Below are 54,044 nucleotides of genomic sequence, written 5' to 3'. Positions count from 1 at the left end.
ACGATGCGGCAGCTCGGTCCGTTGTTCGGGGTGTCGCACGCCGCGGCGCACCGGGTCATCGACACCATCGGCCCGCTGCTCGCCCTGGCCCCGGTGAGGCGCCGCCGGATCGACCAGGTCGCGATCGTGGACGGCACCCTGGTACCCACCCGCGACCACCGCCTGGCCGCACGGTCGAAGAACTACCGCTGCTCGACCAACCTGCAGGTCGCCATCGACGCCGGCACCCGCTTGTGATCGCCACCGGCGATCCGAAACCGGGCAACCGCAACGACTGCACCGTCTACCGCGACTCCGGCATCGCCGACGTACTCGACGGTCGCCCGGTCATGGCCGACGGCGGCTACCAGGGCAATCCCGAAGTGATCATGCCCTACCGCGAACCCCGCGACGGCAGCGAACTCACCGACTGGCAGGAAGACCCCAACACCGTCCACCGGTCGATCCGGGCCCGGGCCGAACACGCCTTTGCCCGCATGAACAATTGGACCGTCCTGCGCGACCACCGCCGCGCCGCCCACACCCTGCGCGACACCGCCTCCGGCATCGCCCGCCTCCACAGCCTCGCCCTCACCGGCTGACCGGGAAGTACTCGAAGCCACCAACCACGAGATCAGTTATGTGACGGCCTTCAGGCGGAGGAGGGCCGGGGCGCCTCCCAGCCGGTCCTCACAAGGGTGTTGAGGGCCGCGGTCGAGGACTCGTCGGCCATGGCGGCTCCGGCCACCCAGCCCGTGGCGAGCACGGCGAGGAAGAGGTCCCGGCCGCGCACGTCCGGTCGGGCGCCACCGTCGCGCTGCGCGGCGGCGAGGAACTCGTCGGTGGTCGTGATGAATCCCTGGCAGGTGAGGGCCAGCGGAGACGGGACCTCGTCGGTCAACGCGACGCGCAGTGGTTCGGGCAGGCCGTCGAACGCGGTCGTCCACCTACCCAGTGCGTCGAGCCACTGGGCGAGTGCCTCGGTGGAGTCGCGCACCTCGGCGCGGATGGCGTCCTGACGGGACGCCAGCTCCGCATCGCGGGCCTCGAGCAGGGCGGCGAGCAGGGCCTCCCGGTTCGGGAAGTGCCGGTAGAGGGTGCCCGGCCCGACGCCCGCCCGCTTGGCGATGGCGTCCAGTGACCCGGTGATGCCGTGCTCGGTGAAGTACTGCTCGGCGACCTCGAGGATGTGCGTCCGGTTCCGCCGGGCGTCCGTCCGGGGCCTGCGCTCGCGGGCTGCTGTCGTCTCGGACACGTCCGGCCACCCCTCGTTGACAATGCGGAGACTGTCTCCGTATCTTCGGTGGAGTCAGGCGGAGACGCTCTCCACTTTAGCGCAGAGGACCGATCGTGCCCAGCCCGCAGATGCTCCTGGCCATCCAGATCGCCAACGGCTACGGCTCACAGCCCGGGTCGTGGCGCATGCCCGGGGTCGACCCGTCCAGCTACACCGACATGGACGTCTTCGCGCGGCACGCGCAGGCGGCCGAGCGCGGCAAGATCCAGCTGGTCTTCCTCGCCGACACCCCGGCGCTCGAGAACGACATCGAGCGCGCGGTCCCGAACCACTCCATCGACCCGCTCGTCGTCCTGACGACGATGGCACGGGCCACCCGGCGGATCGGGCTCGTCGCCACCGCCTCGACGACCCTCAACGAGCCGTACACGATCGCCCGCCAGTTCAAGGCCCTCGACGTGGCCAGCCACGGCCGCGCCGGTTGGAACGCGGTCCCGACCTCCAACCAGGCCGCGGCCGCCAACTACGGCATCGCGCTTCCTCCCCGCGCCGAGAAGTACGAGCGCCTCCACGAGGTCGTCCAGATCGTCCAGGCGCTGTGGGGGAGCTGGGCGGAGGACGCCTGGGTGCGCGACGTCGCCGGACGGCAGTTCGCCGACACGAGCCGGATCCAGCCGATCAACCTGCGGGGGCGCCACGTCGCTTCGCGCGGGCCGCTGCCCATCCCGCCGTCGGAGCAGGGGCAGCCCGTGGTCTTCCAGGCCGGCGGCGGCGGGAACGGCCTGGAGGTGGCCGCTCGCTACGCCGGCGGCGTCTACGCCAACCCGTTCAGCATCGAGGAGGGCCGGGCTCAGCGGACGGCGCTCCGGGCGGCCGCCGAGAGCGTCGGCCGCGACCCCGACGAGGTGAAGCTGTTCGCGGGCTTCATGCCCAGCGTGGCACCCTCCCGGCGGGCCGCCCTGGACCGTCGCCGGCAGCTGGACGAGGTCATCGACCTCCACCAGCGGGTGGGCTACCTCGGCGCGATGCTCGGCCTGCGCCTGACGCCCGACCAGCTCGACGAGCCCCTGACCCCGCAGCAGCTGGCCGCCGCGCGGCCCAGCCCGGGCGACCCGCGCTCACCCCACGCGCTCGCGGTCGCCCGCGAGGGCTGGTCGCTGCGCGACGTGCTCGCCCACGGCGTCATCGACTACCACCCGGTCGTGCCCGGCACCGCCGCCGACGTCGCCGACCACATGCAGGAGTGGTTCGAGGCCGGCGCGTGCGACGGCTTCTCGCTTGCCGTCGACGTCTACGCCGACGGCATCGACGCCTTCGTCGACCAGGTCGTCCCGCTGCTGCAGGAGCGGGGCTTGTTCCACCGCGACTACGAGGGCACCACCCTCCGCGATCACCTCGGCGCCCCCGCCCAGTACGGACTCGACCCGCGCCTCGCCGGAGCGGCGCGCACGTCGAACTGACCCGACCTCCACCCACCCCCGGACGGAGAGCACATCCCATGTCCATCCAGAACGCTCCGGCACCGGGCCTCATCGCCCCCGACACCCCCGACACCCCCGCACCGCAGACGACCGCCGGCGACCGGCTCCCCCCGGGGAGCGCCCTGATCATCGGGCTGCTCATGGCCTCGACGTTCACGGTCCTGCTCAACGAGATGATGCTGGGCGTCGCGCTGCCCACCCTGATCGTCGACCTCGGCATCACCCCGACGACCGGTCAGTGGCTCACCACCGGCTACCTGCTGACCCTGGCGGTGCTCATCCCCGCCACCGGCTTCGTGATGCGGCGCTTCCACCTGCGCACGATCTTCCTGGGCACGATGTCGCTGTTCGCCGTCGGCACGGCGATCGCCGCCCTCGCGCCGGGCTTCGGCGTCCTGTTCGCCGGTCGGATCATCCAGGCCGCCGGTACCGCGGTCGTCCTGCCGCTGTTGATGACCACCGCCATGCGGCTGGTCCCCGCTGCCCGGCGCGGCGCCGTGATGGCGATCGTCACGGCGGTGCCCGCCGTGGCGCCGGCGGTCGGCCCCGCGCTGTCCGGTGTCGTGCTGTCGGCCTTCAGCTGGCGCTGGCTGTTCATCCTCATGCTGCCGATCGCCGCCCTCGCCCTGGTGCTCGGGGGGCTGAAGCTCCGCAACACCACCACGCCCGAGCCGGTGACCCTGGACGTGCTCTCCCTGGTGCTGTCCGCGGTCGGGTTCGGCGCGCTGGTCTACGGGCTGGCGTCGATCGGTGAGTCGGTGTCGGGCCACGCGCCAGTCGCCCCGTACGTGCCGATCCTGGTCGGCGTGGCCGGCGTCGCGGCTTTCGTCCTGCGCCAGGTCGTTCTGCAGCGGTCGGGCAACGCCCTGCTGGACATGCGGGTCTTCCGGTCCCGGACGTTCACGCTCTCGCTGCTGGTGATGCTCGTGATCGCGATGGTCGGCTTCGGCAGCCTGATCGTGCTGCCGCTGGTCCTGACCGACGTTCTCGGCCTGAGCACGCTGTCCCTGGGCCTGTTCCTGGTGCCGGGCGGTGCGGCCATCTCCCTCGTCTCGGCGCTGGGTGGGCGGGTGTACGACCGCGTCGGCCCCCGACCGCTGGCGATCCCCGGCGCGCTCGTGTGGACGGCATCGCTGTGGTTCCTCAGCACCGTGGACGAGGACACCGCGGTCGGGACGGCGCTGGCGGCGTACCTCGTCATGTCGGCGTCGCAGGCCCTGATGTGGGCACCGATGACGACGACGGCGCTGGCGGGCCTGCGTGCCGATCTCTACCCGCACGGCACCGCGGCCTTCACCACGATCCAGCAGCTCGCCGGCGCCGCGGGCGGGGCGGTGCTCATCTCCGCCTACACCATCGGCTCCGACGCCGCGGACGCCGGCGCGCTCGCCCAGGCCGAGTCCGCCGGACAGGCCGCCTTCGTGACCGCAGCGGTCATCGGCCTCGGCGCGGTCGTCGGCACCCTCTTCGTCGGCCGGCCACCGGCGCCTGCCGAGGCGACCGCTCCCGCTCCCGACCACACCTGACCACCACACAGAAGGAGCAGCACCATGCAGATCGGCATCCTCGGCGTCGGCAACATCGGCGCCACCCTGACCCAGCGCCTCAGCGCGGCCGGACACGAGGTGAAGGTGGCCAACTCCCGCGGCCCGGAGACCATCCCGGCCGAGGTGACCGCCTCCGGCGGGCGGGCGGTCGAGGCCTCCGACGTCGTCACCGACGTCGAGGCCCTTGTCGTGTCCGTCCCGCTCATCCGGATTCCGGACATCCGGCCGCTCATCGACGGCCTCCCGGCCGGCGCCGTCCTGCTGGACACGTCGAACTACTACCCGTTCCGCGACGGCCGCATCACCGCCCTCGACGAGGGACGGGTCGAAAGCCTGTGGGTCGCAGAGCAGCTCGGCCGCCCCGTCGTCAAGGCGTGGAACGCCATCCTCTCGGGCTCGTTCGCCACCAAGCACGCGGCTGCCGGCACCCCCGGTCGGATCGCGATCCCGGTCGCCGCGGATGCGGAGGCCGACCGGGCGCTGGGCACGGCACTGGTCGAGGACACCGGCTTCGACGGCTTCGACGCCGGCAGCCTGGCGGACTCGTGGCGCCAGCAGCCCGGCGCGCCGGCCTACTGCACCGACCTCCCGCGCGACGAGCTGTCCGCCGCACTGGCGGCAGCCGTTCCCGGCCGCGCGCCGAAGCGGCGGGACCTGGCCATGACCGTGATCTCCGAACTCATGGCCGACGACCCGACCGGCCGGGGGAACGACTTCCTCCTGCAGGTCGCCCGGTTGATCTACCCCTGAACCGCTCCGAACCGCGTCACCGCCGCGCTCGGCCACCACCCGCACCCGATCATGATCCCCGATTCATCCCGACGACCCATCACCGAGTTACGTGACAGCTCTCGGCCGCGGATGTCGTTCTCCAGGGCATGCGGGGATTCATGGGTGGTACGGCGTAGTCGCTTGTCGGTGAGCAGGCCGAACCACCGCCCGACCTGGTTGAGCCAGGAGGAGTAGGTGGGGGTGAAGTGCAGGTGGAAGCACGCTCTGCCTGCCTCGAACCCGCCGAGCAGTTGCGCTTGCGACGAGCGTAAGGCGGTCTGGACGCGGCGTGCGGAACGTCGTTGTGTCAAGGTTCGAGGCCGCGATGAACCGGATGAAAACGCGGGCAGTGATCTGTAACGTCGCAGCTCAAAAAGTGGTCTTCCCCGCGCGAGGTCTGTCGAACGAGTGGCTCTGTTCCGTATTCGGCGGTGACGCCGAGTACCCGTCAGGGCAGGAGGACGCGGTGGCGGAGGAGGTCGAAGCCGGCGCGTCCGCGCACCTGTCTCATGATCCTTTTGGTGCGGGTGTCAACGCCTTCGGTACGGCCGTTGTGATGGGGCAGCGTGAGGGCGGCGTCCACAGCGGACCGGTCGATCTCGAGACCGTTGGTGAGACTGCTCAGGTGCGGTGGTTCGGCACGGCCCTGGTCGAGGTAGCGGACCAGCAGGTTGGCACTGCCGGTGTAGCCCTATTCCCGAATCTCCGCGAGCAGGTGGGTGACCGGAATCGCGGGATCGGCGGCGCGGCGGGCCATGGGCGAGGTCGAGCGTGTGCAGCCTGGCGGTGACGGTGCGCACCTGCTCCACATCGGTGGCGCCGACGTGCTCGGGCACCGGCGTCGACGCAGGCGTCACGGCCAGGAAGTCCAGCTCCGCAGGTGTGAGCGCCGGGCCCACCACCAGCTTGCTGACCAGACCGAGAAACCCGTGCCGTTGCATGAAGCCGTTCCTCCGCACCGTGCGAACCAGATGACGAGGCACGCGCGACCGCGTCGTCGCTGTACGCCAAACCCGTGTAACCCCTCCGATGGCGCGCACCGCCCGCGACCTCACGCTCCTGCTCGACGTGACGGCCGGGCGGTACGCGCTGACGCTCGGCGTGGCGCACGACTTGGCACTGCCGCCCGCCCGCCACGAGCGGCTCCGCGACTTCCGGGTCCTGGTCCTCGGCGCCCGCGTCGAACGGCGCAGTCCGCTGCTGCCCGATCCGACCGAGGCCGCGACGCTCTACAGGCAGTTGCTGATCTCGGGCTCCGTTGCGCGTTTCCCGCGCGACCGGATGGAGGCGAACAACCGCCGCGAGCTCCACCGCCACGGCCGGCGGCAGCTCTTCGCCGAGTTCGACGTCGTGGTATGCCCGATCACCCCTGCTTCGAGCAGCTCGTCCGGGCCGGCCTGACCACCACGCCCGGCCTGCCCGCCACCGCCGTCCCCGCGGGCCGGTCCCCCGCGGGCCGGTCCTCTGCGGACCTGCCGGTCGGAGCACAGCTCATCGGTCCGGTGTTCGGGAACCACACCCCGCTGCGGCCGGCCGAACCGCTCGCGCGCAGGAGGTCGGCGGCTTCCGAGCACCCGGGTGAGCCGTACCGGCCGGTTGGCCGCGACAGGCGTTGGCGGGGATCAGCCCCGGCGGGACGAACCGGCGGTGGCGGCTTCACCGGCCGCCGGGCGGGCGGGCGTGGGGCGGTCCAGCCAGGCCAGGGCGGCGAGCGCGCCGAGCAGGGCGAGCAGGGCGCAGAGGAGCGTGCCCGCGTTCATGGCGTGGGTGAAGGCTTCGTCGGAGGCGTGGACGAGCTCGGCCGCGGCATCGGGCGGGAGGGTGTCGGCCGCGGCGTGGGCGGCGGTCAGGTCGTCGGTCGCGCTCGCGGGTGCCGCGGGCAGTGAGCCGAGCAGCTCGGCGCGGTAGGCGGCGGAGACGACCGTGCCGATGACCGCGATGCCGAGCACACCGCCGAGCTCGCGGGCGACGCTGTTCATGGCGGAGGCCATCGGTGCCCTCTCACGGGGTACTGCCGCCATGCTCGCGGTGCTGGCCGGGGCCATGACGAGGCCCATGCCCGCGCCGATGACGGCCATGCCGAGGGCGAGCGCGGAGAAGGACGTCGTGGTGGTCGCGAAAGACATGCACCCCAGGCCGGCGGCCATGGTGGCCAGTCCCCCGGCGACCGTGCACCTGGTGCCCAGGCGGGTGACGACGCGGTCACTCGTACCGGCGGCCAGGGCCATCGCCGCGGCGAACGGCAAGGCCCCCGATCCGGCCTTGAGCGGGCTGAAGGCGTGCACCAGCTGCAGGTACTGGGTGTAGGCGAACAGCAGGCCGAACAACGCGAAGGAGGTGACGGCGAGCAGGGCGCCGGCGACGGTGAAGGTGCGGCGGGTGAACATGCGCAGGTCGACCACCGGGTGCGCGGTGCGCAACTCCCACCACACGAACGCGGCCAGGAGCACGACCGCGGTCCCGGCCTCGGCCAGTGACGCCCCTGTGAGCCACCCGCGTTCGGGGCCTCGCACGATCACGTCGACGAGCGCGGCGAGACCCGCCGCGCAGAGCAGCGGGCCGAGCACGTCGAAGCGGCCGGTGCGCCGTCCGGGCAGGGAGGGGATGAGCGCCAGGGTGGCGGCGAGCACGGCGGCGACCAGGGGGACGTTGGCGTAGAAGACGCTGCCCCAGGAGAGGTGTTCGAGCAGCAGGCCGCCGGCGACGGGACCCAGGACGATGCCGATGCCCGCGGACGCGGACCACACGGCGATGGCCCGGCCCCGTTCCCGGGGACCGAACAGCGCGACGATGATCGAGAGGGTGGCCGGCATCACGAACGCCGCGCCCACGCCCATCACCGCGCGCCAGGCGATGAGCTGGCCGGCGGAGTCGGCCGTGGCGGCGGCCGCCGATCCGGCGGCCAGCACGACCAGGCCGCCGACCAGGGCTCGCCGCAGGCCGAAGCGGGCTCCCAGGCCGCCCGCGGGGATCAGCAGCGAGGCGAAGACGAGCGTGTAGGCGTTGTTGATCCACTGCAGGTCGGCGGTGGAGGCCCCCAGGGCGTCGGCGAGCACGGGCAGGGCGGTGTTGAGCACCGTGTTGTCGAGGGTGGTGACCACCAGCGCCGCGCAGAGCACGGCCAGGGCGGACCAACGTCGCGGGTGTCCCGCTCCCGGGTCGATCGTGGTGTCCACACGCATGTCCACACTGTCCTAACGATTGTAAACTTACAGCTGTTAGCCGTCTTGGGGCGAGACGCTACGACAGTCGGCTAACACCTGTAAAGTCAGGGTCGTGACGAAGGCACCCGCGGCACGCGACGACTCCCCGGGCCAGGGAGGACCGGTCTCCCGCCCGCGCAACCGCAGGGGCGAGGGCCTCCGGCTGCGCGAGGACATCGTCCGGGCCGCGACCGCGCTGATCGTGCGCGCCGGCACCGACCAGGCCCTCACCCTGCGCTCCGTGGCGCGCGAGGTCGGCATCTCGACGCCGTCGATCTACGCCCACTTCAGCGACCGGGAGGCCATCGTGGAGGCGGTGGTCCTCGAAGCGATCGCCCAGCTGCACGGGGACGTCAAAGCAGCCGTCACCGCCCACGGCGACCCGGTCGAAGGGCTGCTCGCCGGCTGTGCCGCCTACGTCGACTTCGGCACCCGCGAACCCGCCCGCTACCGCGTGCTCTTCGACCGACCCCACCTCAAGCCCGAAAACGCCCGCGCCGAAGACCCCGGGCTCGCCGCCTTCCACGTCCTCGTCGACAACCTCGAAGCCTGCGTGCGCAGCGGACGCTCGACCAGCACCGACCCGTTCGGCGACGCGGTCGCGCTGTGGACCGCCCTGCACGGGCGGGTCCTGCTCCGCGCGAGCCTGCCGGACTTCCCCTGGCCGCCGTCCGACACGCTGGAGCGCACGGTCTTCTCCCTCGGGCGCATCACCCCGTCGCCGTAACCGTCCCCCGTCAGGTGGCGAAGCCGGGTGGCGAGGCCCGGCAGGTCACGCCGAACCGGATCGAGTGGCCGGCCGGATCGGGTCGACGAGCCAGGTCCGGCGAGTCGACCACGGCGAGGCCGCGCGACCGCGCGGTGCGACGGCCGGGCGGGCGGCGGCAAGGAGGTCCGAGGCCGCGAGCGCCACACCGGCGTGAACACCACAAAGGTGGTGGAGCGGACTTCGGAGTGGATCACGGGCCACCGCCGCCGTGTCCGCGAACGACTCCGACACCGCCACGAGGCCACGGTCCGCTGGTCCAGGTGCCACCCCGCTCGATCAACGCCACCAGGGCTCAGCAGGCGCCCGCTCGTCCCCCGGAGGGCGTCGCCATCCGGGGGACGAAGACCGGAAGCGGCTTGGGACCGAACCGGTCGGCCGGTCGCCGAGAGCGCGCGAGTACGAACAGCCGATGCCACCCGGGTCGCCTGGCTTCACCCGCAAACGCCGGTGACGACGGCATGATGACCCCATGCGGTCGCCCGGTCCCCGAGTTCGCACGAGGATCGTCCTGGTGCTGGGCGTCGTGTCTTTCTGCGCGCTCCTGGTCTGGATCACCCTGCGGGTCGCCGCCGGCGACGTCGACTCGAACGACAAGCTGGCCGGCGTCGTCAGCATGTACGTGGCGATGGTCGGCCTGCCCGTGGCGGCTGTCGCGCTCGCCCTGACCGCGCGGCAGGGCACGAGAGCCGGCCCGATCGGTGAACTGGACGAGTGGCTCGACGGGATGGCGGACGTGCTGGCAACGTCGGTGCGCGGCCAGTTGGAGGCTGAGGAGCGCATCCGCCAAGTGCACGATCCCTTCCCGCTTCCCGTGCGGTGGACCAACGCCGACGAGCGCCTGACCGACCACTGGGAGAACGTCCACGGCTCGCCCGACCGGCCCGAGCCGGTCCGCCTCGACGGGCACGGTGACCGGATCGTCGAGGTGTTCGACGCCGTGCCGTCCCGGCGGCTCGTGGTGCTCGGTGAGGCGGGCGCGGGCAAGACGGTCCTGGCCTCGCGCTTCGTGCTCGTCCGACTGGCGCGGCGACGACGCGCGGCCGACGGACCGGTGCCCGTGGTCTTCTCGCTGGGGTCTTGGGACCCCACCACCGTCCCGTTGCGGACCTGGCTGGTGGAGCAGTTGCTCACCGACCACCCGGTGCTTGCCGCCAGGGACGGCTCCGGGACCACGGCCGCCGCGTCACTGCTGGCCACCGGCCGTGTCATGCCGGTGCTGGACGGCTTCGACGAGATCAGCGAGCACCTGCGCGCCCACGCGATCACCGCCGTCAACGCCGGGCTGGGCCGGCACGACCCACTGCTGCTCACCAGCCGTGATGGGGAGTACGCCCGCGCGGTGGGGACCGGTGACGTGCTGACCGCCGCCGCGGTGGTCGAGTTGGCCAGCTTGGACGTCGAGGACCTGGCGCGTTACCTGCCGCTGAGCACCCGCAAGTCCGGGAAGGGCGAGTTCCGCACCAAGTGGGACCCGGTGCTGGAGCGGTTGCGGGACCACAGGGGCGACCCGGCGGGTGAGGCGCTGCTGCGGACCTTGGGCAACCCGCTGATGGTCGCGCTGGCCAGGTCCGCGTACTCCGACACCACGGCGGACCCCCTTCTGCTGCTGGGATTCCGACCCTCGACGCCCGGTGTGGACGCCTACCGGCGGGTGGTCGAGGACCACCTGTTCGTCGAGTTCTTCCCCGCCGCCTACTCCCGCGGCACGCCTGGGGACGACGAGACCCGCTCCTCGCGGTTGGGCGACGTCCAGCGTTGGCTGCACTTCCTGGCCCGACACCTCGACGACCTCGGGACCCGCGACTTCGCCTGGTGGCAACTGGTGTCCGCAGTGCCGGCCGCGGTGCGGGCGCTCGCGGCGGCACTGGTGATCTCGGCGTCCGGCTTCGCGTGCATCGGGGCGCTGGGATGGCTGGGTGACTGGGAACCAGGGGCGCGTCGCCTCTGGTGGCTGTGCGGACTGAGCTTCACCGCGGTGAGCGCCCTGGCTGCGGCTCTGATCATCGGACCGGGTCGCGGACCGCGGGTGCCGCCCGCCCCTTCCCGTCTGCGGCTGCGGTTCCCGCGGTCGGTCGACGATGTGCTCGCCTCCTTCGCCGACGGGCTCCAGGGCTGTCGAGCGGTGATCTGGCTGGCTGTTTTCACGGTCGGAGGGGTGATTTTCGGCCTCGCCGGGACGGTGTTCCTCGGACTCGACGGCGGTGTGGTCGTCGGGGTGATCGCCGCCGTCGTGATCGGCGTCGCGATCCGGTTCCTCATCGGGTTCGTCCGGACCCTGAGTGTCCCGGTCGACCCCGCGAGGACCGTCAACCCACCCGGTCTGTTGCGCATCGACCGCCGGACCGCGGTGTCACACGGGGTGCTGGTCGGCGCCGGGAGCGCACTCGTGATCGGGCTCGGCTTCCTGTCAACGATCGGCGTGCTGTACGGCTTGGTCTCCGGCGCGGCCGGGTGGATCGCGTTCGCCTTGGCGAGCGTGGTCGGCGCGTCGGCTGTCTGGATCTTCTTCTTCACCGTGTGGGGCCCGTGGGTGCTGGCCCGGACCTGGTTGCCGCTGCGCGGCCGGTTGCCCTGGCGGGTGATGACCTTCCTGGCGGACGCGCACGCCCGGGGCGTGCTGCGCCAGGTGGGCGGCGTCTACCAGTTCCGCCACGCGCGCCTGCAGGACCACTTGGCGGGTACCACGCGGTAAGCCGCCCATCGCCCCTGTCGGCCTCCGTTGCCCAGTCGGGCCGCTGGTCATGCGGCATGTCGGTACTCGTTGACGAGTGAGCGGTTCGCCCGGGGCGAGAAGTCCGCGATGGTCGCCGCGGAGTTGCGGGCGGGTGTGCGGCAGGTGGAGAAGTGGCACCGGACCTGGCGCGAGGGCGGCCTGGACGCGTTGCGCCCGGCGGGGCCGATGTCGGACGGTTGTTCCGCCGCCTGGTCTCCAACGAGGCGAAGCGGCGGGACGCACGCCCGAGGTCTTCTCCACGCGTGCAGGGATGCCCCTGATAGCACGCCCGCTTGTCCCGTCACGTGTCGCGGGGATCAGGTCGGGAACTCGCCGCTGTGGATCGCCTCCCGCACGCCGTTCCTGTTCAGCCGCGCCTCCGCGTCGGCGATCGAGTCGGGTTGGAAGCACCCGAGGCCGCCGGGAAAGGTGCACAAGCTCAACACCGGCACGTACACCGACCAGTGCGCGGGCTGGTCCGCGCACGACACACTGGTGCCGCCGAACCCCCAGGGGCTGGTACCCGGGAACTCCTGGGAGACCCACACGAAGACGGTGGCGGTACCGGTGGTGGTGGAGCAGGTGGCGGTGCCGTCGACCCACACCGCGTTCGCCGCGTCGGGGAAGGTCTCGACCGAGAGGCCGGTGATCGTGGTGCCGGCCGCCGCGACCGCTGGCGCGGCCGGCACCAGCGACCACGCCACCGCCGCCAACACCGTCACGAACAACGCGGCACGGGATCTGGTTCTCATGACGGCACCTCCGGTAGTGGGTCGGGCCACGGTAACGAGGCCGCCCCACCCACCACAGGCGTCGGAAGGGTGACGGCGGTGCGCGCAACACCGCGACCACCGGATCGCTGCTCGCCCAGGCGCTGGCCGACCGCGAGGGACGGCCGGTGGACCTGCGGCTGCGGGTCGTCGCCGCGGCGGCCACCGCTGGTCGGTTCCCGGCGCGGTGCTGGCATCGGGGTGCGAAGCGGTGGCCCTTGCCGGGTTCGGTGAGCAGGTGGCGAGGCCGGGAGGGAACGGGGTCGAGCTTGCGCCGCGGCCAGGCCAGGTGGACACGCGGGTAGTGGGTCTCGGTGGTGCAGTGCTCGCCCCGGGCCTGACGCAGCAACCGCTTCCGGGGGGCGAGCTCGCCGTCGCTGCGGGCGAGGACTTCCGGCACGCCCCACTCGGTGGGAGTCGGGTGCACCTCGACGTTCTCGCGGTACATCCTCCCCACGGCCAGGTCGACGATGAACGACGCGGTGCGGACGACCGGTTCGCGCGTGTCGTGCACAGTCGCGCGCCGCAGCGCGGCACGCAGGCGCGCGAGCAGCCCGTCCATGCCGAACGGCCTGGTCGTGCAGTCGTCGGCACCGGCGTCCAGGACCCGGACCTTGCCGGCGGAGTCCGGGCGGGCGGACAGCACGACGATCGGCACGGTGCTCCACCCGCGCAGACCGGCAATGACGTCAACGCCGTGGCCCCGTCGTGCTCACCACCTACCTCGACCACGACGGGACCGTGCCCGACGACGACCCGAACCTGCACCCGACCACGTGATCCCAAAAAACCACCGGCAGGCCGCGTCCACCGGCACGTCCTACGTTGATCCGGTGGGAGTCGTACCCGACCTCCAGGCGCGTGGCAGGCGCACGAGTGCCGCGGCCAGACCCAGGACCACGGCAACGGAGAACATGGTCGGCACCACCCACACGGCACCCGGTGCGGCCGTCGCAGCACCGACTGTCGCCCCCGCGACGACACCGAGCACCGCGCACACCACGGCCCGGCGAATCCAGCCGGCTCTCCCGCCCCGCACCCGTCGCCACAGGACGCCCCCGCCGGCGACGGCGACGATCGCGGCACCCCCCACCGCGAGCAGTCGGAACCACGCCTCGGAGGCCGTGCCGAACACGACCCGGGCCTCCACGACCGCCCCGTCCTCCCCGGTGAGCGCCACGACACCGGAATCGAACAAGGTCACCGACAACTCGTCGCCGACGCCGACGACACCCAACCGCTCCACATTCGATACGCCCAGGAAGGCGTCCACCTGGCCGTCCTGGGCATACCCGGTGTTCGCAGCAGCGCCGGTGATCTTCAACGTGATCGTGCCGTGGGCGTCGCCCCGGTCGTCGAAACGCGACACGACCCAGCCTCGTACCGTCACCAGGCAGTCCGACGCGGGAGCCTGCTCGGGGCACGGCTGCGCCGTGGTGAGGTTCCACATGCGTGCCACCGGCCCGCCCCACAAGGCCGCCCCGACCACCGTCAAGGCCAACACGACCACAACACCCAGAGCCGCCCGCACGTAACCCACGCTACACAGTTGATCTTGCCGAACCACGGCGATCGACCGACGCATCGGCACCGGAACCAAGGAAACACCCGGACCCCGCGTGCCCCGCTGCCCGATCCCCGACCCGACGGCAGAACCGAGGACATCCCGGCGCCCCCGGCCGGTCACCGACTCGAACGCGAACAGCGGACACCGAACCCTATTTCCGTCGAGGAGTGCTCCCAGACCGCGAAGAACGAGACCGCGCTGGACCACTACCAGGTCCGCGGCTACCAGGCCTGGTACCGGCGCATCACACTGCCCATGACCGCCCCGGCCTTCCTGGTGATCATTCGTGAAATCACCAAAAAGGGATCCACACCCGGAGCCGACCGCTCGCTGATTCCGTTGTCCGTCAAGGATATCCGCCGATTGTGGAACCGTCTCGCCGCCACCTGACCCACAGCGCTGACCACGTCCTGCACTGGTCGACCGGGCGACGAACAAGCCAAACACGCCCGGATCAGCCATCACAGAAGACGCGGGCATCACGACCTGTCGTTGTCGTACCAACTCCGACGGACCCGATGGCGAGATCGAGTTGTTCGATGCCTGCCCCGTCCCGCTCAAGGCGGAGGTGCGGGGGCCGTGCATGCCCCACCAGGGGCGTTCGGCTCCTCGTGCTCGATCTCGTACCGGCACTCCGAGCACGGCCCGGGAGCGATGTGCTCGCGCCAGTCGTGTCCGCACTGCGGGCAGTCGCCGTACCAAGGGCGCCGACGCCTCAGCCACCTCATCCGGAGATGATCGCGCGAACCCGGGACGGGGTAAACCCGTTTCCACCGCCGACGGGTGCTTCGGTCCGCTCCTCACGGCGACGCGCGGACGGATCAGGATCACCAGTTGGCGAGGCGCACTCCCACCTGGTGGTTGTACCCGGCTCGCCCGCGACAACCGCACCGACCGCTGCGGCCCGTGCGCCCGAGCCGGACGATGCCACCCGAGCAACCGGTGGAGCCGCGTGGCACGGATGTCCTCGGCGGAAGTTCGTCGCGGCGGACTCCAACTTCACCCCGGAGTTCAGCCCCACCAAGGGCAAGGCCGAAATCCGGCACCGCAAGCTCGTCATCGACGTGTCCGCCGTGCACGAGTTCCAGTCCGCAGCACTGGCCGGCGCCTGCGGGCCTGACCGGTCAGGCCCGCATCCCCTCCCGTGGACGACTGCTTGCCCGTGGCGAGGTCACTCCTTCTCGAAGCCCTTCTTCGCGTGGGAAATCATCTGCTCCAGCAGTTCGAGCTCGACTTCACCGTGAACACGCACGTACAGCGTCTGCGTCGGGTCGTCGTCCTTGTAGAACACGACGACCAGGAGCGGCGGTGACACCCCCCGGTCAGCGCTGGCGAACTCGTAGCTCTCCTCGTCGTTGACGACACTGCTGACCGCGGAGACCACGAACTCCCGCCCGGAGAACACGACGTTGGTCACGACATCCACCGCCTCACCGGCTACACGAACCCGACGAACGTACCATCGAGTTCCCAGCGCGCACCGCGCCCGTCCGGCAGGCGCCACGCGATCAACCCCTTGGCGACCGCGTCCTTGCCCTGGCCCCACTCGATCGTGCGTCGGGCACCGGGGTGCGCGAACAGCTTCCCCAGGAAGTTCGCACCGGCGGAGTTGTACCCCTTCTCGTCGGTCTTCAACGGTCGGTGCTTCATCCAGTTGCCACGCTCACCCGCCCGACCCAGCTTCTTGCTCAAGGCACGGCCGGAACCGGTCCACTTGTTCTTCTCCGGGGCGTTGGCGTTCCTGATGAACTGCTCGATGTCGTCGTCCTCGCCGCAGTCGTCCCGCTCCCACACCTGGGCGCCGCGGACGATCCCGCCGAACACGCCCACCTGGGCGAACCCGCCGACCATGCAGTTGTTGGTGTAGTGCAGCTGGGTCGGCAGACCGCCGATGGTCGACCCGGCCCCGGCCTGGTCCGGCTGGAACGCCTCGCCTCCTGCCGCACCACCGGCGTTGAGCACCCCGAGGTCGATGGTCGGCAGGCTGTTGGCGGCGTCGATCATCGCCTGGACGCTGGGGGCGACGCTCTGCTGGAGCTCCGGCCGCGCGGCCGGGGTCAGGGCGTTGAGCAGCACCTGGGCCGCCTGCGCCGCCTGCTGGCTCTGGCTGCCCGTCGGGTCGCCGTACTGGTCGCCGCCCCAGTAGCCGCCGCCGTCGATTCCGCCGCTGTCGGCGTTCCAGTGGCCGTAGTTGGAGTTCTGCTGTCCCTGTTGCTTCGGCGAGTTCGACGACTTGCCGTTGGAGGGGTCGGGAATCCGGAAGCGGACCTTGCCGCCGTCGGGGCCGCGGCCCGTGCCCCAGTCGTTGCGCTGCGGGCGCGGTGCGGTGGTCGTGCCGGTGGTGGTCGTGCCGGTGGTGGTCCTGTTGCCGAAGGAGATGTCCGGCACGGAGACGTCCGGCATGGCCACCGACGGCGGGTGGGTGGCGAGGTAGTGCGCCGTGGCGAGGATCGCGCCGGCGGCGAGGAAGCAGCCGCCGACCAGGAACGGGGAGACCGGGCCGCCCGCGAGGCCGGCCAGGCAAGCCGGGGTGTTGCCGGTGGGGTCGGTGTACCCGAGGGGGTTGGCCGGGGTGTAGGCGTGGCGGTTGGCGGTGCTCAGGTCGGTGGGGTCCAGGGCGGCGGTGTCGCGGCTGGCGAAGGTGCCGGTGCCCGGCTGGTACCAGCGCGCGCCCATGTTGACGTTACCGCTGGTCGGGTCGGTCCACTGGTGCTGGAAGCCCAGGCCGGGCCGGGTGCCGGACGATGCCTTGACCGCGCCGAAGGGGCTGTAGGTGCGTGAACCGGTGACCGCGCCGCTGGCCGGGTCGACCACGCCGACGAGGTCGGTGTGCTGGTCGGTCACGGCGACCGCGGTGGTGGTGCCCTGCTTGACGCCCAGCGGCGTGCCGTCGGGGGTGTGGCTGTAGAGCTCGGTCCCGGCGGAGGTGATCGCCTGGCCCACGCCCTGGTAGGCCAGGTTCTGGTTGCCGGTGCCGATCAGGCGGCCGAAGGCGTCGTAGGTGTTGGTGGTGCCGCCGTCGGTGACCAGTTCGTCGTAGGCGTTGAACGCCGGGGTGGTGGTCGTGCCCGCGGTGGTGCGCGAGGCCAGGGTGCCGCGCGCGGTGTAGCCGTAGGTGGTGTCGCCTCGGGTGAGGAGCTGGTTGCGCTCGTCGTAGGTGGCGGTGGCGGGGCCGTCGCGGGTCAGGTTGCCGGCGCCGTCCCAGCCGTACTCGGTCGTGGTCGAGCCGGTGGTCCACCTGGTCAGGCGGCCGGCGTCGTCGTAGCCGTAGGTGTTGGCGCCGGCGCCGGCCAGGCCGGTGGTGGTCTTGCCGGTCAGCCGGTCCTCGGTGTCGAAGGTGTAGGTGGTCGACGCGGTCGACGCGCCGCCCGGCGCGGCGGTGGTGTCGGTGGCGAGGCGGCCCAGCGGGTCGTAGGTGAACGCGCGGGTCGAGGCGTTCGCGCCGTAGCCGATGGTGGTGGTGCGGCCGAGCTCGTCGAGGCTGTAGGTGGCCGTGGCGCCGGTGATCGGGTCCCGGGCCGAGGTGAAGCGGCCCGCCGCGTCGTAGCCGTAGGTCGTGGTGCCCGCGGCGGTGGAGGTGGTCGCCAGGTTGTTGTCGTTGTCGTAGGTGAACGACGAGGCACCCGACGGACCGGTGGCGTTGACCAGGTTGCCGCGGTCGTCGTAGGTGTAGGTGTTCGTGCCGGTGGGCGTGCTCGCCGAGGTCATCCGGCCGGTGAGGTCGTAGCCGAAGACCCGGTCGGAGGTGGCCACCGACGCGCCCGCGCCGGTCTGCCCGGTCGGGTTGCCCAGCGGGTCGTAGCTGGTGGTGATGCTCACGCCGCCCGGCTTGCCCAACACCGCCGGCCTGCCCGCGGCGTCGTAGGACTGGGTGAACCTGCGGTCCGCGGCGTTCGGGCTCTGCGCGGTCGCCGGCTCGATCGTCGACTCCGGCAGGCCCCACGTGTTGACCGTGTAGGTGGTGGTGTTGCCGTTGCCGTCGGTGACCCGGGTGAGGTTGCCCGCGACGTCGTAGCCGTAGCCGGTGGTGATGCCGCCGGGGCGGGTGACCGAGCGCAGCCGGTCCTGGGCGTCGTAGGTCCAGGTGGTCGTCTTGCCCAGGCTGTCGGTGGCGCTGGTGCGGTTGCCCGCGGCGTCGTAGCCGAACGACCGGCTGCGCAGCACCGCGCCCGCCGGGTCGAGGTCCGACGTCGAGGTCATCCGACCGGCCTGGTCGTAGGTCGCGACGCTCTTCGCGCCGGTCGCGTCGGTGGTGCTGACGAGCCGGCCGGCCAGGTCGTGGTCCGAGGACGTCTGGTTGCCGAACGCGTCCGACGTCCAGGTGAGGTCGTCCCGGTCGTTGTACTCGAGGTCGGTGCGCCGGTTGTCGGGCGTGATGACCGCCGCCACCCGGCCGAACAGGTCGGGGATCAGGCGGGTGGTGAGGTTGCGCGTCGGGCCGGGGTGCCGCTCGACGACCGTGGACGTGATCTTGTTGCCCAGCTTGTCGTAGGTGGCGGAGGTCTGCGCGCCGTTCGGGTCGGTGGTGGACAGCAGCTCGCCCACCGGGTCGTGGGTGTTGGTCCACACGCCGCGCTGCGACCGGCCGGGCAGCAGCGGGTCGGTCCGGCGCACCTGGTTGCCGAGCTGGTCGTACTCGAAGTCGGTGCGGGCGCCCAGCGCGTCGGTGGTGCTGGTGATCCGGCCGAGGCCGTCGTAGGTGATGCCGGTCGTGGCGCTGATCGGCTGGTCGGACCCGGGCGGGGTGTAGTCGGGCAGGGTCACGCCGAGGGGGCGCCCGACGCCGTCGTACGCGGTGCGGGTGACGTTGCCCAGCGGGTCGAGCTGGTCGACGACCTCGCCGAAGGTGTTGTACCCGGTCTTGTCGACGGGTGAGGCGGTGGTCGGCGCCTGCCCGGCGGACTCGACCTGCACGGCCGGACCGCTGCGGGTGACCTGTCGTCCCGCGGCGTCGTAGCCGAAGGTCGTGGTGTGGCCGGTGCCGCGGGGGTCCGTGACGGTCAGCGGCAGACCCAGCTCGTCGCGGGTCGTGGTGGTGACCAGCGTGCCGGAACCCGTGTGGACGGCACGCGTGAGCTCGCGCCCCACGGGGTCGTGGGTGAAGTCGGTCTTCTCGAAGACCTGGGCGTCGTCGATGTCCGTGACCCACGTGGAGGTGACGTTGTCGTTGGCGTCGTACCGGTAGTACTGGAAGCGGTACGTGTTGGCCGGTTCCTGGTCGCAGCGCCGGCAGGCCCAGTCGATGTCGTACCGGTTCCCGACGCGCCCGGCGCGGTCGATGGAGTAGCCGGTGTAGTAGGCGGCGTCGCGCCGGTAGTAGCGGATGAGGTTGCCGGCCTCGTCGTACGTGCGGTCGACCAGCGGGATGTCCGAGACCACGCCGGTCTCCGGGTCGCGGTAGCCGAGCAGGGTCTCGGTGTCGATGCCGTACGCCTCGTACGTGTAGGCGGTGGTGCGGCCCATGGCGTCGGTGCGTTCGACGACCCGGCCCTTGGGGTCGTAGGCCAGCGACTGCACCACGATGTCGCGCGCTGCGCCGCCGTCACCGGTGAAGCCCTTGACGGTGGTGGTGGCGAGCTGGTGCCGGCCGGTGGTGTAGGTGTAGGTGAACTCGTTGCCCGCCGCGTCGACCTTGCGGGTGGGCTGCCCGAAGCCGTCGTGCTCGGTGGTGGTCACGGCGTTGGCGGGGTCGGTGGTGGTGGCGACCCGGCCGAAGGCGTCGTAGGTGTGGCTGGTGGTGCGGCCCGGGTCGTTGAGGGTCGCGTCGTCGACCTTGACCGAGGCGAGGGTGCCGTCGGGGTTGTAGGTGTTGGTGGTGCGCCTCTGGTGAGGCGTACCGGTGACGGCGTTGGTCGTCCGCGGTTCGGTGCGCACGAGCGGCCGGGACAGGCTGTCGTAGGTGTAGCTGGTGGCGGCGCCACCGGGGACGGTGGCGGAGTGGACCGTGCTGCCGGTCATCCGGCCGAGGCCGTCGTACCGCCGGGTGGTGCGCAGCCCGGCCGGGTCGGTGCTCTCGCGCCGGTCGCCCTTGCCGTCGTAGGCGTGGCGGGTCACTCCCCCGCCCGCGTCGGTCTCGGTGAGCAGCAGCCCGGCGGGCATCGTGCCGCCGTCGACAGCCGGTTCCGCACCGGTGGTGTAGGCCCGGGAGGTGGAGCGGCGGTCGGTGTCGCCGCCGCCGGGCAGCGTGGTGCCCGCCAGTTCGCCGGACGCGGTGTAGGAGAAGGTCTTGAGGTAGGTGTCGTCGTCGCGGTTCGCGGACCGCGCGTCCCGTTCCTCGGTGACGCGGTCGTTGCGCGGGTCGAGCGGGTCCGCGGTGTTGAGGTAGTAGTCGTAGTAGCTCGTCCGGGTCATCGTGGAGCCCGGTGAGCACGTGGAGATGTCGCACAGGGTCTTGGTCAGGACGTTGCCGCGGGCGTCGTTGGCGTAGCGGATGTCCACGCCGTCCTCGCCGGTGACCGCGCTGACGAACCCGCCGGTGTCGTAGGAGTACTCGACCGTGTGACCCAACGGGTTCTTGGTGCTGGTCAGGCGCCCGTTGCGGCTGGGGTCGTAGTAGTGGGTCGTGGTCTGGTCGTCCGGGTTCGCCACGGCGACACTGGCCGAGGTCTTGGAGGACAGCGCCAACGAGGCGACGTTCCACACGCCGCCGTTGTGGTCGGTGTGCGTGGCGACCCGGTCGCCCGCCCGGTTGTAGCCGATCCGGGCGGCGACGCGGCCACCGGGCAGGGTGACCTTGGCCAGCACCTTGGTGAGGGCGCGCGCGTTCCAGTGCTCGACGACCGTCGCGGTGCTCAGGGGGCGGTCGTAGATCGCGACCTCGGAGATCTGGCCGGTGAAGCGGCCCCAGTCGTCGGCCGGGCGGGCGGGCCAGGCGGCGTTGTTGACCGGGCCGGCGCCGACCCAGGTCAGCGGGTTGCTCTGGGTGATCTGGCCGGTCTGCGTACCGACCACCGACCCGTCCAGGTAGAGGGTCTGGCGGTCCACGTTGGCGGAGAGCACCACGTGGTGCCACTTGTCGTCGTTGACCGCCGTCGGGGTGACGATGCCGGTGACGTTGCTGTTCCAGAAGTGGCCGTGGAGCTTGCCGTCGGTGCCGACGTAGAGGATCGGCATGGACGGACCGGACGGGGTGGCCGGGGGCTGGGCGGTGGAACTGGTGCCCAGCAGCACGCCGCCTGCGGTGGAGCCGGTCTTGAACCACAGCTCGGCGGTCAGCGCCGCCTTGGTACCGATGGCGTTGTTCGGCAGCTTGAGGTAGGAGGTGCCGTTGAAGCTGCCGGAGGTGATGCCGGAGCCGGGGATCGCGCCGGGCGCGCCCAGGGTGACGTTGGTGTAGGTGCCGTTGGCCTGCGGGCCGCCGATGGGGGCGCGGTTGTCCGCGACGGTGCCCGACGCCTCGTACAGCCGCCAGTACCCGGACGGGTTCCCGTCGAGCACGGTGCTGCGGTAGTGCACCATGTCGCTGTAGTCGTAGGTCGTGCAGGCGCCGCTGGGGTCGCAGACCTTGGTCAGCTGGTCACCGGTGTAGGTGTAGTCCCACGACAGCGCCGGGTCCGGGCCGGTGGTGACCCGGGTGACGTGGCCGCCGGTCCAGGTGAAGGCCAGGCTGCGGCCGGAGACGGTGTCGGTGGCCGTGGCCAGCCGGCCGGTCTCGTAGGTCAGCGCCTGGTTGCGGCCGGAGTCGTCGCTGATCGAGGTGAGCTTGCCGCCGGCGTCGAAGGCGTAGTTGACGTGGCCCTTGGTGGTCAGCTTCCAGCCGCCGCCCGGCACGGCCACGAGGGTGGCGAAGCGGCCCGCGGGCGGGGCGTAGGTGCCGTCGGGGCGCTTGCCGAAGCGGACCTGGTAGCCCTCGGGGTAGGTGACCACGAGGTTGCCCGAGCCGTCGGTGTCCGGGGTGATCGCGGTGTCCCAGCGGGTCGACCAGCCGGCGCCGAACGCGGAACCCCGGCGCGGGTCGAGGCTGTTGTAGCTGCGCACCACCGACAGCGGCGGGCCGACCGCGGGCACGGCGGCATCGGTGGCCGTGGTGGTGTAGTTGCCCACGCCGGGGTCGACGGCGCCGCCCGGCGAGGCCGACGAGGCACCCAGGTGGCTGGTGATCGCGGGCTGCGGGGCCTGCGCGGTGAGGAACGACGGCTGGCTCCACGGGCTGTTGCTGCCCCAGTCGCCGACCGACCCGTACCAGGCGTAGGACTTGCCCCAGGTCAGCTTGCCCTCGGGGACCCGCCACGTGGGCGAGGGGTCCCAGGTGGACTCGGTGCAGTTCTGGAGGTTGTCGCCGCCCGCGTCGCAGATCTTGAACAGGTGGGCCAGGCCGTGACCGGGGTGGTTGTCCGGGTCCCGGCCGGTCAGCGCCAGGGTCGGGGTGAGCACCTCGGTGACGTAGTTGCTCGGCGGCGACATGCCGGTCAACACCGGGATGGTGTTGGAGATGGTGAACTTCACCTCTTGCGACATGGGCACACCGGTCGAGCTGTACTTGGTGGTGCCGTAGTGGTCCATGTCGAAGCGCAGCGTGTAGGTGCCGGGGTTGAGCCTGCCGATCGTGGCCAGCACGGCGGCGGACTCCCCCGGTCGCACGTCGTGCGGCATCGAGGTCTGCGAGACGGTGCCCAGCTCCGTGCCCGCGCTGTTCCACAACCGGTAGCTGAGCTTGTGGTTGCTGCCCGGCGTCCACGTGTCGCGGCCGTGGTTGGTGACGGTGACCTGCATCTTGCCGTCGCGGTCGAACATCACCGGGGTGGTCATCGACCCGACCTGGTAGGTGGCCCAGTACGGGTTGTAGGTGACCTCCAGGTACGGCGGGTTGCCGCTGTTGCGCCCGGCGAACTTCTTCCAGCCGTAGTTGTCGGCGTCGGAGGCGCGGACCGTCAACCCGTGGTTGGCCGCGCCGTGCGTCCACCCGTGCACCACGGCGCGCCCGTAGTCGCCCAGCTCGATCTTCTGCCACTTGCCGCCCGGGTCGCAGCCGGTGCGGCCGGAGGCGAAGCTCTTGCTGCTCAGCGCGCCGCCGAACGACGGACCCGGCCAGGACTTGTTGCCCGACACGCTCCAGGGCTGCGTGACCTCGTGCACCCACACCGTGCGCGCTTCGCAGGAGTAGGAGTAGGTGTTGTAGAGGTACAGGTTCGCGCCCAGGACGTACTGCCCGGCCAACGCCCAGCTCACCGAGTCGAACTTCAGGAACGCGTTGGCCTTGTTGGTGCCACCGTCGAAGGTGCCCACGCTGAAGTTGGGGTCACCGGAGTAGTCGTTGTGGTAAGGGGCCTGCACGAACGTCGTGCCGTCGGTGGAGCGGTCCACCACGCTGGGGTCGACCTTGACCGGGAACACGCGCGCCGGATCGGCCAACCACGACCGGTCCAGGCCGACGCGCAGCACGTCGCCGTCCAGCCGGTAGGTCACGCCCCACGACCGCACGCCCTCACCCGAACGCGGGTCGACCGCCGAGTCCTCCATGAACCCCGGCGGGATCACCGCCCGCACCACGCCCGAGGCGTCCTTGAGCTGCACCGCGCCGTTGTCCAGGGACGCGGTCACCCCGTCGAGCCGCAGCGGGAAGCTCCACTCGGTCGGTGCGTCGGCCGACGCCAGCACCAGGTTCTCCTTGATGCCGCCGGCGGTCGCCTCCACCTCCAGGTCCACGCCCGGGCGGATGTCGTCGTAGGTGGCGATCGAGCCGTCGACCCGCGCGGTCGCGCCCTCGACGTCCTGGACGCCGTAGCCGACCGACACCCCCGGCCCCAGCTCCAGCGACACGACTTCGGGTGCGTCCGCGCGCTCGGCGAACCGCTTGTGCACCGAGTCCGCCTTGGTGCGCCACGACGCCCCGTCGCGCGTCAACGACGAGTCGACCGGGAACCACAGGCCGTTGCGCGAGAAGAACTTGCGGCCCTGGAACACCCGCAGCGTCTCGGTGCCGTCGGGGTTGCGGAACACCTGGGCGTCGCGCGTGCGGCGGTTGACCAGCTCGCGGCGGTCGCCCTGCGCGGTCGCCACCGGTTGGGCGGTGCCCTCGCCGACCCGCACGTCCGTCGCGGGTGCCGGCGTCGGCTCCGCCAGGACCGGGTCGGGGAACGGGACGTCCGGCGGCAGGGCGCCCGGTGCCGGGGCTGCGACCGGCTCACCGGTGTTCTGGCCGGTGGCGGGGGTGCGGGCGGGCACCTCGTGGCTGCGACCGGCCGCCGTGCCCCACTCCTGCTGCGGGATCTCCCCCGCGGCGGGCGCCGCCCCGGCGACCTGGCCGACCGGTGACGTCAACGACGCCACCATGGCCAGCGTGATCGCGGCGGCCACGCCGCGGACACGACGAACTGAGCGCACGACGCCCCCCAAGTCGAACCTCGAGGGTCCCGCGCCCTCCCGAATCCTGCGGAATCCTCACTTATGGGGCGGTTCCTGACCATGGGCGGGTGCAGTGACGTACGTCATCTTGCGGGGGGTGGTGTCGGCGGGCTCGTTCGGCACCACCCGCTCTGCGGTGTACCACCTCGTCACGTTCGGTGCACGGCAATCGTGGCGAACGGCGAACGGCGAACGGGGCGCGACACCGCGAGGCGCGGCCGGTGCGCCGGGCAACCTGGTGGTCCGGTAAGGCGACACGCCGCTGCCGGTCGGGCACGCCCGGCCGAAAGCGGTGCTGTTGACCGAGGTCAGCCGGGGGATGCCGGCGGACCGGCTGATCGACCGGGCCTGGGGCGGGCAGGCACCCGACCGGGCGCGCCCGGTGCTGCGCACCTACCTGCCCGACCTGCGCCGGGCACTGGCCCCGACCGGGACCACGATCACCTGGCGTGACATCGGCTGCCTGCCGGCCATCGATCCGGACCACGTGGACCTGCACCGGGAACGGGGCGCCGCCCGGGCCGATCCGGTCGACCGGGCGCCGACCCCGGCCCGGCGTTGCGGACCGGGCCGCCACCCCGGTCGGTCTGGACCAGGGTGGCGGCCGGCACGGGAAATCGCCTCGGCTGAGTGCACCGTCGAGAACCCAGCGCACCCCGGTCCGCCTGGCGGACGGGCCACCGGAGTCCCCGGCGCAGGCCCCGGCGTCCTCACCGGGACGCCCGATGCACGGTTCGTTACCGGGTTTGATGCCTAACTTCCCGCACGCGGAGTCATTCGCGATCCGGGTGTCGGCTTCCCTGAGGATCACCGGACAGGGGGTCGCGCACTGGTTGTCGCACATCCTGCCCCAGCCCGTGATCCGCGTTTCGTCGCCGGTCTTGCCCTCTCGGCGCGACAGCGGGACGGGTGTGGCCGATACGGCACTGCTCAGCTTGATCAGCGCGATGTCATTGCTGCTCGACGAGCCGTCGGGATGCCGTACGAATCGGGCGGCGTTGACCAGCGATCCCCCTGTCGAGTGATTCTTGCTCCCGATGCGCAGTTGCACGTTCTCCGCTTGTTCGTTTCGAGGACAATGCCAGGCTGCCCCCACCGGGGTGCTGGTGATCAGCGAGCCACCGCTCCTCCACTGCAACGACGCCCTGCACGACTGCCTCGGCGGGGAGTTCGGCGCGCAGGCCCCGCTCCGGCTGGTGCGGCACGACTCGTCCGTAGCCCGCGAACACCCCGTCGAAGGCTACGACCGGCGTTGGCTGCACCGGGCGACCGCCGGCGTCCGGGGAGCGGGTGCGCCACCGACCGCCCGCTACGACCTGCCGTACGAGACCGCGCCCTTGTTCTCCTCCCACCACTTGGCCATCAGCTCGAACCCGTGCCAAGTCGCGGAACCCGGCGGCGCGGTGTGCACCACGATGGTCTGCTCCGGCCGCGAGACGACCTGCAACGCCTGCCACTGCAGGTCCAGGTCACCACCGACCGGGTGCCTGACCTGCTTGCGGCCGTAGGTCACGCCCTGGACGTCGTGGCTGTTCCACCAGCGCCGGAAATCGGGGTCGAGCGCGCTGAGCTCGTGGACCAGCTCGCCGAGCGCGGGGTCGTGCGGGTAGCGGGTGGCGTCCATCCGCAGCTTCGCGACGAAGCTGCGGGCCACCACGTCCCAGTGGACGTAGAGGTTGCGGATGCGGGGTTCGAGGAAGATCATCCGCGCGAGGTTGCGGTTGCCGGGCTCCAGCTCGGCGAAATCGACGAACAGCGCCGCACCCAGGTCGTTCCAGCCGAGCACGTCCATCCGCAGGCCCAGCACGATCGCCGGCGTGTGGCGCATGTTGTCGAGCAGCACCTGGGTCTCGGCGGAGATCGTGGTCTGCTCGGACGCCGGTTCCTCGACGGTCCGACCTTTCACGATTGAGTACAGGTACCGCCGCTCCTCCGCGGTCATCATCAACGCCCGCGCGATGCCCAGCAGCACCGAGTCGGAAGCTTGCGTCATCCGGCCCTGCTCCAGCCGGGTGTAGTAGTCGACGCTGACGCCGGCGAGTTGCGCCACCTCCTCGCGGCGCAGGCCCGGCACCCGCCGGAACCGCCCCGGGTCGTCCACGCCGGCGTTCGCCGGTGAGAGCGCCGCGCGCTTCGCCCTGAGGAACTCGCCGAGCGTCAAGTGTTGATGCAGCTGACTGCTCATACTCCCGATTATGCGCCGCCGGAGGCGATCGGGACGCAGTTCACGGACGGTATGACGTCGCATGCGGGTCCTCCTGCTCTGTCACCCGGGTGACGTGTCCTCGACATGAGGAAGTTTCGCGTGCCTCGTTCAGCCCACCTCCGTCCGCCAGGCCGGCCCGGCGCCGGCGGGCCCACCCGCCGCGAAGCGGGGTGTGCGCCACCAGGTCGCGGCCCGCCGCGGCGGTGGTGGCACGGCGCGGTCCGCCAGGGCGAGCACGGCGACGACCACCGCGGCCAACTCCTCGGGGCTCGGCTCGCCGCGCACCAGCCGGATCGACGGTTCCTCCCTCATTGCGGCGGGTTCCCGTGCTTGCGGCTGGGCAGTACGACGTGCTTGGCGCGCAGCGTGGCCAGGGCGTCGACCAGCCGGAGCCGGGTCTCGGCCGGGTCGATCACGTCGTCGACCAGGCCGCGCTCGGCCGCGTAGTACGGGTGCACCAGCTGGGACCGGTACTCCTCGACCAGCCGGGCGCGGACGGCGGCCGGGTCGTCGGCCTCCGCGATCTCCCGCCGGAAGATCACGTTCGCGGCCGCCTCCGGACCCATCACCGCGATCTCGTTCCCGGGCCAGGCGAACGACAGGTCCGCGCCGATGGACCGCGAGTCCATCACGATGTACGCGCCGCCGTAGGCCTTGCGCAGCACGACCTGGACCCTCGGCACCGTGGCGTTGCAGTAGGCGTACAGCAGCTTGGCGCCGTGCCGGATGATGCCGCCGTGCTCCTGCGCCGTGCCCGGCAGGAAACCGGGCACGTCCACCAGCGTGACCAGGGGGATGTTGAACGCGTCGCACACCTGGACGAACCGGGCGGCCTTCTCCGACGCGGCGATGTCCAGGACGCCCGCCAGCGACGCGGGCTGGTTCGCGACCACCCCGAGGACGTGGCCGTCGAGCCTGGCCAGCGCGCACACGACGTTGGCGCCCCACCGGTCGTGGACCTCCAGGAACTCGCCGTCGTCGACGATCTCGGCGATGACGGCACGCATGTCGTAGGCGCGCTGGGGGTCGGCCGGCACGATGTCGAACAGCCGTTCGGTACGCCGGTCGGCCGGGTCGGTGGACAGGCGCTCGGGCGGCGCCTCCCGGTTGTTGGCGGGCAGCAGGGACAGCAGGTAGCGGACGTCGACCAGGCAGCTCTCCTCGTCGTCGTGCACGAACCCGGCCACGCCGGAATGCACGCCGTGCGCGTCCGCGCCCCCGAGCGCGTCGTGGCTGATGTCCTCGCCGGTGACGGTGCGCACCACGTCCGGGCCCGTGATGAACATCTGCGAGGTGCCGCGGACCATGAACACGAAGTCGGTCAGCGCCGGGCTGTAGGCCGCGCCGCCCGCGCACGGCCCGAGCACCACGCTGATCTGCGGGATCACCCCGGAGTTGCGGACGTTGCGGGCGAAGATCCCGCCGTACCCGGCGAGGGCTGTCACCCCCTCCTGGATGCGGGCGCCCGCCCCGTCGCAGAGCCCGACGACCGGCACGCCGGCGAGCTCGGCGAGGTCCATGACCTTGTGGATCTTCTCCGCGTGGCTCTCGCCGAGCGCGCCGCCGAAGAGCCGGAAGTCGTGGGCGTAGGCGAACACCCGGCGTCCGTCCACCAGGCCCCACCCCGTGATGACGCCGTCGGTGTGCGGCCGGTTGGCCTCCAGGCCGAAGCCGGTCGCCCGGTGCCTGCGGAACGGCTCGACCTCGGTGAACGTTCCCTCGTCGAACAGCAGGCGGAGCCGTTGACGCGCGGTGAGCTTGCCCTTGGCGTGCTGCCGCGCGGTCGCCGAGGCGTCACCGCGGGCGATGCGCTCCTTGAGCCGGGCCAGCTCCTCGGCCCGTCCGCGCAGCGACGTCGCCGGGGCCTCCTCATGCCGCACCGATCGCACGGTCATGACGGCAGCTCGACGGACTGGGCGTGGTGGAACACGTTCCGCGGGTCCCAGCGGGACTTCACCCTGCGCAGCCGCGGGTAGTTGTCCTTGTAGTACAGGTGGCTCCACGGCACGCCGGACGTGTTGAACGCCGGGTCGCCGATGTCGCTGTCCGGGTAGTTCACGTAGCACCCGTCGGTGACGTCGTCCGGCACGGGCACGCCGCCGGTGGCCGCGAACAGCTCGCCGTAGAGCGCCCTCGTCCAGGCCAGGTTCTCCGCGTCGCCCGAAGGCTCCGTCCAGAACGTCTGGAGGAGCATCTTGAAGATCGTCCCGCGGTGCGCGCTCGCGGTCGCGTCCGGTGCGACGGCCGCGATCTTCCCGCCGTACGGGTGCAGCACCACCTGGGCGTTGCGGTTGGTGTAGTCCGTCGTGGTCAGGTACTTGTGCAGGGTGGCGACCTGCTCGTCGGGGAAGCGCCGCAGCAGGCACGCCGACTTGTGGTCGCCGCGCAACGTGGTGTTGGTCAGCGTGGAGACGCTGGTGCCCAGCATGCGCGTCGTCCGCAGCCACGGCAGCCGCCGCGGCACGGGGACGGCGCCCGCCGCGCTCACCCCGGTCAGCAGCGCGGTCAGGTAGTCGGCGTGCAGCCGCTCGGCGCCGGGCACGGTGGCGTCCGACTGGGTGATGAGCGTGATGGCGCCGCTCGCCCGGTGGTTCAGGATCAGGTAGCCCGCGAGCGTGGCGGCGGGCGAGTCGGGCGCGCTGTTCGCCTCGTACCACGCGCCGTGGTTGCCGACGAGCCGGGCGAAGTCCGCCTGGGTCACCCGGTCCCAGGGCAGCGAGACCGAGCTGAGCAGCACCTCGGCGGGCGGCTTGGGCAGTGCGGTCGCGGGGTCGTCGCCCGAGCGGCCGGGCGAGCGGAACCAGTAGCGGGTGACGACCCCGAAGTTGCCGCCACCGCCACCGGTGTGCGCCCACCACAGCTCGCGGTTCGGGTCGCCCGGCTCGCGGGTGGCGACCACGAGCCTCGTGCGCCCGTGCCGGTCCACGACGACGACCTCGACGGCGTAGAGGTGGTCGACGGTGAGGCCGTTGCGGCGACTCAGCAGGCCGAAGCCGCCACCCGCGATGTGCCCGCCCACCCCGACCGAGTAGCAGAACCCGGCGGGCAGCACGACACCGTGAGCCAGGTACAGGTGCTCGTAGACGTCCAGCAGGATGGCGCCGGCTTCCACCGCGTAGGCGCCGCGGCGGTCGTCCCAGTAGACCTTGTTCATGTTCTGGAGGTCGATGATGACCTCCACGTCCGGGCTGGACACGAAGTCCTCGTAGCAGTGCCCTCCCCCGCGGACGGTGACCCTCTTGCCGGCGGTGACCGCCTCCTGGACCGCGTCGACCACCTGGGCCGGGGTGGTCACGAGCCGGATGTAGTCCGGTCGGGCCACCCATCTCTGGTTCATGCCGGTGACGAGTTCGCCGTAGCGCGGGTCCCCCGGCTTGACCGTGGTCCCGCGCCGTCCGGCGGAGTCCGGCATCGACACCTCGGACATCGTCTCGGTCATCGTCTTCCCCCTTTGTCGTGCTGCGTGTTCGATTCCCCACCCGCCGGCCCGGGGCCCTCCCACCCCGGTCCGGCGCGGTCTCACTGGCCCATGCCCAGGCCGCCGCTGACCGGGATCACCGCCCCGGTGATGTAGCTCGCCTCGGCGCCCGCCAAGAACCGCACCGCCGCGGCCACCTCGTCCGCGGTGCCCGGCCGGCCCATCGGGGTCATGGCCATCAGCATGTCCATCCGCTTCACCGACAACCCCCTGGTCATGTCGGTGTCGATGATCCCCGGCGCCACGAGGTTCACCGTGATGCCGCGTCCGCCGAGCTCCCACACCAGGGACCGGGTCAGGCCGAGCAGCCCGGACTTGGTCGCCGCGTAGTTGGTCTGCCCCGGCGAGCCGAGGAACCCGAGCACCGAGGACAGCACGACGACCCGCCCCCTCCTGGCGGGGATCATGCTGCGGACCGCGGCACGCACGGTGGCGAACACGCCGGTCAGGTTGGTGCGCAGGACCGAGTCGAACTGCTCGGCGGACATCCGGAGCATGGGCACGTCCAGGGTGGTGCCCGCGTTGGCGACCACCACCTCGACCGGTCCGTGCACGGCCTCCGCGTCCTCCAGCGCGCGCTCGACCTCGCCCGGTGCGGTGACGTCCGCCCTCACGCCGAGCAGGTCTTCGGGCGGTTCACCCGAGCGGTAGGTCACCGCCACCCGGTCGCCCGCGGCGGCGAGCGAGCGCGCCACGGCCAGCCCGATCCCCCGGTTGCCGCCGGTGACGAAGACCGACCGGCTCACGTCCGCCCACCCCACAGCGTGTCGTCGGCCAACTCCTGGTCGATCCGGACGAGCAGTTCCCGGTCGATCCGCTTGATGTCGTCGACCACGTGGCGCACGCCCGTGCGCGCCATCTCGGCGCGCTGGAAGTTGTGCGGCATCGAAGCCGGGACGCCGAGGAAACCGGCGCCGAGGGCCTTGGCCACCTCGGCGACGCGGTTGATGTCGTCGACGAACAGCACCTCGTCGTACTCGTAGCCGAAGACGTCCCGGGCGATCTCCTTCATGCCCGGTCGGAAGTCGTTGACGTCGACGTAGGGCACCTCGGCGTCGAAGTGCTCCCTCAGGTGGCCCAGGTACTTGTCGAAGGTGTACTCCCGGTTGCGGCCGCCGTAGCAGACCACGCGGACGCCGGTCTCGCTCAGCGTCGCCAACAGCTGCTCGGCGCCGTCGACCACTTCGACCTGGTGGGTCTTGAGGTACTCCTCGCGCTCTTCGAAGAACGCGGCGATGGTCTCCTTGCCGGACCAGGGCAGCTTGCACGCCAACGCCATGTTGTGCCCGGCGGCCAGTTGGGGCGAGCCCCAGACCGCGCGTTCCACCTCGGCGGTGTAGGTGCCGCCGTGCTTGGTGACGAACCGCTCGATCACCGGGCTGTAGGTGTCGTTGAGCAGCACGCCGTCGCTGTCCAGCGCCACGAGTCGGATCTTCCGCAGAACGCTCATCGGTTTCCTCCGGGGTGTCTGGTGGTGCGGTCAGGCCGTGGTGAGCACGAGTGCCGCGTTGTGCCCGCCGAAGCCGAAGGACGTGCTGACCGCGACGTCGACGGGCACGGCGCGCGGTGCACCGCTGACGACGTCGATGTCCAGCTCGGGGTCGAGCCGGGTGAGGTTCGCCGTCGGCGGCACGCGGTCGTGCTCGACGGCCAGCGCGGTGTACGCCGCCTCGATGGCGCCCGCCGCGCCCAGCGCGTGCCCGGTGACCCCCTTGGTGGAGGTCACCGCGGGGCGTCCGCCCAGCACCCGGCGGAGCATCCGTCCCTCGATGACGTCGTTCATGGGCGTCGCGGTGCCGTGCGCGTTCACGTGGTCGACGTCGGACGGCGCCACGCCCGCGTCCGCGAGCGCCGCGCGCAACGCCCGTTCGGTGCCCCGACCTTCGGGGTCGGGCGCGGTCGGGTGGTGCGCGTCCGTGGTCGACCCGTAGCCCCTGATCACGGCGTGGACGTGCGCGCCGCGGGCCCGGGCCTCCTCGACCCGTTCGAGCACCAGGACGCCCGCGCCCTCGGCGGCCACGAACCCGTCGCGTTCCGCGTCGAACGGCCGGCACGCGCGGTGCGGTGCGCCGACCCGCCGGGAGAGCGCGCCCATCTTGGCCAGCCCGGCGATCACGACCGGCGTCAGCGCGGACTCCGTGCCGCCCGCCAGGACCACGTCGCAGGCGCCCGACCGCAGCAGGTCACGGGCGATGCCGAGCGCGGTGGCGCCGGACGCGCAGGCGGTCGCGGTGACCAGGCTCGGGCCCTTGGCCCCGAGGTCGATGGCGACGTACCCGGCGACCATGTTGACCATGTACATGGGCACGGTCAGCGGCGACACCCCGGCGGGCCCGTCGGCCACCAGGGCGTCGTGCTGCCGTTCGAGCGTGCCGGCGCCGCCCAGCGAGTTGCCCAGGACAACGCCGACCCGACCCCCGTCCCACCCGTCGCCGTCCCAGCCCGCGGCCGTGCGCGCCTGCCGCGCGGCCACGACCGCGAGCTGCACGAACCGCTCCAGCACGCGGGCCTTCAGGCCGCCGAGCAGGCGCCCCGGGTCGAAATCCGGCACACGGCAGGTGAAGTCGACCGGGCCGCCCGCGAGGGCGTGGTCCGGCTCGGCCCGGGACACACCCTCGTGCAGGCACGCCCAGTTCTCCGCGGCGCCGGAACCGGCCGGGGTGACGAGCCCCATCCCGGTGATCGCGGCGCCGAACGATTCACTCCTCCGGTCCATCAGGCCACGGCGCCCTTCGCCGCGGCCATTTCGGCCAGGTCCCGGATCGTCATGTCGTCGGCGAGCTCGTCGTCGGCGATGGCGATGCCGAACCTCTTGCCCACCACGAGCCCGAACTCGATCAGCACGAGCGAGTCGAACTCCAGGCTTTCGAAAGTCGTCTCCGGCGTCGCCGCCGTGCGGTCGACGCTGAACTGCTCGACCAGCACGTCGACGATCCCTTCTTCGATCGCGCTCACATTTCCCCCCTGTCCAGTACGAACTTCCGGTCGCGGTCGATCACGTCACCGTCACCCGAGGCCAGGTCAGCGACACCGCACCCCAGGTCAGCCCCCCGCCGAAACCGGCGAGCACCACGCGGTGGCCCTCGCGCAGGCCTCCGTCCGCCGCGCCGTCCACCATCGCCAGCGGTATCGACGCGGCCACCGTGTTGCCGACCCGGTCGATGTTCGACACGAACGACGAGGCGGGCAGGCCGAGCCGGTCCGCCACCGCGGCGAGGATGCGCGAGTTGGCCTGGTGCAGCACGACCCGGTCCACCTCCGGCAGGGACCAGCCCGCCCGGTCCGCGGATGTCCGCACGGAGTCGGACATGCGCAGCACCGCCTCGTGGAAGACCGCCCGCCCGTGCATCGTGAAGTACAGCTCCTCCGGCCGGACCGGCCCGAGTGAACGGCGCCGCGAACCGCCGCCGGGTATCGAGATCAGCTCGCTGCGGCTGCCGTCGCTGCCGAGCGTCACCCCGCGCAGCACGCCCGGCTCGTCGTCGTCCCCCGCCCGCAGCAGCACCGACCCCGCACCGTCGCCGAAGACCGTGCGGGTGGTGCGGTCGCCCGGGTCGAGGATCGTGGAGAAGGTGTCGGCGCCGATCACCAGCACGGTGTCCGCGTACCGCGCCGCGATCAGCCCGGCGGCCGTCGCCAGCGCGTAGACGAACCCGGTGCAGACCGCGGCCACGTCGAACGCGGGCACGCCGTCCAGGCCGAGCCTGCTGGCCACCTCGGGCGCGGTCGCCGGGCAGAGGCGGTCGGGTGTGCTGGTCGCCACGACCACCGCGTCGGCGTGGTCCACGCCCGCCGACTCGAGGGCCCGGCGGCCCGCCTCGACGGCCAGGTCCCCGGTCGACTCGCCCGGGAGGATCACGTGCCGCTGCCCGATCCCGGTCCGGCTGCGAATCCACTCGTCGTCGGTGTCGAGCACCTCGGCGAGCTCGTGGTTGGTGACCACGGTCCGCGGCAGCAGGCCGCCCAGCCCGACGAGCACGGCGGCCCGGCTCACGGCCGCATCTCCTCGGCCAGCTCGACCGAGACCCGGCAGATCCGCTTCCCGCCCTGGTGGAACACCACCTCGGTCCAGCCGCCCTCCCGCGGCACCGCGGTCAGCGTGATCGGCGCGTCCAGCTCGGCGTAGGCGGAGAAGGACGCGTCCATGCCCACCATGCGCCCACAGCCCGCCGCGGTGGCGACCGCGAGCTGCCGGGCCGCTTCGACGAGCACCATTCCCGGGACGTGGTCCTGGGGGTGGTCGAAGAAGCTGATGTTGTCCACCGGTACGCGCAGCACCGCGCCCACCCCGCCCGCCCGGGTCTGCAGGTCGAGCAGGAGCGTGTCGTCCCGGTTGGTCCGGCCCGCCAAGGCGGGCTCGACGAGCCGCCCGGTGCTCACCGGCGGCTGCGTCCGGGAGGACGGCAACGGGCCGGTGCGCCCCTTCCCGCGCATGACCAGGTAGGCGTCCCGGGCGACGTAGCCGACCTGCATCCTGACCTCGCCGAGCCGGACGCCCGACACCCACATCCCGAACTCGTAGGTGAGCCCGCGCAACGTGCCCGCGACCAGGTACGGGTCGCGGGTGCGCGCCGTCATCACCAGGTCGAGCGGGCCCGGGCCCGGGCTCGGCGCGTCCGGCACGAGCGCCATGGTCCAGTTGCGCAGCACGAAGCTCGTGCCCTGCTCGATGCCGTGCACCAGGTGTGCGGCGCACGTCTCGGCCTGCCGGCAGCACTCCAGCAGCACCATGGCGTCCGGGAACCGGGACGAGCCGGTGAGGCCCGTGTAGTGCGGGTGCGCGACGGGGAGTTGCGCCGCGGCGGCGAACTCGTCCTCCGCGACCTCCCGGACGTCGGTCAGGAACACCTCGCTGAGGTTCCGGCGGTGTACCAGCGCGCGGTCGACCGTGCGCGCGAAAGAGAGCCCGTCCACGAATTCCGACAATCCTGGACCGTTGTTCAGCACTGACACTTGAACCATCCCCCCGTGCAATGAACAAAGGAACACCCGATGCGCCGCGTGCGGCGACCCCCGTCCCGACACGCAGAATGCAAAGAACTTTCGGATGCCCATCCCCTGCGGTCGAGTGTACCGAAATGATTCGCACCCGACCCGCGTTCTCCGAAACCCGAGATTATTCGACGCGACCGGACCACACGCCGATCACTTCACCGCGATCGGGTTCGCGGGCGCACCCACCGCGCCGGTGAAGGGCAGGGGCGCGGCGGTGAGGAAGAACTCGTACACGCCGTCCCGGGCGCAGTCCTCGGCCAACTCGTCGAGCTCGAACATCTCGCCGAGCACGACCCCGGCGTTCACCAGCAGCACCAGGTGCAGCGGCTGGAAGATCTCCGCGGTCTCGTTGGGCCGGACCTCGACGCCCCAGGTGTCCGAGGCCACCGCCGCGACCTCCCGCTCGCACACGAACCGCGCGCTGGACAACGCGAGCCCCGGCGCGGCGCCACCGGCGTAGTCACCCCAGCCGCGCGACCGCGCGTGACCGAGGTGACCGGTGCGGACGAGCAGGATGTCGCCCCGACCGACGGTCACGCCCTGGTGCCTCGCGCAAGCTTCGAGCTCGTGGTCGTGCACGGCCTCACCCGGTGCCAGCACGGGCACCCCGCGGAACCGGGCGACGTCCAACAACACGCCCCGGCCCGTGAGGCCCGCGCTCATGCGCTCCACGCCGCACTTGGCGGCGCCCGAACTGGTCACCTCGGCGAGCCCGTAGCCGTTGTACATCCGGTCGTCGTAGAAGATGTGGCTGAAGGCGTCCCAGTGCGTGGCGCACTGCAGGGGCATGCTCACCGCGTCGTCCGTGTACCGCAGCCCCGGCAGGTGATCCTGCGCGCCGAGGGCGATGTCGCCGCCGTCCTGCACCATGTGGTGCACCGGGTTCCCTCGCCCGTAGGCGCCGGTCTGCGGACCCCGCGCGTCCAACGGCATCGCGAGCGAGATGACGCGCCCACGCCGGACCAGCGCCGCGGCACCGACCACCGCCTCGGCGTCGATGAAGTTCAGCGCGCCGAGCTCGTCGTCCGGCCCCCACCGCCCCCAGCGGCGGTACCGCTCTGCGAGTGCCTCGACCCGCTGTCCGTCCCAGGCCTCAACGCCGGTACCGGTCATGTGTTCCCCCCTTGTCCCGCCCGGTCAGGGCGGCGCTTGTCCCGTCCGGTCCCGCGGCGCGTCCCCGCCTCCGTCCGATCGCACCCCGTCCGTCCCCACGAACGGGTCCCACCCGTGCGGCTCCTGATCCAGCACCCCTTCCGCGGCCAGAGCGGCGGCCAGGGCGTCCTTCTCACCGGCGGTGAGTTCCGGTATCGGCAGCCGGGTGGGGCCGCACGGTCGTCCCATGATCTCCGCGGCGGCCTTGAGCCCGGCCGGGTAACCGGGCACGAGCAGCGAGAGCAATCGCGCCGCACGCGCCTGGAGCACCCCCGCGCGCTCGTGGTCGCCGGCGACCGTGGCCTCCCACAGCCCGGTGACCAGCCTCGGGGCGATGACCGCGCAGATCGAGAAGCACCCGGCCCCACCCAGCACGTGCTGCGGCAACGCGTACTCCACACCACCCAGCACCGAGAAGTCCGAGCGAACCCCTCGCACCACTCGGACGTACTCGGCGAAAGCCCCCATCAGACCGCTTGCCTCCTTGAGCCCGAGGAAGTGCTCGTGGCGTCGGGCCAGCTCGGCGACCAGTCCCGGCGACAGCGGAGGCCCCATGGACGGCGCCGGTGAATAGGCCAGCACCGCGATGTCGACCGCACGGGCGACCGCGTCGAAGTGGTCCAGCAGGCCGCGATCCCCCGGCAGCCAGTGGTACGGCGCGGTCACGACGACCGCCGACGCGCCGACCGACTCGGCGTGCCGCGCCAGTTCGACGGTGTGCGCCGTACCGGCACAGCTCACGTGCACCGCGACCGGCGCCCGCCCGGCCGCCGCCTCGACGGTCAGCGCCGTGACGCGCCTGCGCTCGGCGAAGGACAGGTTCAACGACTCGCCGACGTGCATGAGCGCGCACAGTGCGGGCACCTTCGAGCCGAGCAGGAAGTCCACCTGCGCGGCGTGCGTCTCCGCGTCGACACCCCCGAGGGCGTCATAGGGCGTGAGCAAGCACCCTATGACGCCCTCCCAGCGGCCGGCATTACCGAACAGCCCCATGTTCGGCCCCTCCCCCTGCCGCCGGCCTCAGCCGGCGACCGGCGCGCCCACGACCGACTCGGCTACCGCGCAGTCCTGCTCCACGGTGCCGCCGGACACCCCCACGGCGCCGATCACCTCGCCCGAATCGTCGGTGATCGGCATCCCCCCGCCGAAGGTCACCAGCCCCGCGTTGCTGTGCTCGATGCCGTAGACCGGCCCCCCCGGTTGGGAGATCTCCCCGATGCCGCTCGACGGCATCCGGAAGTACACGGCCGTCTTCGCCTTCTTCAACGCGAGGTCGATCGAACCGAGCCACGCGAGGTCCATCCTGGAGAACTGCACCAGGTGTCCCCCGTTGTCCACGATCGCGATGTTCATGGCCACACCGAGTTCGCGCGATTTGGCGATTCCCTCGGCCACCCTGAAGGCGGCCTCGTCCTGCGTGATCGAGCCCATGAACGCTCCTTCTGCGATTTTCCCCGTTTTCTGGAGGTGAACCCAACTATGGGGCAGGGGGGTGCGCCGCTCAATGGGCGAGATCTTCCTGGGCGCCGGACTTCCCAGGATCAGCAGTACCAGGAACAGGCGCCTCCGGCGCGAGCGCCCGACGGGCGAACCGCACCAGGAACTCGCGCAGGCCGTCGTCGTCCGACCCGCCCGTGATCGCCCGGGTCAACTGCGGGGTCGCAACCGGCCACGCCGCCAGGGCGATGGTCACGACCAGCGCGAACGCGGCCGATCCGTTCGGCGCGATCCCCAGCGTCCGCGCCAGGGCGTGGGTCTTGCGGGCGTAGTGCTCCTCCCGTTCCCGCTCGTCCGGCAGCGGCGCGTCGCCGTAGTGCAGCGCCTCCCACAGCAGCAGGCGCAGCAGTTCCGGGTTCGCCCGGTGGAGGTCGTAGACCCGGCCGACGTACTCGCCGATGTCGCCGGAGGGCAGGTCGAGCGCCGCGGTGTGCTCGCGCAGCGCTTCCCGCACGACCGTCTCGAACAGCTGTTCCTTGCTGCCGAAGTGGCCGTAGATGCGCTCCTTGCTCACCCCGGCCTGCCGGGCGATGCGGTCCACCCTGGCACCGGCGATCCCCTGGTCGGCGAATTCGGCGCGGGCGGCGGCGATCAGTCTGGCCCGTGTGGCGGCGGCGTCCCTTGGCACCCGGTCACCATAATCCTCGCCGTTCCGCCCAACCAACCAGACGGTTGGTTGGTACGCTCGCCCCATGTCGGTGACACCGCCCGCGGGCGACGTCCAGGGCTTCCGCCCGACCGCCCGCACCACCGTGCTGCTGACCGCCGCGGGCATCCTGGTCGTCGGCCAGATGTACGTCGTCCTCCCGTTGCTCGCACCGATGAGCGGCGCGTTCGGCCTGCCCGTCGGCGATGCGACCTGGTTGGCCACCGGTTTCGGCGCGGCCTACGCGGCGGGCTTCCTGCTCGCCGGGCCGCTGGCCGACCGGTACGGACCGCGGCGGGTCATCGTGTGGGGCCTGTTGGCCACCTCGGTCACCACGGCCGCGGTCGCGGCCGCGGGCGACCTCGGGTCCGGCGTGGCACTGCGGGCCCTGCAGGGGTTCACCGCCGCGTCGTTCGCGCCGGCCGCCTTCTCCTACGTGACCAGCCGGATCGCACCGGAACGCCGCCCGCTCGTGCTGACCTGCGTGACGAGCGGCTTCCTGGCGGCCGCGGTGGTCATGCAGGTCGGCGCGCAGGCCGTGGAGGCGGCGGCGGGGTGGCGCGCGGTGTTCCTGGTGTCCGGACCGCTGCTCGCGCTGGCCGCCCTGCCCGCACACCGCGTACTCGGCGCGGACGAGCCCGGCAGGGCCACGTCCGTGCGCTCGGCGTTCGCCGCGATGCCGAGGCTGCTGGCCGATCCGCGACTGCTCGCGCTGTACGGCGCGACGGCCACCGTCCTCGGCGGGTTCGTCGCCGTCTACACCGCGGTGAGCGTCAGCGGCCCGCCCGGGATCGCGGGTGACCCCGGTGCGCTGTTGTGGCTGCGCGGCAGCGCGTTGCCGGCCATGATCGCCGTGCCGCTGCTCACCCCGGTCCTCGGCCTGCTGCCCCGGCACGTCCGCCTGTCCGGTGGCCTGGGCCTGGCGGCGGTGGCGGCCCTGGCCGGCTCCGCGGTGGGCGGTTCGGTGATCGCGCTGGCCTGCGTCCTGCTGCTGCTCGTCGGCGGTGTCGCGATCAGCGCGCCCGCGCTGGTGGAGGCGGTCGGCGCGCGGGGTGGGGCGAGCCGCGGCGCCGCGGTGGCCTTGTACGCCTGCGCCATGTTCATCGGCGCCAGCCTCGGCCCCCAACTGGTCAACGTGCTGCACGGCTGGGAGTTCGACGCGGTGGTCCGCGTGGTGGCCGTCGTGTTCGCGACCGGCGCCGTCCTGGGCCTCGCCGCCCGCCGACGCTGACCGGCAGCGGCGGAACCCGATCGTTCCGCGACCGCTGCCGGGTCCACCGCCTGGCCCACGACGCCGGAACCCGCAGGCCACCGGCTACCGCTACCCGCGCGAGGGCGTCGACGTCCTCGCCGACCGGGCACCCGAGCCGCACGACGTGCTCGAACGGCGCCACGACGAGGGCGTGACCCACGCGGAACCCCGTTGTGGGTGTCCGATGTGGAGCCCGGCTCCTGTCACGACCTGCGTGCGGCCCGCTCCACGTCGACAACCGCACGCACAACCGGTTCCCACGCGGCGTGCGCGTCCTGGGCGAACACGCCGCCGCCGAACTCCAGCAACGCCGGCGCGCACTCCGGTACGCGACCATCAGCCCCGGCCTCGGTCTGCCTCGGCAGCCGCTTCCGAGCTGTTGGTGCTTGGTGGGTCGGCGGGTGGTGGGCACCGCAGCCGGGCGTGTTCCTGGAGCGAGGTGACCACCGCGTCGCCGCGGTCGACGGCCTCGATGCCCTGCACGGTGGCGGCCAGGCCCTGGACGGTGGTGACGCACGGGACGCCGCGCGCCACCGCGGCGGTGCGGATCTCGGAGTCGTCCCGCCGCCCGGACGAGGTGCTGACGACGAGGTCCACCTCGCCGGTCAGGATGCGGCTCACGATGGTCGGCTCGTCGTCGCGGCCGGACCCGTCACCGTGCGCGCGGACGACCGTGACGTCGACGCCGTGACGGTGCAGGACTTCCGCGGTCCCCGCGGTGGCCAGGATCTCGAACCCGACGTCGGCCAGCGCCTTCACCGGGAAGATCGTGGCCCGCTTGTCGCGGTCGGCGACCGACACGAAGGCCCGGCCCTTGGTGGGCAGCGGGCCGCCGGCGGCGGCCTGTGCCTTGGCGTAGGCAGCGCCGAAGACCGCGCCGATGCCCATCACCTCGCCGGTGGAGCGCATCCGCGGGCCGAGCGAGTTGTCCACGCCGTGCCCCTCGGAAGTGCGGAACCGGTTCCGCGGCAGCACCGCCTCCTTGACCGCGACGGCAGCCTCGGGCGGCAGCGTGCCGCCGTCCCCGTCGGGCGGCAGCAGGCCCTCCGCGCGCAGCTCGTCGATGGTGGACCCGAGCATCACCCGGGCGGCGGCCCTGGCCAGCGGCACGCCGGTGGCCTTGGACACGAACGGAACGGTGCGGCCGGCCCGCGGATTCGCCTTCAGCACGTGCAGCACGCCTGACGCGAGCGCGTACCGCACGTTCACCAGCCCGCGCACCCCGATGCCGTCGGCCAGGACACGGGTGGACTCGCGGACCCGGGCGATGTCGGCGCGGCCGAGCGTGATCGGCGGCAGCGCGCACGCCGAGTCGCCGGGGTGCGCGCCGGCCTCCTCGACGTGCTCCACGACGCCCCCCAGGTACAGCTCGCGGCCGTCGTAGAGCGCGTCGACACCGATCTCGATCGCGTTGTCGGGGAACCGGTCCACCAGCACCGGGTAGCCGATCTCGTCGGCGATCCGCTCGGCCTGCTCGAACGACGTCGCCGTGCCGCGCGTCGGCGCGGTCAGCCCCACCTCGGCCAACAGCGCGTCGAACGCGCCGCGGTCCTCGGCCAGGTCGATGCCCGCCGGGCTGGTGCCGACAACCGGCACCCCGGCGGCCTCCAGGCGCGCGGCCAGGCCCAGCGGCGTCTGCCCGCCCAGCTGCACCAGCACCCCGACGACCTCGCCGGTGGCCTGCTCGGCGGCCACCACCTCCAGCACGTCCTCGAAGGTGAGCGGCTCGAAGTAGAGGCGGTGGCTGGTGTCCGGGTCAGTGGACACCGCCTGCGGGTTGCAGTTGACCATCACGGTCTCATAGCCGGCCGCGGCGAGCGCGAAGCTCGCGTGCACGCACGCGTAGTCGAACTCGGCGCCTTGGCCGGTCCGGTTCGGCCCGCTGCCGAGGATGACCACTTTCGGCGCGACAGCCGGTGGCGCGACAGCGGGTGGCGCGGCGGGTTCCTCGCCGTAGGACGAGTACAGGGCAGCGAACTCCGCCGCGCACCTGTCGACCGCCTCGTACCCGGGTCTGATGCCCAGCGACCAGCGCAGTTCGCGCACCTCGTCCTCGGGCAGGCCGCGCAGCTCGCCGATCTGCGCGTCCGACAGGCCGTGCCGCTTGGCGAGCACCAGCGTCTCCGGCCGGATCGCGCCGTCCTGCCCGGCGACCGCCCGCGCGACCTCCTCGATCCGCCGGACCTGGTCCAGGAACCACGGGTCGATGCCGGTCGCGGCGGCCAACTCCTCGACCGCGGCGCCGGCCCGGATGGCCTGGTGCACGGTGTGGATGCGGACGTCGGTGGGCCGTCGGCTCGCCTCGACCAGAGCGTCCTTGTCACCCGGCTGCTCGGCCCAGCTGAGGGAGCCGCCGTCCTCGTCCAGCGAGCGCAGGGCCTTGTTGAGCGCTTCCGGGAAGGACCGGCCGATCGCCATCGCCTCCCCGACCGACTTCATGCGGGTGGTGAGGCCCGCGTCGGCAGTCGGGAAGTTCCCGGACGCGAACCGCGGCACCTTCACCACGACGTGGTCCAGGCTCGGTCCGAAGGCGGCCGGAGCCTGCCCGGTGATGGCGTCGGGTACCTCGTCCAGCGTGTAGCCGACGGCCAGCTTGGTGGCGATCTCGGCGATCGGGACGCCGGTCGCCTTGGCGGCGAGCGCGCTGGAGCGGGACATGCGCAGGTTCGCCCCGACCACGATCGTGCGGCCGGTACGCCGGTCGATGGCGAACCGGATGTTGCAACCGCCGTCGACGCCGACCGCGCGGACCACCGCGATGGCCACGTCGCGCATCCGCCGGCACTCCTGGTCGGTCAGCGTCGTGGCCGGTGCCGCGGTGATGGAGTCGCCGGCGTGCACGCCCATCGGGTCCAGGTTCTCGATCGAGCAGACGACGACCACGTTGTCGTCGCGGTCGCGCAGGAGTTCGAGCTCGAACTCCTTCCAGCCGAGGACCGACTCCTCCAACAGCACCTGCCGGGCAGGGCTCGACACCGGCCCGGCGCCCACCATGGCCGACAGCTGCCGCTCGTCGTGGGCGAAGCCGGAACCGCCCGTCGTGAACGAGGGCCGCACCAGGATCGGGTAGCCGAGTTCCGCCGCTGCGGCGTGGCACTGCTCCGGCGTGTGGCAGGTGGCGTCGCGGGCGACGTCGGCGCCCACCCGCCCGACGATCCGCTTGAACTCCTCGCGGTTCCCGCACGCACGGACCGCGTCGATGTCGGCGCCGATCAGCTCGACGCCGTACCGGGCGAGCACGCCGGACTCGTGCAGGGTGACGGCGTTGTCGAGTGCGGTCCGGCCGCCGAAGGTGGCCAGCAGGGCGTCCGGCCGCTCCTTGGCGATGACCTGCTCGACCGTCTCGGGGGTGACCGGCTCCACGTAGGTGGCGTCGGCGAACTCCGGGTCGGTCATGATGGTCGCCGGGTTGCTGTTGACCAGCACAACCCGCACGCCCTCCGCCTTGAGCACACGGCACGCCCGGGTGCCGGCGCAGTCGAGCTCGGCGCCCTGGCCGATGACGATCGGACCGGGTCCGATCACCAGCACGGAGTTCACGTCACTGCGCCGCGGCACGGACCGCACCTCCCATCGCCGGCAGAACCGCTCGAAGCCGTGGTGGCCGAGGATCCCGACCTCGCCGGGTGCGCTGGTCGGCGACCGGGCGGCTGCGGAAGCCGTGACCGCCCTCCGGGACGAGCGGCGCGGGACGGCCGTCTCACGTGCGGGCGGCGGGTGTGTCGTCGGTGGCGGGCCAGCGCCGACCGGCCTCCCAGTAGGACTGGACTTCGTCCAGGGAACGGCCCTTCGTCTCCGGGGCGAGGAAGAACACGAAGAGCCAGGCCGCGACGGTGATGGCCAGGAGGACGAGGTAGGTCGCCAGGCCGCCGACGGCGTTGAGCAGGCCCAGGAAGAACTGGGCGACGACCAGGTTGGTGGTGAGGTTCGTCAGCAGCATCACCGACGCCCCGGCGCCGCGGAGGTGGTCCGGGAAGCCCTCGGCGGCGAAGACCCACACCAGCGCCCCGAAACCGGAGTTGAAACCGACGACGAAGACCACCAGGCCGAGGAGGCCCACCACCTCCGGCGAGTCGACGGCGAACCCGAGCACCATCAGGGCGTGTCCCAGGCCCATGAGGGTGGTGCCGGCGAGCAGGGCGGGTCGCCTGCCGAACCGGTCGGTCGTCAGCGCGCAGACGAGCGCCGCACCCGCGCCCGCGAGTTGGACGAAACCGGGCAGCACCAGCACTCCGAAGGTGTCGGTGTACCCCATGTGCTCGAAGATCCGCGGGCTGAAGAACACCATCGCGTTGATGCCCGTGGCCTGGACGAAGAACCCCAGCGTGATGACGAACAGCGTCAGCGTCCGGTAGCGCGGGCTGAACAGGGCGCGCAGGACGCCCGGCGGACGCGCGGAACCGGCGGTCGAGCCGGTCCCCCGGTGTTGACGCCGGCGATCGGTCTCGGGGAGGCGTGTCAGCCACAGGGCGGTGACGAGGGCGAGGACACCGGGAACGGCGATCATCAGCCGCCACTGCCCGCTGCCCGTGAGGAAGTAGCCGCCGATGTACCCCATCGCGCACCCGAGGGAAGTCGCCACCTGGTACAGGACGGCGGTGCGTCCACGAGCGCGTGTCGAGACCGATTCGGCGATGAAGACGGGGGTCGCCACGATGGCGATGCCGATCGCGATGCCCTGCGCGAAGCGGCTCGCGTCCAGCCACACGAGGTTGACCGACGTCACGGCCAGGGTGGTGCCCGCCAGGTACAGCAGCGCCAACCCGAGCAGGGTCGTCCGGCGGCCCAGCGCGTTGACGAGCCTGCTGCCCAGCAGCGCGCCGACGATCCACCCGGCCGCCGTGGCGGCGTACAAGGAGCCCTGCTGCGTCGTGGCGAGGGTGAAGTGGTCCGTGACCAGCACCAGCGCGCCTGCCATGGCGGTGGCGTCGTAGCCGCAGGTCAGTCCCATGATCATGGCCAGGACGCCCACTCGGGTGTCCTGGCCGTGCCGGACGGGGCGGGTGGTGGTCACGCCGATCAGTCCTCCTCGGGTACGGGGACCGCCGTGGCGATCGCGGTGATGAGCGAGGGGTGCGTGGCGGCTGAGGCGAAGCAGACTTCGAAGACCTGGTCGGCCTTCTCCAGCGGGCGCGTGAGGTCCAGTGGCCGCCCGTCGAGATCGGTGCAGCGACCACCGCACTCCCCCAGGACGCACACCGCCGCCGCCACGTCCCAGATCCGGCAACCGCGGTGCACGAACGCGCCGTACGCGCCGTCGGCCACCATGCAGATGTCGAAGACGCTGTTGCTCATGCGGACGCCGAGGCACGCCGTGCCGATGGTGGTGACGAGCCGCCCTTCGGCCGCCATCAGGTCGGCCGCCCCTTTGTCCATCCCGTACGCCACCAGCGAGCGGTCGAGCCCGGTGGTCGGGAGCGGCCCGAGCGGTTGCCCGTCACGGGTGGCCCCGCGGTCGGACTGGGCGACGTACACCGTGCCGAACGCGGGCAGCGCCAAGCCGCCGGCGAGCACGCCGTCCGGGCCGACCGCCGCCATCATCACCCCGTACAGGGGGCTGCCGACGGCGTAGTTGCTCGTGCCGTCCAACGGGTCGACGACCCAGGTGATCCCGTGGTCACCGGGTGTTCCGCCGCTCTCCTCCTCCAGGATCGCGTGCCGCGGGTAGGCGTCCCTGATCCGCCCGGTCAGCAACGCGCCCAGTACCAGGTCCGTGTCGGTGACGACCTGGTTCACGTCCACCGGCTTGACCGTCGCCCGGCCGGAGCCCTGCATCCGGGTAGCCACCCCGGACGCTTCGCGAAGGCAGGATTCGATGAACGCGGTGTAGTCCGGTTCCGGCCCGGTCACCGCGCCACCTTGGCGTATTCCGCGATGATGGGCCGCTCCGGGGTGATCACGGTGTCCGGGATCTCGTCCAGGGCGAAGAAGCGCCACGTGCTGTTCTCCGCGGTGTCCAGGAGTATGGCGGCGTCCTGCGGCAACCGGGCCGCGTAGGCGGCGGTGACGTTGAAGATCTCGTCACCGTTCGGGTAGCGGTAGTAGTACTCGGCACCGGAGAAGATCCCGAGCAGGCTCAGGTCGCCGACGTCCAGGCCGGTCTCCTCCTTCACCTCGCGCCGCCCGGTCTCCTCGAACGACTCCCCCGGCTCCATGAGTCCGCCGGGCAGTCCCCAGCCCCCGGTGTCGACCCGCTCCAGGAGCAGGACCCGACCGGCCGGGTCGGCGACCACGACCGACGTGCCGGGAAGGATCAGCGGCCGGGTCCCGACCAGCTCGCGCAGGTCCGCCACGTAGTTGTTCACGATGCTCTACCACCACTTTCGCGCTAGACCGCTCAACAGGCCGCGTGCAGTTCGCCGATCAGGTCGCAGATCTCGTCCACGAGATGTGCCGGCATGTGCGAGTACAGCGGCAGCGTGATCATGCTCGACGCCAGTCCCTCCGTCACGGACAGGTCCGCGCTGGTCGGCACGTGCCGGTAGGCGGTCTGCTGGTGCAACGCCGGGCTGAAATACTTTCGGGTACTGACGTTCTCGCGGGCCAGGCGCTCGGCCAGTCGGTCGCGGGTCATCCCGAACCGCGTGCCGTCCACGCGAACACCCAGGTCCTTGTACGAGCTCGCCGCGCCTGTCGGGACCTCCTGGAACTCCAGGCCCGGCAGGCCGCCCAAGCGGGAGAGGTAGCGTTCCGCCAGGGACCGCCTGGTGCGGATCCACCGGGTGAAGCTCTTGAGCGCGTGCACGCCCAGTACCCCGGAGACCTCGGTCATGCGGCCGTTGAGCCCGATGGAGCGGCTGTCGTAGTCACCCGGGTTGCCGTACTCGCGCGCCGTCCGCAGCTCCGCGGCCAGCGCGGCGTCGTTCGTGGTGACCAGCCCGCCCTCTCCGGTGCTGAGGGTCTTGGTCGGGCTGAGGCTGAACACCTCGGCCACGCCCTTGCCGCCCACCATGGTGCCGTCGGGGTAACGGCTCCCGAAGCCGTGCGCGGCGTCGATGACGAGCGGGATGCCCTTGGTGTCGCACAGCTCCTGCAGCCGATCGGCGTCGCATGGCGCGCCGAAGGTGTGCACGGCCATCACCCCCGCTGCCCCCGTGATCAGCGGTGCGGCGGCGTTCGGGTCGAGGGTCCAGGTCCGGGGGTGGGAATCGGCGAACCGGACCCCGTTGCCCGCCCAGTCGATCGCGTGGCCGGAAGCCATGAACGTGAAGCTCGGCACGACGACGTCACCGGTCAGGTCCAGGCAGCGGAGCACGAGCATCAGGCCGGTCGTGCAGTTGCTCACCGCGACCGCGTGGCCGACACCCAGGTAGGCGCTCGCGGCCTCTTCGAACTCCCGCACGTGCCTGCCGTTGGTGAGCATGCCGGACTGGAGGATCCCCTTGATGGCCGACTCCAACTCGGCGTCGGCTTCGACGGTCGGGCGGGCCAGGGGCACGAGTTCGGGGAAGCGCGGCGGGCGGGCGGCGTCCACGGTGGTGTCGGTCATGGTCGGGGTCCTCCGGTGGATGGCGGAACGCGCTCGTCGGGTGGGAACGCCGGGACGGAGCCGGCTACGCGGAGACCGGGTCGTCGCGCTTCGCGACCGCGGTCAGGTAGTTGCTGTACCGAGGGGACTCGAAGTCCGTGAACCCGCCGTTGACCATGGCGTCCCGGATGTCCCGCACCGTGTCGACCACCCGGTGGCCCAAAGTGAAACCCAATTCTCGCCCGATGGGGTCGAAGTTCACCCGGTAGTTGCGCGGATCCGTCTGCTCCTTGCGGATTTCCAGGCGGACACCGGCGATCTCCTCGGCGATGAGTTCCCCGATGGTGTCCATGCGGTAGTTCTCCTCGCCGAAACCGCAGTTGTAGACGCTGGGAGCGGCACGCCGGCCATCCCGGAGGATGAGCTGCACGGCTGCCGCCGCGTCCTCGACGTGCAGGAACGGCCGCCACTGCGTGCCGCCGTGGACGGTGACGCGGCCGCGTGCCACGGCGTCCGCCGTCATGACGTTGACCGCGAGGTCGAAACGCATCCGAGGTGAAAGGCCGTGGATGGTGGCGAACCGCAGCAGGCGGGACGAGAGCACGTCCCGGGGCAACGAGAGCAGGTAGTGCTCGGACCTCACCTTGGATTCGGCATAGACGGACTGCGGCGTCACGGGCGACCACACGTCCACCTCTTTGTCCGCCGTGAACCCGTAGTTGCTGCACGTGGAGGCGAAGACCAACGACCGCACACCTGCACGCCGGCACGCCTCGACGACCCGGACCGTGCCGAGGTAGTTGACTTCCCAGGCGGTGTCCGTGTCGACCGCGCAGGCCGGATCGCCCACGATCGCCGCCAGGTGCACCACCGCGTCCACCCCGCCGAGCGCCTTGTCCCACGAGCCGATGTCGCGGACGTCGCCGTCGACGTAGGTGACCCTGGGCAGGTCGAGTTCCGGACCGTCGACCAGACCGTTGTCGACCACGACGACCTCTGATCCGGACCGGCAGAGCCGTCGGGTCAGCACCGACCCGATGTACCCGCGCCCACCGGTGATCAGGTACTTCTTCATGGTTCGTTTCTCTCCTCGGTTCTGCGCGTCCCGTGCCGCCCCGCGATTCGGCGGACTCGGCGGGCACGGGGCGCGGTCACCGCTCACCGCCTGCCAGCCTGGCGTCGGCCACCACGACCTGGCCGAGCGAAATGCCACCGTCATTGGTCGGCACCTGCCGGTGGCAATACGCGTCGAACCCCGCCGCGCGCAGCTCCACCAGGCAGTTGACCAGCAGGAACTCGTTCAGGAAGACGCCGCCGGACAGCACCACCTGCCCGGTGCCCGCCACGCGCAACGCCCGGCACAGCTCCACGACGACGTCGACCACGGCCGAGTGGAAACGACGGCTCATCACGGCGGTGTCGAGGCCCGCGGCCACGTCGGCGGCGAGCGTGCGGATCAGCGGACGGGGGTCGATCTCCGTGACGCCGTCATGCTCCAGCAGGTCGAAGCGGTACCGCCGGCGGGGTTCCGCCATGGTGAAGTCGCGTTCGAGCAGGCCTTCCAGCTCGATGGGACCGTGCGCTTCGTACTCGGCGTGCGTGGTGATGGCCAGCAAGGCCGCGACACCGTCGAACAGCCGTCCCATGCTGGAGGTGGGTGGCGCGTTGATCCCGCGTCGCGCCATGGTGGCGAAGACGTGCCGCTGCTGTTCGTCCAGGCGTGCCAGGACCGGGAAAGCAGCGAGCGCGGCGGAGGTGTCCGCGAGCGCGTCCAGGGCCAGGGCGAACCCGGTCCTGATCGGCTCGGTGACCGCCTTGTCGCCGCCCAGCAGCGGCACGGTCCGCAGGTGCGCGACGCGGCGGGCGTCGCGGTAGTCGCCCAGCAGGAACTCGCCGCCCCAGGTGGTGCCGTCCAGGCCGTACCCGGCGCCGTCGAAGACGACACCGATCGTCCGGCCGTCCAGCCGGTTGTCGGCCATGCAGGACGCCATGTGCGCGTGGTGGTGTTGGACCCGGACGACGTGCTCGAAGGCGTCGCCCTGCTCCTCGAGTGCGAAGCGCGTCGCGCGGAACTGCGGGTGCAGGTCCACGGCGGCGTGCTGCGGCCGGAGTTCGTGCAGCTCGGCGAGGTGGCGGACGGCCGCTCGGTGCGCCACGAACGTCTCGTCGTTCTTGACGTCGCCGATGTGCTGGCTGACGTAGACCCGGGAACCGCTGCTCAACGCCACCGTGGTCTTCAGTTCGGCGCCGTACGCCACCAGCGACGCCAGGTCGGTGCCGACTTCCACGGGGTACGGCGCGTAGCCGCGGGAACGGCGGATGAAGCTGACCACCGGCTCGTCGAGTTCGGGGTGCTCGGAGTAGCGGACGATCGAGTCGTCGACCCGGACCTCGATGTCGCGGTCGTTGTAGAGGATCAGGTCGGCGACCCGGTGCAGCTGCGCCAACGCGTCCTCGTTGCGGTGCACGATCGGGTAGCCGGAGATGTTCCCGCTGGTCATGACCAACGCGTCCAAGCCGGCGTGATCGACCAGGAGGTGGTGCAGCGGCGCGGACGGCAGCATCACGCCGAGGTTGGGGTTGCGCGGTGCGATCTGCTCCGGCAGGCCGTCGCACCGCTTGCGCAGCAACACGATCGGGCGAGCCGGGGAGAGCAGCAGGTCCGCCTCGGCGGGACGGACCTCGGCGAACCCGGTGACCGTGTCCAGGTCGCGGGCCATCACCGCGAACGGCTTGGAATCGCGCCGCTTGCGGGTCCGCAGCCGTGCGACGGCCTCGGCGTTGCGGGCGTCCACGGCGAGGTGGAACCCGCCGACGCTCTTGACCGCGACGATCCTGCCCCCGGTGAGCGCGGCCGTGGCCGCGGCGAGCGCTTCCTCCCCTTCGGTCGTCGCGCCGTCGGCACCGGCCGACAGCAGCCGGGGGCCGCAGTCGGTGCACGCGTTGGGCTGGGCGTGGTAGCGGCGGTCCAGCGGGTCGCCGTACTCGACGGCGCAGGGCCGGCACATCGTGAAGACGGCCATGGTGGTCGCGGCCCGGTCGTAGGGCAGTTCCCGGATGATGGAGTAACGCGGGCCGCAGTTGGTGCAGTTGACGAACGGGTAGCGGTACCGGCGGTCGGTCGGGTCGCGCAGCTCGGCGAGGCAGTCGGCGCACACGTGGGAGTCGGCGGGGACGACCGTGGTGCGCAGTCCGCCGTGCAGGCTCTCCCGGATGGTGAACCCCTCCGGCTCCGCCGCGGCGGCGGGCAGTTCCTCCACCCGCACGGCCGTGACCCGGGCCTGCGGTGGCGCGTGCGTGCTCAGGCTCTCGGTGAAGCGGAGCACCTCCTCGGGTCGGCCGGCGACCTCGACCAGCACACCCTCCGGGTCGTTGAGCACCCAGCCGGTCAGGTCGTGCCGCAACGCCAGCTTGTAGACGAACGGTCGGTACCCCACGCCCTGGACCACGCCCACCACGCGGATGCGCCGCCGGATTCCCGAATAGCTGTTCGGCACCTCGTCCCCTCTCGCGCTCAGCACAGGCGCGGCAGCTCGGAGCCCTGGAGCTCCTCGATCACGGAGTCGCGCCCGTCGCCGTCGCGCATCAGGACCACCGGTTCCGCGTCCGCGGTCACCTCGCCGATCGCGACCGCTTCCCCGCCGTACCGGTGCGAGCGGAGCGCGGCCAGCACCTCCTGCTCGGCCTCGGGGGCGACGAACAGGCACAGGCAGCCCTCGTTGGCGGCGTGGATCGCGTTGATCCCCAGCATGTCGGTGGCCATCACGGTCTCGAACTGGATGGGCAGCCGGTCCTGGTCGACCCTGATCGTGAGCCCGGACGCCTGCGCGTACTCGTGGAGGACGGCGGCCAGACCGCCTCGGGTGACGTCGCGGACCGAGTGCACCGCGCCCTCGCCCGTCGTCGCCAACAGCTCGTCCAGGAGCCCGTTCAGCGGCGCGCAGTCGCTGAGCACGCGTTGCTCGAAACCGAGGCCCTCCCGGATCGACAGCAGGTGCACGGTGTGGTTGCCGATCGACCCGCTGAGGATCACCCGATCGCCGGGTCGGACGTCGCGCATCCGCAGCGGCGCGCGTTCGAAGACGCCGATGCCGGCCGTGTTGAGGTAGATCTGGTCGACCTCGCCCTTGCGGACCACCTTGGTGTCGCCGCAGACGATCTGGACGCCCGCTTCGAGGGCCGCCTCCCTGATCGAGGTGACCACCTGGAGCAGGCGGGATATCGGGAGACCGGTCTCGAGGATCATCCCGAGGGTGAGGTAGAGCGGGCGCGCGCCGACCACCGCGAGGTCGTTGACCGTGCCGCAGACCGCGATCTTGCCGATGTCGCCGTTGCCGAAGAACGGCGGGTCGACCACGAACGAGTCGGTGGTCATCGCGATCCGCCCGGCGGGGATGGACAACACGGCGCTGTCCTCCATCTCGCCGATGTAGACGTCGCCGAGCGTGTCGACGACGAGGGAGACCAGCTCATGGCTGAGCTTGGCCCCGCTGCCGTGGTCGAGAACGACCTCATCAGGGCCGGTGACCGAGCTTGCCATTGAGCGTCCTCCCTTTCCGGGTGCGCGCGAAACGACCGTTCGCAGAATCGGCGGATCGTGGTGATCGGGGTCGGGAAGTCCGGTGATCACGGCAGGGTCTTGACGACCCTGCGGGGAAGTTCACCCTTGGCGTCAAGGGTTTCCAGGATCTCCGACGAGTCGGCGACCGTGGCGCAGTACCCGCTGAGCCAGGTGAGGGAGCGGTCTCGGTCCGCCGGATTGTCGGAGACGACGCAGTCGGACGGCACCCACACGTTGTAGCCGCGGAAGAAGGCGTCGGCGGCGGTCGTCTGCACGCAGATCTGGGTCTGCAGGCCGGTGACGACGACGGTGTCGACGCCGGCGGCCTGGAGCAGGTCGTGCATCTCGGTCTCGTAGAAACCGCTGTCCTTGTTCTTCTCCACGACCACGTCACCGTCCGCGAGGAAGGCGGGCAGGATTTCGGCGCCCTCGGTGCCGCGCTGGAGCGGAAGGGTTCCGTCGGCTTTGCGGTTCGCGTTGGGGTCGTCGGGGAGGTTGATCAACTGCAGGTGGTACACGGTGTGGCCGCGGTGCCGCATCTCGTCCAGGAAAGCGGTGTAGTGGGGCTGTGCGTCGGCTATCACCGCGGTCCGTTCGGGGGTCAGGTGAACCACATCGCCTTGAAGGTCGTTGGTGAGGACGGCGATCTTGCCCATGAGCGCTCCTTGCATAGACGAAAACCGAAGGTGCAATGACGCACAGTCCACGGAATGGCACTTCGCGGACCGGTCGACAGAAACTCTTCGAGAGTAGGGCTGCTCGGAGCGGGTGAACAAGACAAAGCGTTGTTCGGATTCGTTCGCCGGGGACAATCGCTGTTCGGGGCCTGTTCGGAACGTAGCTCAACCTGTTCACGAACACACCCGAACAGCCCAACACCGCCCGCTGGATCGGCGGTCGCCTCACGTGGACTGGACCACCATGCTTGTGCCATGAGCCACGGAGGGGGCGGCTCAGCAGAGTCGCCGTCGGCAGCACCGCAGCCGACCGAGGCCACCACCGCAGCCGAATTCACCGCGGCACTGCGCGCGTTGCGGATGTGGTCCGGGCTGACCTACCGACAACTGGAGGGAAAGACGGCGGCACACCAGGACCGGCTGCCGCCCAGCACGATCGCGACCACGCTCGGCCGCGCCACGTTGCCCAGGGAACATTTCGTCGACACCTTCACCCGCGCCTGCGGGCTCGGCGACGCCGAAGTGCTGCTGTGGCTCAAGACCCGCCGCCACATCGCCATCCGGGCTGCCGATGAGGACGACGACGAGCCGGTCCCGGTCCCGACTACCGGCACACCGGTCCGGTCTCGTGTCCCGCGATGGCGTCGGGTGGCGAGCCTCCTCGCGGCCACCGTCATCGGCATCGTCGGCACGCTGGCCGTCGACGCGGTGTTCGACAGGAGGTCCGCACCGGCCTCGCCGTCCGTGCTGCTGATGGAGGGGCCGGCCATCCGACAGGTGGGCAGCTGGGCACGTATCCACCCCGCGCGGACGCCCCAACTGTGCCTCACCGAGGACCGGCCCGGCCGCCACGCCACCGCCGTCCAACGGTCCTGCGCGGACACGACCCTCCCGCACGTGTTCATCGAGCCTCTCGGTGCGGACGTCGTGCAGATCCAGCTGCACCACCCGGACCACGGCATCAGGTGTCTCGCGGTCCTGCTCGACAGGCCGGACCACGACTTCCTCGAACTACGCGGCGATTGCACCGACTACGACCCGGCCCAGCGGTTTCGGGTCGAGCCGTCCGGCCCGCCGGGCGTGGCGCACGTCCGCATCCACACCGTCGTCACCGACTTGTGCCTTGGCCTGCGCGACCGGGCCACCTCCACCGGCGCCGAGATCGTCCAGGTCCCCTGCTCCACCGCCTCCGACCAGGAGTTCCTGATCGAACCGACCACACCCCCGTGACCGGGCGGATCCCGGCGTCGCGGCGGGCGTTGTGCCGACCACGTTGTCAGCCGTCCGGCCGTGCGGCGCCCGACAGCGCTGAAGCTCGATGCGCTCGTAGCACGCAGTCATGAAGTTCCCCGGACGTCGTGATCGCCTTGGCTTCGACCAGGACGTGTTCGCGATGACGGCCGAGGGTGTCTCGTGCCGGGTCTGCTGGAGAACACCAAGCCTGGATGGCGAGGAGTCACGGCACCACCGAAGAGGTACCCTGACGAGCTGCGTGAGCGGGCCACCCGGATGGTTGTGGAGGCCCGGCGGGCTCCCGCCGGGACGATCGGGTGGATCGCCGATCAGCTCGGGATTCCCCCGGAGGCGTCGCGGACCTGGGTCAGGCGTGCGGAGATCGACGCCGGTGACCGGCCGGGAACCACCCCGACGGCGAAGGCCCTCGGACGGTGGCGCGACCTCGCTACGATGACCCGGTGACCCCGGGGGGCGTTACCGCGAGGCAGGCGTCGG

Annotated in this window: 36 protein-coding genes and 8 pseudogenes; 11 read left to right on the top strand and 33 right to left on the bottom strand. The window is 71.7% G+C overall.

The window, feature by feature from the left end:
• Positions 1 to 581, top strand: a pseudogene (locus ACR807_RS18855) (transposase); the annotation flags it as partial.
• Positions 582 to 631: 50 nt separating this feature from the next.
• Here the strand turns inward: ACR807_RS18855 and ACR807_RS18850 are convergent.
• Positions 632 to 1,234, bottom strand: coding sequence for a TetR/AcrR family transcriptional regulator (locus tag ACR807_RS18850; RefSeq protein WP_438922644.1), 603 nt, complete (start codon positions 1,232 to 1,234; stop codon positions 632 to 634).
• Between the two features lie 95 nt (positions 1,235 to 1,329).
• On the opposite strand from ACR807_RS18850, the gene ACR807_RS18845 reads away from it, so the two are divergent.
• From ACR807_RS18845 to ACR807_RS18835, 3 genes are read left to right on the top strand one after another with little or no spacing between them, the layout of a single operon-like run.
• Positions 1,330 to 2,676, top strand: coding sequence for an NtaA/DmoA family FMN-dependent monooxygenase (locus ACR807_RS18845; RefSeq protein ID WP_438922643.1), 1,347 nt, complete (start codon positions 1,330 to 1,332; stop codon positions 2,674 to 2,676).
• A 38-nt stretch (positions 2,677 to 2,714) separates the two neighbouring features.
• Complete coding sequence (locus ACR807_RS18840; RefSeq protein ID WP_438922642.1) at positions 2,715 to 4,223, top strand: DHA2 family efflux MFS transporter permease subunit; 1,509 nt, start codon at positions 2,715 to 2,717, stop codon at positions 4,221 to 4,223.
• Positions 4,224 to 4,247: 24 nt separating this feature from the next.
• Positions 4,248 to 4,994, top strand: a complete 747-nt coding sequence (locus tag ACR807_RS18835) for an NADPH-dependent F420 reductase (RefSeq protein WP_438922641.1) — start codon at positions 4,248 to 4,250, stop codon at positions 4,992 to 4,994.
• Between the two features lie 122 nt (positions 4,995 to 5,116).
• Here the strand turns inward: ACR807_RS18835 and ACR807_RS18830 are convergent.
• Both ACR807_RS18830 and ACR807_RS18825 read right to left on the bottom strand, forming a co-directional pair.
• Positions 5,117 to 5,233: pseudogene (locus tag ACR807_RS18830) on the bottom strand (IS630 family transposase); the annotation flags it as partial.
• Between the two features lie 230 nt (positions 5,234 to 5,463).
• A pseudogene (locus tag ACR807_RS18825) lies at positions 5,464 to 5,766 on the bottom strand (hypothetical protein); the annotation flags it as partial.
• Positions 5,767 to 6,032: 266 nt separating this feature from the next.
• On the opposite strand from ACR807_RS18825, the pseudogene ACR807_RS18820 reads away from it, so the two are divergent.
• Positions 6,033 to 6,597: pseudogene (locus tag ACR807_RS18820) on the top strand (amidase); the annotation flags it as partial.
• Between the two features lie 40 nt (positions 6,598 to 6,637).
• Here ACR807_RS18820 and ACR807_RS18815 read toward each other — a convergent pair.
• Positions 6,638 to 8,197: an MFS transporter gene (locus ACR807_RS18815; RefSeq protein WP_438922640.1), complete on the bottom strand. Its 1,560-nt coding sequence runs from the start codon at positions 8,195 to 8,197 to the stop codon at positions 6,638 to 6,640.
• Between the two features lie 94 nt (positions 8,198 to 8,291).
• Here ACR807_RS18815 and ACR807_RS18810 point away from each other — a divergent pair, with 94 nt between their 5' ends.
• The 3 genes and pseudogenes from ACR807_RS18810 to ACR807_RS18800 all read left to right on the top strand — a co-directional run.
• Positions 8,292 to 8,945, top strand: coding sequence for a TetR/AcrR family transcriptional regulator (locus tag ACR807_RS18810; RefSeq protein WP_438922639.1), 654 nt, complete (start codon positions 8,292 to 8,294; stop codon positions 8,943 to 8,945).
• A 511-nt stretch (positions 8,946 to 9,456) separates the two neighbouring features.
• Positions 9,457 to 11,679 carry an NACHT domain-containing protein gene (locus ACR807_RS18805; protein ID WP_438922638.1) on the top strand — a complete coding sequence of 741 codons (2,223 nt, stop codon included), beginning with the start codon at positions 9,457 to 9,459 and terminating at the stop codon, positions 11,677 to 11,679.
• Positions 11,680 to 11,757: 78 nt separating this feature from the next.
• Positions 11,758 to 11,892 (top strand): annotated as a pseudogene (locus tag ACR807_RS18800) (helix-turn-helix domain-containing protein); the annotation flags it as partial.
• Between the two features lie 125 nt (positions 11,893 to 12,017).
• On the opposite strand, the gene ACR807_RS18795 reads toward ACR807_RS18800, so the two are convergent.
• From ACR807_RS18795 to ACR807_RS18785, 3 genes and pseudogenes are all read right to left on the bottom strand, one after another.
• Positions 12,018 to 12,452: a hypothetical protein gene (locus ACR807_RS18795; protein ID WP_438922645.1), complete on the bottom strand. Its 435-nt coding sequence runs from the start codon at positions 12,450 to 12,452 to the stop codon at positions 12,018 to 12,020.
• Positions 12,453 to 12,675: 223 nt separating this feature from the next.
• Positions 12,676 to 13,167 (bottom strand): annotated as a pseudogene (locus tag ACR807_RS18790) (winged helix-turn-helix domain-containing protein); the annotation flags it as partial.
• A gap of 123 nt (positions 13,168 to 13,290) precedes the next feature.
• Entirely contained in the window at positions 13,291 to 14,010 is a 720-nt protein-coding gene (locus tag ACR807_RS18785) for a hypothetical protein (protein ID WP_438922637.1), read from the bottom strand.
• A 183-nt stretch (positions 14,011 to 14,193) separates the two neighbouring features.
• Here ACR807_RS18785 and ACR807_RS18780 point away from each other — a divergent pair.
• A pseudogene (locus ACR807_RS18780) lies at positions 14,194 to 14,427 on the top strand (hypothetical protein); the annotation flags it as partial.
• Between the two features lie 781 nt (positions 14,428 to 15,208).
• Here the strand turns inward: ACR807_RS18780 and ACR807_RS18775 are convergent.
• From ACR807_RS18775 to ACR807_RS18695, 17 genes and pseudogenes are all read right to left on the bottom strand, one after another.
• Positions 15,209 to 15,454 (bottom strand): hypothetical protein, encoded by a 246-nt coding sequence (locus tag ACR807_RS18775; RefSeq protein ID WP_438922636.1) that lies wholly within the window; start codon positions 15,452 to 15,454, stop codon positions 15,209 to 15,211.
• A gap of 20 nt (positions 15,455 to 15,474) precedes the next feature.
• Complete coding sequence (locus ACR807_RS18770) at positions 15,475 to 24,333, bottom strand: LamG-like jellyroll fold domain-containing protein (RefSeq protein ID WP_438922635.1); 8,859 nt, start codon at positions 24,331 to 24,333, stop codon at positions 15,475 to 15,477.
• Between the two features lie 88 nt (positions 24,334 to 24,421).
• Positions 24,422 to 25,528: pseudogene (locus ACR807_RS18765) on the bottom strand (S1 family peptidase); the annotation flags it as partial.
• Positions 25,529 to 25,690: 162 nt separating this feature from the next.
• Positions 25,691 to 26,566 carry a helix-turn-helix transcriptional regulator gene (locus ACR807_RS18760; protein ID WP_438922634.1) on the bottom strand — a complete coding sequence of 292 codons (876 nt, stop codon included), beginning with the start codon at positions 26,564 to 26,566 and terminating at the stop codon, positions 25,691 to 25,693.
• 129 nt (positions 26,567 to 26,695) lie between these two features.
• Positions 26,696 to 26,899 carry an acyl-CoA carboxylase epsilon subunit gene (locus ACR807_RS18755; protein ID WP_438922633.1) on the bottom strand — a complete coding sequence of 68 codons (204 nt, stop codon included), beginning with the start codon at positions 26,897 to 26,899 and terminating at the stop codon, positions 26,696 to 26,698.
• Entirely contained in the window at positions 26,896 to 28,482 is a 1,587-nt protein-coding gene (locus ACR807_RS18750; RefSeq protein WP_438922632.1) for an acyl-CoA carboxylase subunit beta, read from the bottom strand. Before ACR807_RS18750 ends, ACR807_RS18755 begins: the two co-directional genes overlap by 4 nt.
• Positions 28,479 to 30,026 carry an FAD-binding oxidoreductase gene (locus ACR807_RS18745; RefSeq protein WP_438922631.1) on the bottom strand — a complete coding sequence of 516 codons (1,548 nt, stop codon included), beginning with the start codon at positions 30,024 to 30,026 and terminating at the stop codon, positions 28,479 to 28,481. The genes ACR807_RS18750 and ACR807_RS18745 overlap by 4 nt, the downstream gene beginning before the upstream one ends.
• 80 nt (positions 30,027 to 30,106) lie before the next feature.
• Positions 30,107 to 30,811, bottom strand: coding sequence for an SDR family oxidoreductase (locus ACR807_RS18740; RefSeq protein WP_438922630.1), 705 nt, complete (start codon positions 30,809 to 30,811; stop codon positions 30,107 to 30,109).
• Positions 30,808 to 31,515: an HAD family hydrolase gene (locus ACR807_RS18735; protein ID WP_438922629.1), complete on the bottom strand. Its 708-nt coding sequence runs from the start codon at positions 31,513 to 31,515 to the stop codon at positions 30,808 to 30,810. Before ACR807_RS18735 ends, ACR807_RS18740 begins: the two co-directional genes overlap by 4 nt.
• A 30-nt stretch (positions 31,516 to 31,545) precedes the next feature.
• Positions 31,546 to 32,781, bottom strand: a complete 1,236-nt coding sequence (locus tag ACR807_RS18730; RefSeq protein ID WP_438922628.1) for a beta-ketoacyl-[acyl-carrier-protein] synthase family protein — start codon at positions 32,779 to 32,781, stop codon at positions 31,546 to 31,548.
• On the bottom strand, positions 32,781 to 33,020 hold the full coding sequence (locus ACR807_RS18725; protein WP_438922627.1) for an acyl carrier protein: 240 nt from the start codon (positions 33,018 to 33,020) through the stop codon (positions 32,781 to 32,783). Before ACR807_RS18725 ends, ACR807_RS18730 begins: the two co-directional genes overlap by 1 nt.
• Before the next feature lie 40 nt (positions 33,021 to 33,060).
• A complete protein-coding gene (locus ACR807_RS18720; protein ID WP_438922626.1) occupies positions 33,061 to 34,059 on the bottom strand; it encodes a beta-ketoacyl-ACP synthase III in 999 nt (332 codons plus the stop codon).
• On the bottom strand, positions 34,056 to 34,979 hold the full coding sequence (locus ACR807_RS18715) for an AfsA-related hotdog domain-containing protein (protein WP_438922625.1): 924 nt from the start codon (positions 34,977 to 34,979) through the stop codon (positions 34,056 to 34,058). Before ACR807_RS18715 ends, ACR807_RS18720 begins: the two co-directional genes overlap by 4 nt.
• 231 nt (positions 34,980 to 35,210) lie before the next feature.
• Positions 35,211 to 36,173 carry a cyclase family protein gene (locus ACR807_RS18710; protein WP_438922624.1) on the bottom strand — a complete coding sequence of 321 codons (963 nt, stop codon included), beginning with the start codon at positions 36,171 to 36,173 and terminating at the stop codon, positions 35,211 to 35,213.
• A gap of 24 nt (positions 36,174 to 36,197) precedes the next feature.
• Positions 36,198 to 37,205: a dihydrodipicolinate synthase family protein gene (locus ACR807_RS18705; protein ID WP_438922623.1), complete on the bottom strand. Its 1,008-nt coding sequence runs from the start codon at positions 37,203 to 37,205 to the stop codon at positions 36,198 to 36,200.
• 27 nt (positions 37,206 to 37,232) lie between these two features.
• Positions 37,233 to 37,643 (bottom strand): GlcG/HbpS family heme-binding protein, encoded by a 411-nt coding sequence (locus tag ACR807_RS18700; protein ID WP_438922622.1) that lies wholly within the window; start codon positions 37,641 to 37,643, stop codon positions 37,233 to 37,235.
• A 70-nt stretch (positions 37,644 to 37,713) separates the two neighbouring features.
• A complete protein-coding gene (locus ACR807_RS18695) occupies positions 37,714 to 38,337 on the bottom strand; it encodes a TetR/AcrR family transcriptional regulator (RefSeq protein WP_438922621.1) in 624 nt (207 codons plus the stop codon).
• 64 nt (positions 38,338 to 38,401) lie between these two features.
• Between ACR807_RS18695 and ACR807_RS18690 the strand changes: the two genes are divergently transcribed.
• A complete protein-coding gene (locus tag ACR807_RS18690) occupies positions 38,402 to 39,586 on the top strand; it encodes an MFS transporter (RefSeq protein WP_438922620.1) in 1,185 nt (394 codons plus the stop codon).
• Between the two features lie 357 nt (positions 39,587 to 39,943).
• Here ACR807_RS18690 and carB read toward each other — a convergent pair whose 3' ends face one another.
• From carB to ACR807_RS18645, 9 genes are all read right to left on the bottom strand, one after another.
• A complete protein-coding gene (carB, locus tag ACR807_RS18685; protein WP_438922619.1) occupies positions 39,944 to 43,165 on the bottom strand; it encodes a carbamoyl-phosphate synthase large subunit in 3,222 nt (1,073 codons plus the stop codon).
• A gap of 142 nt (positions 43,166 to 43,307) precedes the next feature.
• Positions 43,308 to 44,621: an MFS transporter gene (locus tag ACR807_RS18680; protein WP_438922618.1), complete on the bottom strand. Its 1,314-nt coding sequence runs from the start codon at positions 44,619 to 44,621 to the stop codon at positions 43,308 to 43,310.
• Between the two features lie 5 nt (positions 44,622 to 44,626).
• Complete coding sequence (locus ACR807_RS18675; protein ID WP_438922617.1) at positions 44,627 to 45,457, bottom strand: inositol monophosphatase family protein; 831 nt, start codon at positions 45,455 to 45,457, stop codon at positions 44,627 to 44,629.
• Positions 45,454 to 45,912 (bottom strand): NUDIX hydrolase, encoded by a 459-nt coding sequence (locus tag ACR807_RS18670; RefSeq protein ID WP_438922616.1) that lies wholly within the window; start codon positions 45,910 to 45,912, stop codon positions 45,454 to 45,456. The genes ACR807_RS18675 and ACR807_RS18670 overlap by 4 nt, the downstream gene beginning before the upstream one ends.
• A gap of 32 nt (positions 45,913 to 45,944) precedes the next feature.
• On the bottom strand, positions 45,945 to 47,096 hold the full coding sequence (locus ACR807_RS18665; RefSeq protein WP_438922615.1) for a DegT/DnrJ/EryC1/StrS family aminotransferase: 1,152 nt from the start codon (positions 47,094 to 47,096) through the stop codon (positions 45,945 to 45,947).
• Positions 47,097 to 47,160: 64 nt separating this feature from the next.
• Entirely contained in the window at positions 47,161 to 48,150 is a 990-nt protein-coding gene (locus ACR807_RS18660) for an NAD-dependent epimerase/dehydratase family protein (protein WP_438922614.1), read from the bottom strand.
• 76 nt (positions 48,151 to 48,226) lie between these two features.
• On the bottom strand, positions 48,227 to 50,572 hold the full coding sequence (gene hypF, locus ACR807_RS18655) for a carbamoyltransferase HypF (RefSeq protein ID WP_438922613.1): 2,346 nt from the start codon (positions 50,570 to 50,572) through the stop codon (positions 48,227 to 48,229).
• Between the two features lie 17 nt (positions 50,573 to 50,589).
• Positions 50,590 to 51,615, bottom strand: a complete 1,026-nt coding sequence (gene hypE / locus ACR807_RS18650) for a hydrogenase expression/formation protein HypE (RefSeq protein WP_438922612.1) — start codon at positions 51,613 to 51,615, stop codon at positions 50,590 to 50,592.
• 86 nt (positions 51,616 to 51,701) lie between these two features.
• Positions 51,702 to 52,292: a cysteine hydrolase family protein gene (locus ACR807_RS18645; protein ID WP_438922611.1), complete on the bottom strand. Its 591-nt coding sequence runs from the start codon at positions 52,290 to 52,292 to the stop codon at positions 51,702 to 51,704.
• Positions 52,293 to 52,568: 276 nt separating this feature from the next.
• Between ACR807_RS18645 and ACR807_RS18640 the strand changes: the two genes are divergently transcribed.
• Positions 52,569 to 53,543: a helix-turn-helix domain-containing protein gene (locus ACR807_RS18640; RefSeq protein ID WP_438922610.1), complete on the top strand. Its 975-nt coding sequence runs from the start codon at positions 52,569 to 52,571 to the stop codon at positions 53,541 to 53,543.
• Positions 53,544 to 54,044 lie beyond the last annotated feature (501 nt).

Source organism: Saccharothrix sabaoui, assembly GCF_051756985.1.
Taxonomy (GTDB): domain Bacteria; phylum Actinomycetota; class Actinomycetes; order Mycobacteriales; family Pseudonocardiaceae; genus Actinosynnema.
The sequence above is the reverse complement of the archived record's forward strand: the minus strand, read 5'-3'. Positions and strand labels throughout refer to the sequence as shown.

Coding starts and splice junctions, on each gene's coding strand:
- ACR807_RS18840 (WP_438922642.1), top strand. CDS start 2,715: ATGTCCATCCAGAACGCTCCGGCACCGGGCCTCATCGCCCCCGACACC.
- ACR807_RS18835 (WP_438922641.1), top strand. CDS start 4,248: ATGCAGATCGGCATCCTCGGCGTCGGCAACATCGGCGCCACCCTGACC.
- ACR807_RS18815 (WP_438922640.1), bottom strand. CDS start 8,197: ATGCGTGTGGACACCACGATCGACCCGGGAGCGGGACACCCGCGACGT.
- ACR807_RS18805 (WP_438922638.1), top strand. CDS start 9,457: ATGCGGTCGCCCGGTCCCCGAGTTCGCACGAGGATCGTCCTGGTGCTG.
- ACR807_RS18795 (WP_438922645.1), bottom strand. CDS start 12,452: ATGAGAACCAGATCCCGTGCCGCGTTGTTCGTGACGGTGTTGGCGGCG.
- ACR807_RS18760 (WP_438922634.1), bottom strand. CDS start 26,566: ATGAGCAGTCAGCTGCATCAACACTTGACGCTCGGCGAGTTCCTCAGG.
- ACR807_RS18755 (WP_438922633.1), bottom strand. CDS start 26,899: ATGAGGGAGGAACCGTCGATCCGGCTGGTGCGCGGCGAGCCGAGCCCC.
- ACR807_RS18750 (WP_438922632.1), bottom strand. CDS start 28,482: ATGACCGTGCGATCGGTGCGGCATGAGGAGGCCCCGGCGACGTCGCTG.
- ACR807_RS18745 (WP_438922631.1), bottom strand. CDS start 30,026: ATGACCGAGACGATGTCCGAGGTGTCGATGCCGGACTCCGCCGGACGG.
- ACR807_RS18735 (WP_438922629.1), bottom strand. CDS start 31,515: ATGAGCGTTCTGCGGAAGATCCGACTCGTGGCGCTGGACAGCGACGGC.
- ACR807_RS18730 (WP_438922628.1), bottom strand. CDS start 32,781: ATGGACCGGAGGAGTGAATCGTTCGGCGCCGCGATCACCGGGATGGGG.
- ACR807_RS18710 (WP_438922624.1), bottom strand. CDS start 36,173: ATGACCGGTACCGGCGTTGAGGCCTGGGACGGACAGCGGGTCGAGGCA.
- ACR807_RS18705 (WP_438922623.1), bottom strand. CDS start 37,205: ATGGGGCTGTTCGGTAATGCCGGCCGCTGGGAGGGCGTCATAGGGTGC.
- ACR807_RS18700 (WP_438922622.1), bottom strand. CDS start 37,643: ATGGGCTCGATCACGCAGGACGAGGCCGCCTTCAGGGTGGCCGAGGGA.
- ACR807_RS18690 (WP_438922620.1), top strand. CDS start 38,402: ATGTCGGTGACACCGCCCGCGGGCGACGTCCAGGGCTTCCGCCCGACC.
- ACR807_RS18665 (WP_438922615.1), bottom strand. CDS start 47,096: ATGACCGACACCACCGTGGACGCCGCCCGCCCGCCGCGCTTCCCCGAA.
- ACR807_RS18660 (WP_438922614.1), bottom strand. CDS start 48,150: ATGAAGAAGTACCTGATCACCGGTGGGCGCGGGTACATCGGGTCGGTG.
- hypE (WP_438922612.1), bottom strand. CDS start 51,615: ATGGCAAGCTCGGTCACCGGCCCTGATGAGGTCGTTCTCGACCACGGC.
- ACR807_RS18645 (WP_438922611.1), bottom strand. CDS start 52,292: ATGGGCAAGATCGCCGTCCTCACCAACGACCTTCAAGGCGATGTGGTT.
- ACR807_RS18640 (WP_438922610.1), top strand. CDS start 52,569: ATGAGCCACGGAGGGGGCGGCTCAGCAGAGTCGCCGTCGGCAGCACCG.